The 57,671-nt window shown below is 40.2% G+C and carries 44 protein-coding genes and 5 pseudogenes (1 of these 49 cut by a window edge); 38 read left to right on the top strand and 11 right to left on the bottom strand.

Annotated elements, in window-relative coordinates; genetic code table 11:
• Nucleotides 1-235 (top strand): annotated as a pseudogene (locus IPJ86_04300) (NAD(P)/FAD-dependent oxidoreductase) (it extends 1,023 nt beyond the left edge of the window).
• Between the two features lie 520 nt (nucleotides 236-755).
• On the opposite strand, the gene IPJ86_04295 reads toward IPJ86_04300, so the two are convergent.
• On the bottom strand, nucleotides 756-2,051 hold the full coding sequence (locus tag IPJ86_04295) for a hypothetical protein (GenBank protein MBK7886534.1): 1,296 nt from the start codon (nucleotides 2,049-2,051) through the stop codon (nucleotides 756-758).
• Between the two features lie 386 nt (nucleotides 2,052-2,437).
• Here IPJ86_04295 and IPJ86_04290 point away from each other — a divergent pair, with 386 nt between their 5' ends.
• The 8 genes from IPJ86_04290 to IPJ86_04255 all read left to right on the top strand — a co-directional run bounded on the left by IPJ86_04290 (nucleotide 2,438) and on the right by IPJ86_04255 (nucleotide 15,747).
• Nucleotides 2,438-2,842, top strand: a complete 405-nt coding sequence (locus IPJ86_04290; GenBank protein ID MBK7886533.1) for a hypothetical protein — start codon at nucleotides 2,438-2,440, stop codon at nucleotides 2,840-2,842.
• Between the two features lie 246 nt (nucleotides 2,843-3,088).
• On the top strand, nucleotides 3,089-4,081 hold the full coding sequence (locus IPJ86_04285) for a hypothetical protein (protein MBK7886532.1): 993 nt from the start codon (nucleotides 3,089-3,091) through the stop codon (nucleotides 4,079-4,081).
• A gap of 24 nt (nucleotides 4,082-4,105) precedes the next feature.
• Entirely contained in the window at nucleotides 4,106-9,937 is a 5,832-nt protein-coding gene (locus IPJ86_04280) for a T9SS type A sorting domain-containing protein (GenBank protein MBK7886531.1), read from the top strand.
• Between the two features lie 77 nt (nucleotides 9,938-10,014).
• Complete coding sequence (locus IPJ86_04275) at nucleotides 10,015-11,502, top strand: T9SS type A sorting domain-containing protein (GenBank protein ID MBK7886530.1); 1,488 nt, start codon at nucleotides 10,015-10,017, stop codon at nucleotides 11,500-11,502.
• Complete coding sequence (locus IPJ86_04270) at nucleotides 11,499-12,062, top strand: T9SS type A sorting domain-containing protein (GenBank protein MBK7886529.1); 564 nt, start codon at nucleotides 11,499-11,501, stop codon at nucleotides 12,060-12,062. The genes IPJ86_04275 and IPJ86_04270 overlap by 4 nt, the downstream gene beginning before the upstream one ends.
• Entirely contained in the window at nucleotides 12,059-13,588 is a 1,530-nt protein-coding gene (locus IPJ86_04265) for a hypothetical protein (GenBank protein MBK7886528.1), read from the top strand. The genes IPJ86_04270 and IPJ86_04265 overlap by 4 nt, the downstream gene beginning before the upstream one ends.
• A gap of 33 nt (nucleotides 13,589-13,621) precedes the next feature.
• The gene (locus IPJ86_04260; GenBank protein MBK7886527.1) at nucleotides 13,622-14,185 is read left to right on the top strand and encodes a T9SS type A sorting domain-containing protein; all 564 of its coding nucleotides are present in this window, start codon (nucleotides 13,622-13,624) and stop codon (nucleotides 14,183-14,185) included.
• 53 nt (nucleotides 14,186-14,238) lie between these two features.
• Nucleotides 14,239-15,747: a T9SS type A sorting domain-containing protein gene (locus IPJ86_04255; protein ID MBK7886526.1), complete on the top strand. Its 1,509-nt coding sequence runs from the start codon at nucleotides 14,239-14,241 to the stop codon at nucleotides 15,745-15,747.
• 456 nt (nucleotides 15,748-16,203) lie between these two features.
• Here the strand turns inward: IPJ86_04255 and polA are convergent.
• Nucleotides 16,204-18,979 (bottom strand): annotated as a pseudogene (gene polA / locus IPJ86_04250) (DNA polymerase I).
• Between the two features lie 404 nt (nucleotides 18,980-19,383).
• Here polA and IPJ86_04245 point away from each other — a divergent pair.
• Nucleotides 19,384-19,733, top strand: a pseudogene (locus tag IPJ86_04245) (MmcQ/YjbR family DNA-binding protein).
• Between the two features lie 67 nt (nucleotides 19,734-19,800).
• On the opposite strand, the gene IPJ86_04240 reads toward IPJ86_04245, so the two are convergent.
• From IPJ86_04240 to IPJ86_04230, 3 genes are read right to left on the bottom strand one after another with little or no spacing between them, the layout of a single operon-like run.
• The gene (locus tag IPJ86_04240; GenBank protein MBK7886525.1) at nucleotides 19,801-20,283 is read right to left on the bottom strand and encodes a hypothetical protein; all 483 of its coding nucleotides are present in this window, start codon (nucleotides 20,281-20,283) and stop codon (nucleotides 19,801-19,803) included.
• Complete coding sequence (locus IPJ86_04235) at nucleotides 20,271-20,810, bottom strand: RsmD family RNA methyltransferase (protein MBK7886524.1); 540 nt, start codon at nucleotides 20,808-20,810, stop codon at nucleotides 20,271-20,273. Before IPJ86_04235 ends, IPJ86_04240 begins: the two co-directional genes overlap by 13 nt.
• Before the next feature lie 60 nt (nucleotides 20,811-20,870).
• Nucleotides 20,871-21,077, bottom strand: a complete 207-nt coding sequence (locus IPJ86_04230; GenBank protein MBK7886523.1) for a hypothetical protein — start codon at nucleotides 21,075-21,077, stop codon at nucleotides 20,871-20,873.
• A gap of 294 nt (nucleotides 21,078-21,371) precedes the next feature.
• Here IPJ86_04230 and IPJ86_04225 point away from each other — a divergent pair, with 294 nt between their 5' ends.
• The 12 genes and pseudogenes from IPJ86_04225 (at nucleotide 21,372) to IPJ86_04170 (ending at nucleotide 34,674) form a co-directional block, all read left to right on the top strand.
• Nucleotides 21,372-21,656, top strand: a complete 285-nt coding sequence (locus IPJ86_04225; GenBank protein MBK7886522.1) for a DUF502 domain-containing protein — start codon at nucleotides 21,372-21,374, stop codon at nucleotides 21,654-21,656.
• 24 nt (nucleotides 21,657-21,680) lie between these two features.
• Nucleotides 21,681-22,343 (top strand): hypothetical protein, encoded by a 663-nt coding sequence (locus IPJ86_04220; GenBank protein ID MBK7886521.1) that lies wholly within the window; start codon nucleotides 21,681-21,683, stop codon nucleotides 22,341-22,343.
• Between the two features lie 5 nt (nucleotides 22,344-22,348).
• Nucleotides 22,349-23,309 (top strand): annotated as a pseudogene (locus IPJ86_04215) (NAD-dependent epimerase/dehydratase family protein).
• Between the two features lie 95 nt (nucleotides 23,310-23,404).
• Nucleotides 23,405-24,880: a cysteine--tRNA ligase gene (locus tag IPJ86_04210; protein ID MBK7886520.1), complete on the top strand. Its 1,476-nt coding sequence runs from the start codon at nucleotides 23,405-23,407 to the stop codon at nucleotides 24,878-24,880.
• Nucleotides 24,855-25,890, top strand: a pseudogene (locus IPJ86_04205) (M28 family peptidase). Before IPJ86_04210 ends, IPJ86_04205 begins: the two are co-directional and overlap by 26 nt.
• 212 nt (nucleotides 25,891-26,102) lie before the next feature.
• Nucleotides 26,103-27,827 (top strand): outer membrane beta-barrel protein, encoded by a 1,725-nt coding sequence (locus tag IPJ86_04200; protein MBK7886519.1) that lies wholly within the window; start codon nucleotides 26,103-26,105, stop codon nucleotides 27,825-27,827.
• The gene (locus tag IPJ86_04195) at nucleotides 27,788-28,612 is read left to right on the top strand and encodes a TonB-dependent receptor family protein (protein ID MBK7886518.1); all 825 of its coding nucleotides are present in this window, start codon (nucleotides 27,788-27,790) and stop codon (nucleotides 28,610-28,612) included. The genes IPJ86_04200 and IPJ86_04195 overlap by 40 nt, the downstream gene beginning before the upstream one ends.
• Nucleotides 28,613-28,949: 337 nt before the next feature.
• A complete protein-coding gene (locus IPJ86_04190; protein MBK7886517.1) occupies nucleotides 28,950-29,171 on the top strand; it encodes a hypothetical protein in 222 nt (73 codons plus the stop codon).
• A 257-nt stretch (nucleotides 29,172-29,428) separates the two neighbouring features.
• A complete protein-coding gene (locus IPJ86_04185) occupies nucleotides 29,429-31,645 on the top strand; it encodes a PBP1A family penicillin-binding protein (GenBank protein ID MBK7886516.1) in 2,217 nt (738 codons plus the stop codon).
• Between the two features lie 60 nt (nucleotides 31,646-31,705).
• Nucleotides 31,706-32,404, top strand: coding sequence for a CoA transferase subunit A (locus IPJ86_04180; GenBank protein MBK7886515.1), 699 nt, complete (start codon nucleotides 31,706-31,708; stop codon nucleotides 32,402-32,404).
• A gap of 57 nt (nucleotides 32,405-32,461) precedes the next feature.
• Nucleotides 32,462-33,124 carry a CoA transferase subunit B gene (locus tag IPJ86_04175; protein MBK7886514.1) on the top strand — a complete coding sequence of 221 codons (663 nt, stop codon included), beginning with the start codon at nucleotides 32,462-32,464 and terminating at the stop codon, nucleotides 33,122-33,124.
• The gene (locus IPJ86_04170; GenBank protein ID MBK7886513.1) at nucleotides 33,124-34,674 is read left to right on the top strand and encodes a glycosyltransferase family 39 protein; all 1,551 of its coding nucleotides are present in this window, start codon (nucleotides 33,124-33,126) and stop codon (nucleotides 34,672-34,674) included. The genes IPJ86_04175 and IPJ86_04170 overlap by 1 nt, the downstream gene beginning before the upstream one ends.
• 56 nt (nucleotides 34,675-34,730) lie before the next feature.
• Here IPJ86_04170 and IPJ86_04165 read toward each other — a convergent pair whose 3' ends face one another.
• Nucleotides 34,731-35,246, bottom strand: coding sequence for a hypothetical protein (locus IPJ86_04165; protein ID MBK7886512.1), 516 nt, complete (start codon nucleotides 35,244-35,246; stop codon nucleotides 34,731-34,733).
• A gap of 180 nt (nucleotides 35,247-35,426) precedes the next feature.
• Here IPJ86_04165 and IPJ86_04160 point away from each other — a divergent pair, with 180 nt between their 5' ends.
• Together IPJ86_04160 and IPJ86_04155 are read left to right on the top strand one after the other, a co-directional pair.
• The gene (locus IPJ86_04160) at nucleotides 35,427-36,782 is read left to right on the top strand and encodes a hypothetical protein (GenBank protein MBK7886511.1); all 1,356 of its coding nucleotides are present in this window, start codon (nucleotides 35,427-35,429) and stop codon (nucleotides 36,780-36,782) included.
• Nucleotides 36,783-36,803: 21 nt separating this feature from the next.
• Complete coding sequence (locus IPJ86_04155; protein ID MBK7886510.1) at nucleotides 36,804-38,780, top strand: hypothetical protein; 1,977 nt, start codon at nucleotides 36,804-36,806, stop codon at nucleotides 38,778-38,780.
• 46 nt (nucleotides 38,781-38,826) lie between these two features.
• On the opposite strand, the gene IPJ86_04150 is transcribed toward IPJ86_04155, so the two are convergent.
• The gene (locus IPJ86_04150) at nucleotides 38,827-40,377 is read right to left on the bottom strand and encodes a cellulase family glycosylhydrolase (GenBank protein ID MBK7886509.1); all 1,551 of its coding nucleotides are present in this window, start codon (nucleotides 40,375-40,377) and stop codon (nucleotides 38,827-38,829) included.
• 151 nt (nucleotides 40,378-40,528) lie between these two features.
• Here IPJ86_04150 and IPJ86_04145 point away from each other — a divergent pair, with 151 nt between their 5' ends.
• The 4 genes from IPJ86_04145 (at nucleotide 40,529) to IPJ86_04130 (ending at nucleotide 44,903) form a co-directional block, all read left to right on the top strand.
• Nucleotides 40,529-42,427, top strand: a complete 1,899-nt coding sequence (locus tag IPJ86_04145) for a hypothetical protein (protein MBK7886508.1) — start codon at nucleotides 40,529-40,531, stop codon at nucleotides 42,425-42,427.
• Between the two features lie 125 nt (nucleotides 42,428-42,552).
• Nucleotides 42,553-43,350, top strand: coding sequence for a class I SAM-dependent methyltransferase (locus IPJ86_04140; GenBank protein ID MBK7886507.1), 798 nt, complete (start codon nucleotides 42,553-42,555; stop codon nucleotides 43,348-43,350).
• Between the two features lie 45 nt (nucleotides 43,351-43,395).
• The gene (locus tag IPJ86_04135) at nucleotides 43,396-44,112 is read left to right on the top strand and encodes a glycosyltransferase family 2 protein (GenBank protein ID MBK7886506.1); all 717 of its coding nucleotides are present in this window, start codon (nucleotides 43,396-43,398) and stop codon (nucleotides 44,110-44,112) included.
• A 65-nt stretch (nucleotides 44,113-44,177) separates the two neighbouring features.
• Entirely contained in the window at nucleotides 44,178-44,903 is a 726-nt protein-coding gene (locus IPJ86_04130) for a methyltransferase (protein MBK7886505.1), read from the top strand.
• Nucleotides 44,904-45,401: 498 nt separating this feature from the next.
• Here IPJ86_04130 and IPJ86_04125 read toward each other — a convergent pair whose 3' ends face one another.
• Nucleotides 45,402-45,758, bottom strand: a complete 357-nt coding sequence (locus IPJ86_04125; GenBank protein MBK7886504.1) for a four helix bundle protein — start codon at nucleotides 45,756-45,758, stop codon at nucleotides 45,402-45,404.
• A 335-nt stretch (nucleotides 45,759-46,093) separates the two neighbouring features.
• Here IPJ86_04125 and rplM point away from each other — a divergent pair, with 335 nt between their 5' ends.
• From rplM to IPJ86_04075, 10 genes are all read left to right on the top strand, one after another.
• Entirely contained in the window at nucleotides 46,094-46,594 is a 501-nt protein-coding gene (gene rplM / locus IPJ86_04120; protein MBK7886503.1) for a 50S ribosomal protein L13, read from the top strand.
• A gap of 10 nt (nucleotides 46,595-46,604) precedes the next feature.
• Nucleotides 46,605-46,991, top strand: coding sequence for a 30S ribosomal protein S9 (rpsI, locus tag IPJ86_04115; protein MBK7886502.1), 387 nt, complete (start codon nucleotides 46,605-46,607; stop codon nucleotides 46,989-46,991).
• 75 nt (nucleotides 46,992-47,066) lie between these two features.
• A complete protein-coding gene (gene rpsB, locus IPJ86_04110; protein ID MBK7886501.1) occupies nucleotides 47,067-47,936 on the top strand; it encodes a 30S ribosomal protein S2 in 870 nt (289 codons plus the stop codon).
• A gap of 146 nt (nucleotides 47,937-48,082) precedes the next feature.
• A complete protein-coding gene (locus tag IPJ86_04105) occupies nucleotides 48,083-48,919 on the top strand; it encodes an elongation factor Ts (GenBank protein ID MBK7886500.1) in 837 nt (278 codons plus the stop codon).
• A 645-nt stretch (nucleotides 48,920-49,564) separates the two neighbouring features.
• Nucleotides 49,565-50,791: a diaminopimelate decarboxylase gene (lysA, locus tag IPJ86_04100; protein MBK7886499.1), complete on the top strand. Its 1,227-nt coding sequence runs from the start codon at nucleotides 49,565-49,567 to the stop codon at nucleotides 50,789-50,791.
• Nucleotides 50,792-51,204: 413 nt separating this feature from the next.
• Entirely contained in the window at nucleotides 51,205-51,912 is a 708-nt protein-coding gene (locus IPJ86_04095; protein MBK7886498.1) for a UMP kinase, read from the top strand.
• Between the two features lie 287 nt (nucleotides 51,913-52,199).
• The gene (gene frr / locus IPJ86_04090; GenBank protein MBK7886497.1) at nucleotides 52,200-52,760 is read left to right on the top strand and encodes a ribosome recycling factor; all 561 of its coding nucleotides are present in this window, start codon (nucleotides 52,200-52,202) and stop codon (nucleotides 52,758-52,760) included.
• A 190-nt stretch (nucleotides 52,761-52,950) separates the two neighbouring features.
• On the top strand, nucleotides 52,951-53,679 hold the full coding sequence (gene cmoA, locus IPJ86_04085; GenBank protein ID MBK7886496.1) for a carboxy-S-adenosyl-L-methionine synthase CmoA: 729 nt from the start codon (nucleotides 52,951-52,953) through the stop codon (nucleotides 53,677-53,679).
• Nucleotides 53,679-54,386: an isoprenylcysteine carboxylmethyltransferase family protein gene (locus IPJ86_04080; GenBank protein MBK7886495.1), complete on the top strand. Its 708-nt coding sequence runs from the start codon at nucleotides 53,679-53,681 to the stop codon at nucleotides 54,384-54,386. Before cmoA ends, IPJ86_04080 begins: the two co-directional genes overlap by 1 nt.
• 9 nt (nucleotides 54,387-54,395) lie before the next feature.
• Nucleotides 54,396-55,469, top strand: a complete 1,074-nt coding sequence (locus tag IPJ86_04075; GenBank protein ID MBK7886494.1) for a bifunctional 3-deoxy-7-phosphoheptulonate synthase/chorismate mutase type II — start codon at nucleotides 54,396-54,398, stop codon at nucleotides 55,467-55,469.
• Nucleotides 55,470-55,842: 373 nt separating this feature from the next.
• Here IPJ86_04075 and IPJ86_04070 read toward each other — a convergent pair whose 3' ends face one another.
• From IPJ86_04070 to IPJ86_04060, 3 genes are all read right to left on the bottom strand, one after another.
• Nucleotides 55,843-56,262: a GIY-YIG nuclease family protein gene (locus IPJ86_04070; protein MBK7886493.1), complete on the bottom strand. Its 420-nt coding sequence runs from the start codon at nucleotides 56,260-56,262 to the stop codon at nucleotides 55,843-55,845.
• 123 nt (nucleotides 56,263-56,385) lie between these two features.
• Nucleotides 56,386-56,730 (bottom strand): GIY-YIG nuclease family protein, encoded by a 345-nt coding sequence (locus IPJ86_04065; protein ID MBK7886492.1) that lies wholly within the window; start codon nucleotides 56,728-56,730, stop codon nucleotides 56,386-56,388.
• Nucleotides 56,731-56,937: 207 nt separating this feature from the next.
• On the bottom strand, nucleotides 56,938-57,534 hold the full coding sequence (locus IPJ86_04060) for a superoxide dismutase (protein MBK7886491.1): 597 nt from the start codon (nucleotides 57,532-57,534) through the stop codon (nucleotides 56,938-56,940).
• Between the last annotated feature and the right edge of the window lie 137 nt (nucleotides 57,535-57,671).

The raw sequence follows: 57,671 nt of genomic DNA, 5'->3' as shown, positions 1-57,671 counted from the left end.
TTTGGGTTCGATGGCCACAGTGGGTAAGCATAAAGCCGTAGTGGATTTACCCTTTATCAAATTTCAGGGTAGACTCGCATGGTTTACCTGGATGTTCTTACATCTGATGCTGATTTTGAATGTAAAGAACAAACTGATCATTTTTATCAATTGGGCCTGGAGTTATTTTACCAACGATTCTTCATTGCGGTTGATTCTGAAACCCGGTGCAAAGAACGTGAAGGAAGAGATCTGATGACTTCAGCAATGTGACACCCTAAAATTAAAATCAGAAGAGTTCTTTAAATATCTTCAGTGTAAGTTCTTTGAAGAAGATAGGAGAGGAAATAACGTCATAACGAAGATGCATATTCCTTCCACATAAGCCCTGTAGGGGCGGTATCTCTGTAATCGACAAACACCCCCTTTCCTTACAACCGCCGGCAGCTGACCTTAGGTCGGCTGCCGGCGTAGTTGGGGGAAGATGATATCTTTACTTACAGAGATACTGCCCCTACAGGGCTTCTACCTCTAAGAACTCGGGACATCTCAGTTATGACTTATCCCCCGTCAGACACCTACAACAATTGTTAATTTATAATATCAGGCATATTCTCTATTCCCTGTAAAAGCAACTGTTTTTTCTGCGAATGTCAGGAATAGCGTAAAGGAAGAGTCCTGATAGTTTCGTTTTCAAATTAATATTCAATAAAAAAAGGTCACCTTTTTCAAGATGACCTTTTAATCAGTACGTGTTTTCGTAACTGATATGTATTTTAGAATTTCAGATCAACGCCAATAGCAATTGCATCTAGACTATTGCTTGTTTTTACGTCTACATCCAAAGGTTGAACGAGTAGAGCTTTCGTCGTTTGATCATTGTAGAAAGTATGCATATAGCCCAATGTTAACGTGATGTTGGAAGTGGCCATATAACTCATCCCTGTGTTGATATTAAAATTATCATCAGGTGCAGTTTCAAAGGCGCCTGCTTTGGTGAAGTATCCGTTGCGGTCGCTGTATTGGAAGTCGGTGTATCCACCACCGATACTCACAAGGAATTTCTTGCCGGCTTGAATGGTAGAAGCGATATTGATTCCAATGGCATCTCCTGCAAGATCTCCATAGTTTTTTTCTTCGGTCAATGGAGTGGATTTATCCCAGTTAGCCGATGTTTGAGCATAATAGTTGAAATCACCATATAGCATAACGGTAGGGGTAGCTGCAAATGCAATACCTGCCGCGAATACCGAAGGGAGATCTCTGCGTGTAGTACTGCCATCAGTGGTCATTCCGAAGTCATCGGTTTGCTGATCGGTTTCAAATTCCATTTTAACGGCTGTTTCATAGCGTGCAGTAAATCGTGTGCGTGGACTCGCCTGAATCATCATGCTGAATACTCCACCAAAACCTGAGGCTGTTTCATTGGACTTTAAAACCATGGCCGCATCCGGCAGAGTGAGTGGAGATTGAGTAAGCGTCAAACCCGCTTCAGTTTTATTGGTGGCGTCGAGATAACGTCCGGCAACAGCGAACGAGATTTTATCATTGACAGCAAAAGATCCTCCGAGCGTTGTAGTCAGATAGAAAGAGGAAGCTTTTAAATGTTGTTTATCGTAGGCACCATAAGCACCCTGCGCGGCAGTCAGCACTTGCAAGCCGATCATTTCTGTAGTGATACTTCCGGTTGGATAATTCGCTGTAGCACCACCGCCGGCCATAAATATACCGGTGAACAATGCAAAGCGATCCTTCTTATACGTCATGTACAAATTAGGAAGGAAGAGATCATTTCCATCCTGCGTATAGGTCAGCTCACCAGCGCCCAAGCCCATATCGAAGGTATGACTTGGTTTTCTGAACAAACTTTGGTTCCCGACATTGATATGAAAACCATTGTTCAATCGTACCAATCCCGCGGGATTATAAACTACGATATCACTGGCATCTGTTGCCGCATTACGAGCCGGAGTACGGACCCATTCTGCACTTAAATTACTAAGGTTGTCATGTTGTGCAAAGGAGGTTCCTGCGAGTAAACATAAACCTGCAATGAATGATAGATTTTTCATGATTTTGAGTTTTGCCTTTATTTCTACGCCGGGAGGATGGCTTTTGTTGCAAATGACTTTAAATCGTAGTAAAATGGAAGACTCACTTTAAATCGATTCCACACTTAAGTCATTGAAAAACAATAATTAATAAAGCCCTAATGGTATTCTCCGCCATAATTGATTTCGTTGAAATTTAAAAAGCTACGAAGTCTAAAGGGCGCGCATGGAGTACCTGATTAACCGGGACCCATCTTAACAATAATTAAGTTTAAATCGAGATGTGAACCTCGAAGATGATTTGCAAATTAATGATTTTTCATGGAGTTGTAGAAAACTTAACATTAAAAATATTTTGTTATTCGAAATTTAATTCTAATTTTGATTCAACCTAAACTTTATTACCCATGAAAACTCTAGCCTTTCTTCGCCATGGTCTTTTAATTATTTTGTTCTCTGCAACAACATTTATAGTGCAAGCACAAACTCCATTGGATGCCTTTGTCACCACAACAGTCCCTGTAAATGATAGTGTAGTTGGGACGATGTTTATCACTTTAGCCGACACCAACCAAGTTGATTTGGTTGAAATAAAATTAGGAAGTAAAGATGGAGTTACTGACCTGTTTAATTACAGTTTTGCATATGACCAAACTACCGGACTTCCTGCAGGATATGTGTGGAGCAGGACAGGCAATAAACTGATCTTGCAACTCGGAAGTTTTGCGTACTCGGATGTTCAGTTTGGAAGCGTAAGAGTGAAAAATGCAAGTGGAGTGTGGAGCGATGCTTTCGCATTTGTAACTAACTAGTGGTAGAGCACTGTTGAAAAATAATGATCCCTACAGTGGGCATCAGTTAGAGAGAGGTGTGCTTAGTGAAAAATGGGAGTTAATGATTTCCCTTATATTGAATTCAGTTTTCAATGACTATGGGATGTTTGTTGAGATGATTTATTTGAACGACTCTACATAGAGGTCGTTATTTGATTACCATCATTAGTTTTTAATTGTATATTCCAGTACATAATTGATATCACCCATCAAAACATTTAACCCATGAATCATTTCGTCTATTTCTCAAAAACGACCTTAGATCAAAGTCCTTTGCAAATCTTAACAAGTTTAATTCTGCTTCTTTTATTTACTACATCATCGTTGACCGCTGGGAATTACACCTGGAACGGAACCACCAATAGTGACTGGGCAAATTCCTCTAATTGGTCGCCTTCGGGAATACCAAATTCTAACGATACCATCACCATCAATTCCGGAAAACCTAATCTGGAATTGGATCAGGATCGAACTGTAAACAGGCTTATACAATACGGGAGTACCATAGATTTAGATACCAATGAATTGCATGTCACTCAACGGGCTTCCTTTAATGGTGGTGATGTCATTGGAGCGTCATTAAAATTGAGGGGGACCTATGCTTATTTCCAAGGAACAGATTTTAATTGTACCTTAGATGTCATTGTGGGACAGATAAAATTCAGCGGTGGCACCTTTGACCAAAACGGCAGTTTCGAGCAAAACGGCTCGGCCAGTGGTTGGGGAGATGGCGGATGCGTTTTTAATGCGGATGTCACCATCAAAAATTCCGGGACAGCCTATTTAAGGATGGGCGAGGATTTTGGTGATACTTTTAATGGAAAGGTGTATTTAATAAGTAGTGGAGGCTATGCTATTCAAATGGCTTTTGGTGATACGAGTTATTTCAATGACACCATTTATATAAATAGCAATGCTAACGGAGGAGTTTATTTTTGCAATGCTACTTCCGGGGCAATGGCATTATTAGGGGATAATGCTTGTCTGGTAACCGGAAGTACCGGTATCAGCGCCGGCACCATACAATTTAAGAACATTTTTCAAACTGCTACTACTGCCAATAGTATTACAGCTAGTGGAAGTGTTTTGTTCAATGTTTTTGTAAATACTTTTGGTGGCAAGGTAAATTTCACAGCCCCTAATTTAATTGTAAAAACCTCGACTTTTAACGACAGTACCTTTTTAACTAAAACAGGTAGTACGCTAAACAATACCTGAGAAAGCAATAATACTTATAATGCGGTGGTGACCATCACCAATGGCAATACATTAACTGCCTATTTGAAGCTGGCTAGTCAGTCTGCCGATGTATATAATGAAGATGTGTATTTCAATGCCGGTACCGGTCCCATACAAACTTCCAATGCAGGTACCAATATTTACAATGGCAATGTTGCTGTAAACGGAAACAATGTCACCTTTAACAATAGCGGTGGAACATTAAAATTCGCAGGAAGCGAAGATCAGGAGTTTGGCGGAGGAACAAGTACGCTTACCTTTAATAAACTCATTGTTGACAAACCGGGAGGAATTGTAACATTGAACCAGCCCATCACCATTGATAGTTTGCTTCAACTAAGTAATGGCATTGTATATACTGATACACTGATTACCTTAAAAGCAACCGCCACAACCACCGGTGCCAATAACCTGAGTTATGTGGATGGAACGGTGAAGAAGATTGGGAATACGGCGTTCATTTTTCCGGTGGGTGCGGACAATTCCTATTACCCGATTGAAATCTCTGCCCCCGCAGTTTCAACAGAATCCTTTACTGCAAAGTATTTTGCCATTCACCATTCACTCAGCGATTCATGCGATACAACAGTAAGTAGTATTTCTACATGCAATTACTGGCAATTAAAAAGAAATACAGGCAGCACCAATGTACAGGTAAGACTTTATTGGGATAGTTTAGGATGTGGATTATTTGATACCTCAGGAATTCATATTTTAAATTGGAACGGGGTAAAATGGAAGGATCTTGGTGCTTCGGGAATTAGTGGTAATGCAAGAGTAGGAAGTATAGGCACAAGCGTGACTGTAGCACAATTTGATTTTTTCACATTAGGAATATCTCTGCCAGTAATTAATGTTAATCCTACTTTAGGGGATGATCGTGATTTACCTATAGATTTTTTTGGATTTAATGGTGGAAACACAATTCAAGTGGATGCAAATGATGATCCAGTCCAGACTTGGGAAATATTATATAATAATGAGGTGGTTCTTGCAAATCCTGCCGCTACAATTTTACGTGTTCCGTTCGGCACATTGAGTAATTTTGCCGATTGGCGTACCGGATGGCCTATATTAGAGCGCGATCTTCCTTTTGATTGGTTTTATGATAAGAATAGTTTCAAAAAAATACCCACCAGCTATTTAGGAAACACATACGATTTCTATCGTAATAATTTGGAATTGCTAGGTGCTCAAGCTATGATCACATGGAATATGTTGAGTTCAAAATTTTATTATGAATTGGCATCTATATACCGCCTGCAAGAGTTGAATGTTCCCATTCGATACCTTGAATTAGGAAACGAGTTTTATCTCAATGATGAATATAATAAACAAGTTTTCCCTTCTGCAAATAGTTATGTAGATCTTTCTTTAGAATATGCAACCAGTTTCAGAGATTTTCAACTACCACAAACTACACAGACAAAGATTGCAATGGTAGGGGCTGATATTCCCCAATCAGGGCCAGGGAGAAGACGCCTATGGTTGGAAAGTGCACTCAAGCGCCTACCAAATACCAATAACATAGACGCTATAGTTATACACGATTATATTGGAGAATTTCCTATTAATCCACAATTATGTCAAGGTTCATTTATATCAGCAGATTTACAAACATATATTGAAAAGGCATTTATAGAGGAAGATTATTTAAAGGCAAACACTTTTGATCTCATTGATGATTATAATAGTGCTAAATTCAGTGCTAAGCCATTGGAAATATGGCTCACCGAATTTAATATGCTTGACAATAATAATTTCCGTATCGGTACATGGTCACATGGTTTATTTAACAGTGTAATGGCATTAAAATATCTGGAAACAGAAGCGATCACAAAAGTGATTTCACATACTCTTACCAGTGACGGTATTTATGGAAATATTTTTGAGTCATCTACCGGATTTGACGATATACAATGTCATGGTGCGCCTCATTTACCTAAACCTAAACCTGCTACCGTTCAATGGGGTCTAACAGCAGTAGGCAATGCATTTTCACTAATCTCTCAAGCGATGAAGAACGCTGAAAAGGCGTGGCCTTTGGACTTTAGTGCTATACAACCACCCTTGCAAACATTAGTTCCAAATAGTACAAATCCTTTACTTTATGGATGGGTTTTTGAAAGGGGGTCAAATGATCGTGAAGTAATTTTGCTAAATTTAGGAGGAACTCAATCCTATAATCTTGAGTTAGAGAATATATATTCCGGAATTTATTCTACAAGTTCTCTTGAGTATGAACAACTAACAGCTATTTCTCAAAACTATGCAATTACAGGAAATGCAGTGGAGGGAGCTACAGATAATGGTAATTTGAATTTGACAATTGGTATTGCTTCAATAATGAACGGATCAATACGTTATGTGGAAATACCTCCTTTTTCCTTAACTCGAATTTTCCTTGTTGCTCCTCCTTTACAGGTACGTTTGACGGATGATGAAATTTGCTCAGAATCATCTACTACACTCATCATTGAAGGGGGTAGCGGAAGCTATACGGTGGCCTGTTCTGTAAGTGGGTTAACTATTACTCCAGTTAACAATAGTGATCATATTTGGAAAATTCAAACTAGCCCGGTAAATTCTACAACTATTTATCCGATTTCTGTCAATGGGAATGTTGTATGTACGCTGAATGTACATCAGGATTTAATTGATTTACAAATTGTAGATGGAAATAATAATCCAATAACTTCACCCATCACCTATTGTCCTTCTTCCGGATCTGAAACTTTAACTGCAACTTTTAATCCTGTTAATGGAAGCATGGGATCATTAGGCGATTATCATTTTTTATGGGCACCTGACTCAGGAATGATTTCCAATGCCTGTAGCACCAATGTGCCTATGTGCAATTCTATTCAAGTTGACCCACAACGTACAACAATTTACACTGTTTATGTAACGAATGATCAATGCTGGAAAAGCGCGTCCGTAACTGTTGAAGTACCAATTGAGCCATTCGATTTAGGGGAAGATATAACTGTGTGTGCAGGTACTCCTTTGGAAATTACTGCAAATTATATTGACAAAGAAATTTCAATAACTTTACCTGCAGAATTTACCGGGACGAATGACATTTACAATCCAACACTTACAATACCCACTCAGAATCCCGGAACAAGTTCATATACAATAACAGTTACAGACTTTAATTTTGGTATTACATGTTCTACAGACGATATAATAACCGTAAATGTGCTAGAATGTTGCAGTATTTCTTCCGGTGCAATTTCACTCATTCCACAACAATTTGGAACCAGATACATTAGTCATGAAACTGTTTTACAATCGACTATATTTGGTGTTTGTAGTACTTGTGTTATAAATGCACCGGGTGAAATCACTTTAGATGGCAGTTTTACAAATGAAGACATTTTTATTGATGGAGAATTTGTCCTTCGATCAGGAACAGCAAATCCCAATAATTATATTTTAAAGAACTGGACAATTCATTTAGGTGATAATGCGAGTTTATCTATTGACCCTGATAGGAAATTAACACTGGAAAATTGCACACTGGTTTCTTGTGGAAACAAAATGTGGAATAGTATCATTTTAGATAAAGAAGGGAGTAAGTTTATCCCATCAATTGAAATTAAAGACTGTATTATAAGAGACGCAAAAACTGGTCTCACACTCACTCGAGAAGCTAATTATACAGTAACAGGAAATACTTTTGAGAATTGCCATATTGATATTGACATGAGTAATTATCAAAGTAAGGCGAAAGGCAAAATAGAAGACAATATATTTACCTCCTCTGGTCTTCTAACTCTATATCCTCATGTTTCAGATAAAAAATATGCGGGAATAGTTCTGAACGATGTTGAAGAAATTGAAATCGGAGACGCCGCGGATCCAAACACGTTTAGCCATTCACTATTTGGAATACATTCAACCAACTCCAGCCTCAATCTATTCAACAATTCATTTGAAGATATCTGGGATAATTCAACAAGTCCAACACAAGGTACTGCTGTGCATGTTGTATCCGATTTTGATCAAAATGACCGGGTTTTAAAAGTGGGGAATGGTACTCCGACTAAAGGAAATACTTTTTTGAGATCATTGAATGGGATTTTTACAGATGGTGAAATGAATATTGACATTAAGAAAAATATATTTGGAAGTAGCTCTTCGGATGTTGACAGGCTAAGAGTACATGGAATTGGTATTCGCAACCCGGGATATAAATCGGTAGTGATTGAAAATGGAAATGAGTTCTATGATTACAATTATGGTGTTTGGACTGAAAATGATCGGAACTATAATGTATTATATATTCATAATAATGATTTTTTTAATCATTTTGACTACAGTGAGTTCCTAGGCGGAAATACGGCATACTATGGCTCTGCAATTACAGCACTCAGTTACATTCCTATTACTGTTAGTAATGCTGAAATTTCTTTAAACACAATTGGCAGTAGCGATCCAAACGATTTTGAGCAATCTCGTATTGGAATTCGTGTGGCTAATTTGAAGCGATTCCGGATTTTAGCTAATCACATCTTTTTTAATCATGCTGCTGTTCCCGGTAATGTGTTTACCGGAATCACGCTTCAAAATTGCAAGGATGCAAGGCTAAACTTAAATGAAGTTGTAAATGTGAACACCCTTTTTCCATCAGGAAGTAAAAACACTTTAGTAGGATTAAGGATTCACGACAGCAACAATACCTGTATTGAAAATAGTACACTTTCCGGTCTTGGCTTCAGTATGATGTTTCATGGTAATAGTGTAGTTAATTCCCTTTATACAAATACCATGACCAATTTCGACACCTCCATTTGTTTAGTAACTGCTAATATAGGGGCTACTCAAGGAAGCTCTACAAATGTTTTAAATAATCGCTGGTTCAGGAACAATATGAATAATAACACCACAGGACGGGTGGCAGGATCGACTCATAATGGTGGACAAATTGTTTGGTATCACCAAGGGATTGTTAATTCTTCCGATGAATTTATACCTTATTCCGCAGGTTGTATTGTTACATCATTCCAAATATCCAACTACTCAACTTTAAGTTCATGTCCTGCCAACTTTGTATTTGGGGAACAGGATGATCCCCCATATACTGCCACAACCAGGAATAGTAATTATGGTTATATTGTTGGGGATTCCGGCAGGTTTGATGAAGAATATTTTCATGAGTACCGGTACCTGTCAAGAGGAGAATTATATCTCACCTTAAAAAATAACCCTGAGTTGCTTTCAATGGATGATACTGCGGACGATTCATTCGTGGGTTTTTACGCTGATATGTCAGGCAGTAATTACCAACACTTTGATTCAGTTTTTGCTCTAATTGAATCAGGTGATTTGTTGACGGCTGAATCTATTGTATTGGCTATTGATGATACCAATGATATTGAGTACAACATGAAGACCGTTTTACAAATACTATTGCATAGTTTAATTGTTGACTCCGCATTTAGTGCATCAGATAGTACCTTGCTTATTGAAATTGCTTATAGAAATCCACTCACAGGTGGAAATGGTGTTTTCATAGCTCGTCATTTATTGAATCTGGAGATTTATGATGAGGAAGAAAGCGGATCAAGGATAGCCTCCTTCAATCAAAAGAAAAACGAGAAAAAATTCATCGAAGTATATCCGGTTCCTTCAAAAGTTGGGGTCTATATAAAACCAACCGGAGATTTTATTCCTGATGGTTTAGAACTCTTTGGTATAAATGGTGAATTGGTGTACAAGGCCACTTTTAAAAACTATTTAAATATTGACTTTTTAAAAGCCGGTATTTACTTAGTAAGGGTGTTTTCAGGTAATGAATTCAGGCATGCTAAAATCGTGAAACTGCCATGAAGAATATTTTATCTATATCGGATAGTGCTTTTTTCAATGTATCTAAGACTTTCGTTATTCTACTTTTTTCGTTCCTAATGAACTATCAATTTTTATACGCTCAATTCAATAACAATACGTGGGTGTTCGGTGCTGGTGCAGGTATTCATTGGCAAGGTGTTCCTAAAACACCAACTAATTTCAGTTCACAAGTTAATTGGAGAAACGGAGTAACAAACATCAGTGATACATCAGGAATTTTATTATATGCAACTCTGTTAAATAATATTATACCTATAAACGGATATATCTGGAATAAATTTCATGAACCTGTATCTGGTGCAAATTTAATTAAAGGGAATGAATGGTATCATTCGGGGCTATTTATACCAAATCCTGGGAATGATTCGATTATATATTTATTTACAGCATCAGTGAATTCAAGTAGCCCTTACGGACTATATTATACATCAGCAAACTACAAAGCCAATAACGACAGCGGCATTGTCATCCAAAAAAATGTAATGCTGAATAATCTTCCGGCTTTCGATGCCTTGATGGCTGTTCGCCATGGTAATGGTAGAGACTGGTGGTTGATTTTTCAACGTTGGTTTCCACCAAACTTTACGACCCCTACCAATGAATATTTTTTATACCTTATAAATCCTGCAGGAATCTCCGGTCCATTCAACCAAAATACTGGATTAGATCATACAACAAATGGTGGGCATTTGATTTTTAGTTCTGAAGGAAATAAGTTTGCAATGATTTCATTAAAGGGCTTAATTCAACTCTGCGATTTCGACAGATGCAGCGGACAGATCACTTCCTTTACTGCAATTCAACCGGAAGGACCCGGGCCATTTCCATTGGTATTAACAAGCTGTGCCTTTTCACCCAATGAAAGATTCTTATATGTTTGTGAAGCATCACTAAGTACTCAGCCATCTACAATCTGGCAATATGATTTAACAGCAGCCAATATTGTTAACTCCAAAGTTGGAGTTGGGGTTTTTAATGATCCGAATATGGGTGTTTGGTCAATACTCAAAGCGCCTGACGATAAAATATATATTTCCACCTTTGATGAAAACTACGCCTGGCCTTACCCGGATACAAGTACGGCATTTACCACCATCAACTCTAACCTCTCCGTCATCAACCAACCCGATTCACTCGGCCTCGCTTGCGATTTTCAGCCTTTTAGTTTTTACTTGGGTGGTGCCCGTACGTACTACGGCCTCCCCAACAATCCCGATTACGAACTCGGTGCATGGGTGGGTTCACCTTGTGATACGCTGAGTGTTGGGGTGGATGACATTGTGCCGGAGCAGGAGGTATTTTTTCAGGCATGGTACAATGGTGAGTGGAATATGATTCATGTCAACGCCTCCAAACTCAAAGGAAGAACGGGAAGTTTGCGGTTGTTTGATATGGAAGGGAGGTTGGTGCTTGAGAAGAAAGTGGAGGTGATTGCTGGAGGGTATGTAACCTCTGAAATCAACATGCAAGGTATAGCAAAAGGGATGTATATTGTTACTTTATTAACGGAAAAAGAGTATCTTTCGGGTAAAGTTATTAAATGAGTGAAAGTAACTTGGCAAAGTTTGATATTGTGAGCCAGTTTGTAGAATTAGGTGATCAAATAGCAGCCATAAAGCATTTATCGGCCATTGATGACACCAACGATATTGAGTACAACATGAAAACCGTTTTAAAAATCCTTTTGCATAGTTTGATTGTTGACTCCGTTTTTAGTGCATCAGATAGTACCTTACTTATAGAAATTGCTTATAGAAATCCACTGACAGGTGGTAACGGTGTTTTCATAGCTCGTCATTTATTAAATCTGGAAATTTATGATGAAGAAGAAAGCGGATCAAGGATAGCCTCCTTCAATCAAAATAAACACGAGAAAAAATCCATCCAAGTATATCCGGTTCCATCCAAGGAAGTAGTGCATATAAAGCCAACAGGAGATTTTATTCCTGATGGTTTAGAACTCTTCAGTACAAATGGAGAATTGGTGTTCAGGGATACCTTTAAAAACTATTTAAATATTGACTTTTTAAAAGCCGGTATTTACATTGTAAAGGTGTATATGGGTAATGAATTCATGCATGCTAAAATCGTGAAACTGCCATGAAGAATATTTTAACTATACCGAATAGTGCTTTTTTCAATGTATCTAAGTCTTTCGCTATTCTACTTTTTTCGTTCCTAATAAACTATCAATATTTATACGCTCAATTCAATAACAATACGTGGGTGTTCGGTGCTGGTGCAGGTATTCATTGGCAAGGTGTTCCTAAAACACCAACTAATTTCAGTTCACAAGTTAATTGGAGAAACGGAGTAACAAACATCAGTGATACATCAGGAATTTTATTATACGCAACACTGTTAAATAATATTATACCTATAAACGGATATATCTGGAATAAATTTCATGAACCTGTAGCTGGTGCCAATTTAATTAAAGGGAATGAATGGTATAATTCGGGGCTATTTATACCAAATCCTGGGAATGATTCGATTATATATTTATTTACAGCATCAGTGAATTCAAGTAGCCCTTACGGACTATATTATACAACAGCTAACTACAAAGCCAATATCGATAGCGGCATTGTCATCCAAAAAAATGTGATGTTGAATAATCTTCCTGCATTCGATGCCTTGATGGCTGTTCGCCATGGGAATGGTAGAGACTGGTGGTTGATTTTTCAGCGATGGTTTCCACCAAATGGTACTACCTTAACAAATGCCTATTATTTATACTTAATAAATGAGGTTGGAATAAATGGTCCGTTTAACCAAAGTATTGGATTAGATCATACCACTGGTGGAGGGCATTTGATTTTCAATAATGAAGGAAGTAAATTCGCCCAAATATCATGGAAGGGGCAAATTCAACTATGCGATTTCGACAGATGCACCGGTCAGATCACTTCCTTTACTGCAATTCAGCCTGAAGGGCCCGGGCCATTTCCATTGTTATTAACAAGTTGCGCCTTTTCCCCCAATGAAAGGTTCTTATATGTTTGTGAAGCTTCACTAAGTACTCAGCCATCTACAATCTGGCAATATGATTTAACAGCAGCCAATATTGTTAACTCCAAAGTTGGAGTTGGGGTTTTTAATGATCCGAATATGGGAGTGCATTCCATTCTACTTGCACCTGACGATAAAATATATATTTCCACATTTGATGAAAACTACGCCTGGCCATATCCGGATACCAGTACAGCATTCACCACAATCAACTCAAATCTCAGCGTCATCAACCAACCCGATTCACTCGGCCTCGCCTGCGATTTTCAACCCTTCAGCTTTTACCTTGGTGGTGCCAGAACCTATTATGGCCTCCCCAACAATCCCGATTACGAACTCGGGGCATGGGTGGGTTCGCCTTGTGATACGCTGAGTGTAGGTGTGGATGATAATGTACAGGAGCAGGAGGTGTTTTTTCAAGCGTGGTATAATAGTGAATGGGATATGATTCACGTCAACGCCTCTAAACTCAAAGGCAACAAAGCAACCTTGCGCCTGGTAGATGTAGAAGGAAGGCTGGTGTATGAAAAGGAAACTGGAGTAATAGCTGGAGGATATGTAACCTCTGAAATCAACATGAAAGGTATAGCAAAGGGATGTATATTGTTACTTTATTAACGGAAAAGAGTATCTTTCGGGTAAAGTAATTAAATGAGTGAAAGTAACTTGGCAAAGTTTGATATTGTGAGCCAGTTTGTAGAATTAGGTGATCAAATAGCAGCCATAAAGCATTTATCGGCCATTGATGACACTAACGATATTGAGTACAACATGAAAACCGTTTTAAAAATACTTTTGCATAGCTTGATTGTCGACTCCGCCTTTAGTGCATCAGATAGTACCTTGCTTATTGAAATAGCTTACAGAAATCCGCTGACAGGTGGTAATGGTGTTTTTATAGCTCGTCATTTATTGAATCTGGAAATTTATGATGAAGAAGAAAGCGGATCCAGAATTGCCTCCTTTAATCAAAATAAACATAAGATTAAATCCATCCAAGTATATCCGGTTCCATCCAAGGAGGGTGTGCATATAAAGCCAACAGGAGATTTTATTCCTGATGTTTTAGAACTCTTCAGCGTAAATGGAGAATTGGTGTACAAGGACACTTTTAAGAACTTTTTAAATATTGACTTTTTAAAAGCCGGTATTTACATATTAAATGTGTTTTCAGGTAATGAATTCAGGCATTCTAAAATCGTGAAACTGCCATGAAGGATACTATAAAGATTTCAGAAAACTTGGTTTGTTTAGTACTAAAAATAAATTTGATTCTATTTTTTTTAATTCATTTAAACAATCAGTTATTATTTGCACAGTTTAATAACAACACTTGGGTGTTCGGGGATAGTGCAGGAATTCACTTCAATAATAGTCAACCTACAAATTTCAAGTCAGTAATGAAGATGAGAGGCTCTTCATCCACTATCTCGGATAGTAGTGGTTTAATTTCGTATTTCTTTTTGTTAAACAATATTTTTCCCTTAAATAATGTATTAGTTAATAAATATGATAGTGTAATGAGCAATGGAAGTGGGTTGTATGGTGGAGGATGGTATCATGATCGTATAATTATTCCAAAACCAAGCAATGATTCCTTGCTTTATATTTTTTCAGCAGGTGTTACCGCTAGTGGACCTTATGGACTATATTTTTCCACCGCAAACTACAAAGCCAATAACGACAGCGGAATTGTAATTCAAAAAAATGTAATGCTGAATAATTTACCTGCATTCGATGCCTTGATGGCTGTTCGCCATGGTAATGGCAGAGATTGGTGGTTGATTTTTCAGCGATGGTTTGCACCAAATGCAACGACTCCCACTAACGCATACTTTTATTATTTAATAGACCCTTCAGGTATTTCAGGGCCATTCAACCAAAATACTGGAATAGATCATAAAACCAACTTAGGTCATTTAGTTTTTAATACTGATGGGAGCAAATTTGCAATGGTTTCAATAGCTGGCTTAATTCAACTTTGCGATTTCGACAGATGCAGCGGTCAGATTACTTCTTTTACTGCAATTCAACCTGAAGGGCCCGGGCCATATCCATTGGTATTAACAAGCTGTGCCTTTTCCCCCAATGAAAGGTTCTTATATGTTTGTGAAGCCTCAATCAGCACCCAGCCATCTACTATTTGGCAATATGATTTAACAGCAGCCAATATTGTTAACTCAAAAGTCGCTGTTGGAGTATTTAATGATCCGAATATGGGAGTGCATTCCATTCTACTAGCACCTGACGATAAAATATATATTTCCACCTTTGATGAAAATTACGCCTGGCCTTATCCCGATACAAGTACAGCATTCACTAACATCAACTCTAATCTCTCCGTCATCAACCAACCCGATTCACTTGGTCTCGTCTGCGATTTTCAGCCTTTCAGCTTTTACCTTGGTGGTGCCAGAACTTATTACGGCCTCCCCAACAATCCCGATTACGAACTCGGCGCTTGGGTGGGCTCGCCTTGTGATACGCTGAGTGTTGGGGTGGATGATAATGTACCGGAGCAGGAGGTTTTTTTCCAAGCTTGGTATAACAGCGAATGGAATATGATTCACGTCAACGCCTCCAAACTCAAAGGAAAAACGGGGAGTTTGCGGTTGTTTGATATGGAGGGGAGGTTGGTGTATGAGAAAAAGGTGGAGGTGATTGCTGGAGGGTATGTGACGGGAGAGATAGCGATGAATGGGGTAGCGAATGGGGTTTATCTTGTCAATTTAATTACTGACTTCGAAAGTGTTTCGTCTAAGTTAGTCAAATTTTAGGTGAGTAGAGATTTAGATGTCAATAGTATTTTTTGCTGCTGGCTTCTTGCTGCTGGCTGCTTGCTTTTTTAGTCAACCCTGTCTGTACAAATTACCGCGGGGTCGCTAAGATGCGCTGGGGTCGCAGGGAAATATCATAATAAATCATAATGATCATAAGCAATCTGCGGCCTATCAAAATTTTATTGAACATCCGGTTTTTTCAAATTGAGTCCGTCAATTCAAACCTCAGATTGCGATACATAGCAATGCTTTTTATTTTAAAATAATTACATTACCAAAAAATATTACTTGATTGTAGATGAATGACGATTGTCGTCTTTGAAGGAATTTTCATTTATAACCACTAAGGCACTCAGGACACGCAGAATCACGGAGGACTTTTATTAAAGCAAAAAATTTATATTCATTCAAAACATTCATCAATTCAACCACTCATCAATTCATCAATTCATTTCAATGTGCTTCCAGCCAGTTCTTGCCGGTGCCGGCTTCTACGAGGACGGGGACAGTGAGGGGTAAGGCCTCTTCCATGTATTTTACGACTAAGGATTTTACTTCGTCCTTTTCTTCATGCGGGACATCAAAAACCAATTCATCGTGTACCTGGAGGATCATGCGTGATTTGAATTTTTTGTCCTGAATGACTTTGTGTAAATTGATCATGGCTACTTTAATCATATCCGCCGCCGATCCCTGAATGGGGGCGTTGATGGCATTGCGCTCCGCAAAACCGCGTACGGTATGATTCTGGCTATTGATGTCGCGCAGGTATCTTTTCCTCCCTCATATGGTTTCGACATACCCCTGCTTCCTTGCTTTCTCGATCGCACTGTCCATGTAATCCTTGATCAGTGGATATTGGATAAAATAATTTTCAATGATGGTGGCTGCTTCTTTGCGGGGAATGTTCAACCGCTCCGATAAGCCAAATGCACTGATGCCATAGATGATGCCGAAGTTGACCATCTTGGCCTTTCTCCTCATCTCTCCTGATACCTCTTCCAAAGCTACCCCAAATACCTTGGAGGCTGTAGCCGTGTGAATGTCGAGGTTGTTTTGAAAGGCTTCCAGTAATCCCGGATCCTGGCAGAGATGTGCCATGATGCGTAACTCAATCTGTGAATAATCGGCAGATAATAAAATATGTTTTTCATCGCGCGGCACAAACGCCTTCCTGACTTCTCTTCCCCTAGATGTACGAATAGGAATGTTCTGCAGATTCGGATTGTCGCTGCTGAGTCGACCGGTGACAGCTACTACCTGGTTAAACGTAGTATGAATTCTTCCGGTTCTGGCATTTACCATTAACGGTAAGGCATCAACGTAAGTGCTTTTTAGTTTTACGATTTCACGGTAGTCGAGGATTTTATCTACAATGGGATGCTTTCCGCTTAACTTACTTAATATGTCTTCGCCGGTGGCATATTGTCCGGTTTTTGTTTTCTTGGGTTTCTCTGCAATCTTTAACACCTCAAACAAGATATCTCCCACCTGCTTCGGAGATGAAATATTAAAGGGTGTTCCGGCCAGGGTTTGAATTTCTTTGTCAATATTCAGAATATCTCCTTCCAGTAATCGGCTGAACTCTTTTAAGGTTTGTATGTCTAAACAAATTCCTTCCCGCTCCATAGCAGAGAGTACCGGAATAAGTGGGAGCTCTACTTCATTCAGCAGTTGAGTGGTCGCAGTTTCTTCCAGCATCGGAATAAATTTTTCCTTGAGCTGTAAGGTGACATCGGCATCTTCAGCAGCGTACTCGGTGATTTCTTCCAGAGCCACATCCCGCATGCTTCCCTGATCTTTTCCCTTCTTGCCAATCAATGTTTCAATTGATACCGGTGAGTAGCCCAGATAAGTTTCCGCCAACACGTTCATATTATGTCGCATCTCCGGCTGAATGAGATAATGTGCCACCATGGTGTCAAAGAGTTTTCCCTTTACTTCAATACCATATAAGGCCAGCACATTCATATCATACTTGAGGTTCTGACCGATTTTTACGATGTTTTCATTTTCATAAACTGGTTTAAACTCATTCAGAATTTTTAAAGCCTCTTCCCGCTGCTCCGGAATAGGTATGTACCAGCCTTCATGTGTTTTTATGCTGAACGAAATTCCGACTAACTCTGTATTTTGCGAATCGATACCTGTTGTTTCCGTATCAAAACTGATTTCTTTTTGTGCCGATAATAATTGGATGAGTTCCGCTCTGCCCGCTGCATCCGTTACCGCCCGATAATGATGTGGTACATTTCCGATATTATTAAATACAGCGGAATGTTCTTCTCCTTCTTCGGTTATTACCGTTTCAGCAGTTGCAACAGCAGTTGCGGTGCCGAACATATCCATTTGTCCGTTGGAAGCAACAGCCTTGACAGGAACCTGAATTTCTTCGCCCAATACCTGTTGTGCAATCCTGCGAAATTCCAGCTCTGTGAACAATTCAATCAAGGCCTCTTTATCAGGATCTTTTAGTTTTAATTCCTCTTCAATTAAATCAACAGGTACTTCACAGTGAATGGTCGCGAGTTGTTTCGAGAGAATGGCCTTGTCTTTATTGGCTTCTATTTTTTCTTTCAACTTTCCTTTTAACTGATCGGTATTCGCCAGTAAATTTTCCACCGAACCAAATTGCTGGACCAGGAGTGTGGCGGTTTTTTCACCAACACCGGGTACACCGGGAATATTATCTACCGCATCCCCCATCAATCCCAAAATATCAATGACCTGCTCCGGCCTTTCTATTCCGTATTTTGCACAAATCTCTTTCACTCCCAGTATTTCAGCTCCATTTCCCAGTCGGGCAGGTTTGTAATTATGCACATTTTCCGTCACCAACTGTCCATAATCTTTATCCGGTGTCATCATAAAGGTTTCAAATCCGCCTTATCCGCCTTGCAGCTTAAAGTGCCGATGATATCATCTGCTTCAAATCCATCCAGTTCAATTACAGGAATATTAAAGCATTGAACTATTTTCTTAATATACGGAATGGCGATCGCGATATCTTCCGGAATTTCTTCCCGATGTGCTTTGTAATCTTCAAAGGCCTCATGTCGATGCGTGGGTGCAGCCGTATCAAAGACAACAGCAATATGTGTCGGCTTTTCTTTTTAAGAATTTCAAGTAAGGTATTCGTAAAACCAAACATCGCAGAGGTGTTCAGCCCCTTTGAATTCACGCGGTGGTTATTGCTGAATGCAAAATAGGCTCTGAAAACCAATGCCAATGCGTCCAACAGAAATAATTTTTCGGTTCAGTATTCATTCGACTAAATTACTTCAAAATCCCGTAATTTGAAAATTTGAAAATGCGATAATTTGAAAATTTGCTCTCGAAGCCCAGATTGGACTAATCACACATGCGGTGGACAGGTTTAAAAAGTGTTTTAGTTAGATTTTACAGGATGATTGGATGAATGTCCATAGTGGGAGGCAGGTTTGAAGACGTAGATATTCCAATCCGCGACCATCCGTTAGATCCGATTAATCTGCGTTCCTTTCCACCAAAATCCTATTCCAATAGAAATCCATTCTGTAAAATTCCCATTCATCATCCCCCCCATCATTTCCTCCATACATCACCATCTTCAAATCAGCCCATTTTCAAATTTTCAAATTAGTATATTTGTTCATGCGTATCGACGAATTACGTGAATATTGTCTTTCAAAACCATTTACTGAAGAAACGATGCCCTTTGGCGATGATGTATTGGTTTTAAAGTGGCCGGAAAAATGTTTGCCCTCATCAGTTTATCCTCTCCGGATACGGTGAACCTGAAATGCGATGCCGTCTATGCTTCGGAACTGCGTGAACGTTATACGGAAGTGCAACCCGGATTTCATATGAATAAAAAGCTCTGGAATACCGTTTCGCTGCAAGGAAGTCTGGAGGAAAAGATGATCCAATCTTTAATCGATCACTCTTATGAAGAGGTTTTTAAAGGGCTACCGAAAAAGGTGCAGAAGGAGTTGCGCGGATGAGGGTGTGGAGATGACAGAAAGGAATGAAATGATGTTTTTCTGTGTTAGACGATTGGACCTCATTTTATTATTGGCGTTCGGTGAGTAAAACCGCAGGATGGTCATTAGCCAAAAGAACAAAAAATAAATAAAATGGCTCTCCGGAAGGAATGTTCAATTGTTGAATAACGCGCTCGGGACTTTCAGGAAAGTTGTGAAAGACTAATTGTGCCCTTTGGTCCTTCATTCGGTCAATGAGGATTTCTTTTTTGAAGGGTAATACTTCGAGTAATTTGAAAGCGCGCCCGGGAAAGTCTTTTATGAAATGGTCAGACGTGAACAGATGTGTATTGGCGTGTAATGCTTTTACATGAAATTGCCTGCAAATACTTTTCCAGGCTCCCGATTTTCGGACAGCCGCATTCGGTTCATAGATCCATGGCCCCGGTACTGCAACCGGTAAATTAGCGTCCCGCTCTTCTGTCAATGAGAATACAAATGGATTTTCATTAATGCCCGCATCATGACAATATAGCTGTTGATGATGAAATCCTTTTTTTAAATGAAACAACAACTCCCGGCATTCTCCTTCCAGGAAATAATATCCACCCGGTACGTCTCCGGTAATTGCTTCAATCCTTCACTGATATCCAACATAGGAGCCAGCTTTATCACGACTTCTGTCGATTGCGCTAACAGGGCTTCTTTCAATGATAATACATCCGGACGAAGGTCCTTCAACCGAAAGACTTTATTTCCTCCTTCACTTCTGCGGGAAGGATCTAAATAAATGAGATCAATTCCTTCCAATGACTTATGCTGAAGCATGCTTTCGGCATCACTGCAAACGATTTCTATATTCCTGAGACCAAGTATTGTAAAATTTTTTCGTGCCGCTTCACACCGTGAGGGGTCCGGTTCACAAAAGATTACAGAAGCTGCTTCCTGCGCGAAGGCCCAGCTATCTACACCAAGTCCGCCGGTGAGGTCCGCTACTTTTTTCCCTTTTACGAAAGTTGCCTTTAATAGGGCAGTGGCTTCTGAAGAGCATTGTTCAATGATGGTGGAATCCGGATAAAAAAATAGTGGGAAATTGATACCACGATGGGAGTTTCTGCTTTGCTATACGCCGTCCTTTTATCTGGTGGAGAAGGGCTTTCAAGGGTAGATTTTCTTTCCCGCATAACGCAAAGCGAGTGATGATGTGTCTTCGTTTTCATGTTCCAGTACCCATGAAACCCATTCTTCAGGGTTAAAATCCGTTTCAGCGTTCATTCCTGCAAAGAAAGCGGGATTCAGTGAGGAAGAGCCATCACTTTCGGATATTTGCACCATCAATTCCGCAAGCCCAAAGGGTTCAATCATGAAAAAACTGGCCAATTATTTCTTCCAGGATTACTGTTCGTAGTTCCTGCCGTAGTGACATTTTATGTGGTCTATATGTCCATTTTGTGGATGGATAATCTCCTGCCGATAAAGGTTCCCTTTAGCTGTGCCCGGAGCCGAGGATATCGAATTGCCGGGATTGGGAATCCTTATCATATTGGCAGTCATCACTTTTCTGGGATACCTGGGGACGCGTTTTGTGAAGAATCCTTTCTTCCTGATGTTCGAGAGCCTGATGGAGAAAACTCCCTGTTGAAGATAATTTATTCTTCAGTGAAGGATCTTATTGAGGCTTTCGTGGGAGAAAAGAAGCGGTTTAATGAACCTGTGCTCGTTACGGTAAACTCGAATCCTTCTGTTCAGCGCTTCGGATTTATTACCGAAAATGACCTTTCCCGATTGGGCTTGGCAAAGGAAAAATTGGCGGTTTACCTTCCTTTCTCCTATGGATTTAACGGGCAGTTGGTGGTAGTGGATGCCACTCAGGTACAAAAACTGGATGCTTCCGGTACAGAAATGATGAAGTTTGTAATTTCGGGGGGCGTCACTGAGATCTAAAATATTTATTTAAATTTATACAGTATGAAAAAGCATTATTTGATAATTATCGGTTTGTTGATTTCCTCACTCACCTTTGCTCAAAAAGTCAGCATCGAGCAGTCACTGGATCAATTGGGTGAAGGGTATAATCCCACTTTCAGAATTAAAATTCCGCATGCTACTGAAAAAGTAATGGAGAAAAGGTGGACGGGTTTCTTAAAAGATAATAATGCCAAAGTGAGGACATCCAAAGGTCAGATCAAAGGTGAAAACGCTATTATCAAGGGATTGGGTCCGGAGACCTTGCAGATTTTTTCGCGGCTGATAGAGGATGAAGATGGTGTACTTTTGAAAGTGGCTGTTATTAAAGGTGCTGCCTTTGTCTCGCCAACTGCCGATCCTGATTACAGCAAGAGACTGGAGTCACTCCTGTATGATTTTGCTATGAATCAGTCAAAAGATGGCCTGAATAAAAAAATTGAAATTGCAGCCGAACTGCTGGAAGATTCACAAGACGATCAAAAAGATCTGATCAAGACGAATGAACGGTTAGCGCAGGAAAATGAGAGTATGAAGAAGAGAATTGCTGAAAATGAAACAACAATTGAAGATAATATAAAAAAATCAGAAGATCTTAAAGTAAAAATTCAAGGGCAGGAAAAAAGCCTTGAAATACTGAGAGGAAAGTTCACAGAATTGAAGTAATGGATATGTCAAAAGGAGATACGATATTGGTGCTCGGTGCTGCCGGGCAAATTGGAACCGACCTTGTTACCACATTGCGTGAGACACATGGCGGGAGTAGAGTGATTGCAACGGATGTAAAAGAGCAGGCAGGTTACCTCTCAGAGAGTGGTCCTTTCTATACGCTGGATGTCCTCGATGCACAAGCCGTTGCTGATATTATTCGAAGTAATAAAGTCAAGGAAGTTTATCTGTTGGCCGCCCTGTTAAGTGCTACAGCAGAGCAGAAAATGAAAGCTGCCTGGCGACTGAATATGGAAGGATTATTTATCCTGTTGGATCTGGCGAAGGAACTCGGTGGATTAAAAATTTTCTGGCCGTCCAGTATCGCGGTCTTTGGCCCGACAACACCGCGCAATAATACGCCGCAGTATACCGTGATGGAACCTTCCACAGTTTACGGTATCAGCAAGCAGGCCGGCGAGCTGGTGCGAATATTATTTCAATAAGTTTGGTGTGGATGTGAGAAGCATTCGTTACCCCGGACTCATCAGCTACAAAGCACTCCCGGGAGGAGGAACTACCGATTATGCCGTTGATATTTATCATCAGGCCCTCGACAATGGTCACTACAATTGTTTTCTGAAAGAAGATACCGCATTGCCGATGATGTATATGCCGGATGCTATCCGTGCCACATTGGAATTGATGGAAGCACCTGCCGAAAAAGTTAAAATTCGCAGCAGTTATAACCTCGGAGGAATCAGCTTTACTCCGAAAGAAATCGCTGCAGAAATCGCGAAGCATGTCCCCGGTTTCACCATCGACTATACCCCCGACTTCCGTCAGCAAATCGCCGACTCCTGGCCCAATAGCATCGACGATTCAAGCGCCCAACAAGACTGGGGCTGGAAATGTAAATACGACCTCTCCTCCATGACCCTCGACATGCTCAGCCATCTGAAAAATGCCAGAGAAATTATTTAAGTGATTCAACATTTTTGGTCTTAGTGATCTTAGTGTCCTAAGTGCCTTAGTGGTTGTTTTCACTGATCTTTTTAATACCAAAGTATTAGTTTATTATGCAACACCCAATATATATTACGAATTCTCTTTCCCGACAGAAAGAACAGTTTATCCCCTTGAACCCGCCTTTTGTGGGACTTTATGTTTGCGGACCAACGGTGTATGGTGAAGCCCATTTAGGTCATGCACGCCCGTACATTACGTTTGATGTGATGAAGCGCTATATGCAACACCTGGGCTATAAAGTGCGTTATGTCAGGAATATCACCGATGTAGGCCATCTCGAAAATGATGCCGATGAAGGAGAAGATAAAATCGCCAAAAAAGCCCGCCTCGAACAACTCGAACCCATGGAGATCGTTGAACTTTATACCAATAGTTTTCATGATTCCATGCGTGCCCTTAACAATACTCCTCCCGGTATTGAACCGCGTGCTTCCGGACATATCATCGAACAGATCGAGATGATCCGGAAAATAATGGATAACGGTTATGCCTATGAGTCGAATGGCTCGGTGTATTTTGACGTGATATCTTACAGTAAAACGAATGATTACGGAAAGCTCAGCGGTCGCGTGATTGAGGAATTGATCTCCGGGGCAGGCAATGAACGTCGTGTGCTGGAAGGACAGGATGAAAAACGCAATCCCGCCGATTTTGCCCTCTGGAAAAAAGCATCTCCCGAACATATCATGCGCTGGCCTTCGCCCTGGAGTGATGGTTTCCCCGGCTGGCATATTGAATGTTCAGCGATGAGTAAAAAGTATCTCGGCGAAACATTCGACATTCACGGTGGGGGAATGGATCTCCTATTTCCGCATCATGAAAGTGAAATCGCGCAGTCGAAAGGAAGTTGCGGACAGGCTCCTGTGCGTTACTGGATGCATAACAATATGATCACCATCAACGGACAAAAGATGGGAAAATCATTGGGCAATTTTATTACCCTTCGTCAATTGTTTACAGGCGAGCATCCGCTGTTGCAGCAATCGTATAGCCCAATGTCAATTCGCTTTTTCATTCTTCAGGCGCATTACAGAAGTACGCTTGATTTCAGTAATGAAGGACTTCAGGCAGCAGAAAAGGGCATGAATAAGATGATGGCGGCTGTAGAATTGCTGGAGAAGTTAAAGCCCGGTGCTGCATCAACAAGTAATGTGAAAGCGATACGCGATAATTGCTACGCGGCCATGAACGACGATCTCAACACCGCGATTGCTATTTCGCACCTGTTCGAAGCCGTTAGAGTGATCAATTCAGTACATGCGGGAACAGAGCAATTGACTGCGGAGGATATTGAACATCTCAAAGAGACCATGAGGATATTCGTTTTCGATGTGCTCGGATTAAAAGCAGAGGAGAAAGTGAGTGGCGATGAACTCGATGGGGTGATGAAACTCCTGCTCGCTTTACGTGCAGATGCCAAAGTGAAAAAAGACTTCGCTACTTCTGATCGTATCCGTGATGAACTGATTAAATTGAATTTCGTGATAAAAGATGAAAAAGATGGGACCAGCTGGAGTAAAGCATAGCAGATATTTAGTACCCTCAGCCATTTGGTTATTCCTGTTGGTGACGATCAGTTCTTGTAACAATGCATCTGAAAAAGAAGATGAGAGTCAGCAAACTAACACTACACCTGTTGTTACTGTGAAAGCACCTTCCTTTCATGCGGACTCGGCCTTTTCGTTTGTGAAGCAACAGGTGGATTTTGGTCCGCGCGTTCCGAATAGTGTTGGTCATGTAAATTGCGGGTCGTGGTTGATCAGTAAGATGAAAGCGTACGCGGATACAGTCATCGAGCAATCTTTTAAAGTAAGGGCCTTCGATGGAAAAATTCTGAACAGCAGAAACATCATTGCTTCTTTTCATCCGGACCTTGGAAATCGCATTTTGTTGTGCGCGCATTGGGATACACGCCCTTTTGCCGATCAGGATGATGATAGAGAAAATGAAGCGATCGATGGTGCGAATGATGGCGCGAGTGGAGTGGGTGTGTTGATAGAGGTGGCGCGTCAACTGGCCGCTGCTAACCCTGCGCTCGGAGTGATATATCATCTTCTTTGATGCGGAGGATTATGGTCAGCCGGATGATAGTGATTTACCACGGATGGAAGATTCCTATTGTTTGGGTTCTCAGTATTGGGCAAAGAATTTACATACCCGCAACTATCAGGCAAGATATGGCATCCTGCTCGATATGGTAGGAGCACAGAATGCAAAGTTTACGCAAGAGGGAACTTCTATGCAATATGCTCCGGAGATTGTGGAGAAGGTTTGGAAAATTGCCGCGGCCTCCGGATTCAGTGACTACTTTATTAATGAACGAACCAAAGGAATTATTGATGATCATTTTTACATTAATCGGTTGGCAGGTATTAAATGTGTGGATGTGATCCATTATGAGTTTAGTAGTCCATCAAATTTTTGGACGCACTGGCATACGCATGATGATACCATCGATAAAATCGATAAGAATAGTCTCAAGGCAGTAGGTCAAACCCTGCTGGAAGTGCTCTTCCGTGAAGTACCTGCCTCTTGATTTTTTCGAATAGTGCAGTCATTGTTCGAATAATTCGCTGTTACTCTCGGGATGCTGTCTTCTATCATGTAAATAAGGATTTGATACTTAGTGCGTTAATATTCGAATAAGTCATTTTCAAACTAAATGATCTTCCAGTGAAATAAACTTTTAATTTGTAATGGTGTCCTATCAACCCCGTAAATTTGCACACTCAGTAAAATCCATTCCTTATGCGTCAACTGTTGCTCCTATTATTTTTCTTTTTAAGTGTTCTGCAGGTTGCTGCTCAGCCTCCGGGTGGTCAGGGTCGCGATTCGTCGCGGTTTAAAGCGAGTATGAAAGATTCTTCATTTATGAAGAATATGGCACCGATTGGAAAGGTAATTGGTATTTTGAGAGATTCTTCGAGCAAGGAAGCGATGGAATTTGCTTCCGTGGTGTTGATGAAAGTGCGTGACAGTTCTGTTGCCGGAGGTGCATTGACCGATGAGCGAGGGCATTTTCGTATAGAGGACGTGATGCCCGGTAGATATTTTATTCGCATCACATCTATTGGTTACCGTCAGCTCGACTCAAAGCCGTTTATGCTGAATCCGCAAGATCCTTTGAAAGATTTTGGGAATGTCTGGATGCCACCTTCTCAGCGAATTTTGAAAGAAGCAGAGGTGGTAGGGGAGAAAGTGGAGTACGTAAATTCGCTGGATAAAAAAGTCTATAACGTCGATAAAACCTTGATCAATGCAGGAGGTTCCGTCTCGGAAGTACTGCAAAATATTCCCTCTGTAAATGTGGACATAGATGGGAAGATCAGTTTGCGGGGAAGTGAACAAGTGACGATATTAATTGATGGAAAACCTTCCGGACTCACCGGTGATAACAGAGGCGCTATTCTGCAACAATTGCCGGCATCGAGTATTGATCAAATAGAAGTGGTCACGAATCCTTCTTCTAAATACGATGCCGAAGGGATGTCCGGAATTATTAATATTAAAACCAAGAAGGATAAAAATCCGGGATTAAACGGTACCGTTTCCGTTGGTGCAGGGACAAATGATAAGTACAATGCAGCGCTTAATCTGAATCGGAGAACAAAGACGCATAATGCCTTTTTGAATTATTCTTTCCGTGATGATAGAAGGGATTTTGAAAGTAACAGCGATCGAACGAATACCTATAATGATACCACTACTTATTTTATATCTGAAAGTGACGGACATAATGATAACCTTTCCCATAATATTAGGGGTGGCATTGATTTTTATCTCAACGATTACAATACACTCGGATTTTCCGGCGGCTACAATATGCGGGATGAGAATCGCAGAGATTTATCACTGACAAGGCTTCTGGATGAAGAAAGAACTTCCATCAGCGGATTTGATCGCCTTTCAAAAACGATAGAAGACAATACCAGTGGAGACGGAAGTATAGATTACCGCCGCACTTTTCCGAACAGTAAACGCGAACTCACTGCGAACGTTAACCTGAATGTTTTTGACCGGAATGCGGAAAATACTTTGTCTACATTTATCCCGGCTCCGGGATTTGATCTGAATCAACGCATCAATACGGAAAGTTATTCCTACAATGGAACCGGACAAGTCGATTATATATTGCCCTACGAAAGTTTTAGAATAGAATCCGGATTGAAAACTTCATATCGTACCAACGATAGCCGCCAATCGTCCGATCGTTTTGATTTCGATAGTAATGTTTGGAATCAGGATACTTCCTTCACCGACCGGTTTATTTTTTCAGAGTGGGTATATGCCGCCTATCTGCAATGGAGCGGTCGATGGAAAGTGTTTGAACTGAGTGCAGGACTTCGGGCAGAGCAAACGTTTATCGAGGGAGATTCTAAAAGTGCAGATACCATTTTTACACGGGACTTCCTTAATCTTTTCCCTCCGCAGCTATTAAATATAGTTTTAAGGAGGGCAGGGATGTTCAGTTGAGTTATAGTCGCAGGATAAACCGTCCGCGGGAAATGCAATTGAATCCGTTCCGGAATGTATCCGATTCATTGAATATTTTTATCGGGAACCCTGCTATCCTTCCCGAGTTGACGCATTCACTCGAGTTCGGCTATATAGGCCGTTATGGAGAACAAAACATTTCCGCCAATGTCTTTTACCGGTATACCAACGATAATTCGCAGCGATTCAGAAAGGTGGATACAGTGACGAATGTATCTACGCAATCATTCATCAACTATAACTCTACTGAAAATTTAGGCTTCGAATTGATCTTCCGGAATTCCTTCCTGAAATTATTTACCACATCCGCCAGCTTCACCGTGTTTTATAATACCGTTGATGGCACCAATGTGGAAGACGATCTGGTAAGCGATGTATGGAGCGGAGATTTCCGCGGATCGATATCCGTAAAATTATCAAAGCAATTGTCAGCACAATTCACAGGCAATTACATGGCACCGCGTGAACAACCACAAGGAACATTTAAAGGAATGAGTGGTGTTGATTTTGGTTTCAAGTATGATTTCAAAGGAGGAAAATGGTCACTCAATGGTTCCGTTACCGATATTTTTGATACGCGAAATATGGTGATCGATAACAGAGCCGATGGGGTGCGCCTGGAATTCACCAGAAAACGGGAATCCAGAGTCGCCAGTTTTACGCTTAGCTTCCGTTTCGGAAAAGCTGAACAAGGTAAAGACAGAAGAAAAGGTAACAGACAAAATAATGACCAGATGCAGCAGAATGACATGCTCGACTTCTAGCTACTAATCGATACGAATTCGCCGCACGAATTTTAAACGAAATACGAATGTTACGAATGTTACGAATGTTACGAGAATCTATCCGCGAAAATCATAAAAATCAGCGTCACTTGTCTCGGCGCAGAATGTGACGAGATCAGCGTTCCCTAAAAAGTATTAATGTATTGAAAAGTATTATATGCATCGTCGGAAGTTTATAAAGAAGAGAGCGAAATACGAAAATGCACGAAAGGACGAAATACGAAAGGATACGAATAATGTTTGGACATGCGAAGTCTAATCCGTGAAAATCCTAAAAAATCAGCGTAATCTGCGTTCCCTAAGAAATATTAATGTATTGAAAAGTATTATATGCATCGTCTCTTCCGGCAACCATCAGGCATTGATCGATTACAGTAAAAAAGGAAAAGTCGCCCAACTCGCCATCCCCACCAACGAGCATTACCTCCCCTTGCTCTACACCCTCGCGCTACAAGATAGAAAAGACCAACTTAGCTTCTTCAACGAAAAGACCGTGATGGGATCAGTTTCCATGCGGTCGGTGTTGTTGACCAGTTAATACTTTTTAAATTGGTTTTTCGTTGTCAATCTATCCTAGCCTCAACAAAAGACACCTTCCTGTTCTACTCTTGCCCGGCCCCACATCCCTTCCAACCTCCCTTCTCCATCCGTACATTCGCACCCTCCGTAACCATCCGTAATCCTGTCTGCCGTCATGTTTCGTATATTCGTGAACTTTCGTATTTCGTATATTCGTGAACTTTCGTATTTCGTATTTCGTAATTTCGTATCCGATTCGTATTTCGTAACCCCCCTATGCCAAAACCAACACCAGCTTTCAGGAAATATATAAAGTACATTTGGATCCTCCTCTTTGCTCCGGTCCTCTTTGTCTTCCTGATGGTTGGACTTACTGCCTGGGGTGTTTTTGGAGAGCTGCCTACTTTCGAAGAGCTTGAGAATCCTAAGAGTAGTCTGGCCAGTGAAGTGTATTCAGCCGATATGAAAACGCTGGGCAAGTATTATTTTCAAAATCGTGTAAATATTCATTTTCAGGATCTTTCCCCCAATCTCGTCAATGCCCTGAAAGCGACGGAGGATGTCCGTTTTGAGGAGCATTCCGGAGTGGATATCAAGGGCCTCATGCGGGTATTTGTAAAAACCATCATTCTTCAGCAGGATGCCGGAGGAGGGAGTACCATCACCCAGCAGTTGGCAAAAAATCTCTTCCCCCGTGAAAACATGAGTAAGTTGCAACTCATTATTCGTAAATTGAAGGAATGGATTATCGCTGTTAAACTGGAACGCAACTATACCAAGCAGGAGATTCTGGCGATGTATTTGAATACTGTTGAATTTGGAAACAATGCTTTCGGAATTAAATCCGCCGCTACCACTTATTTCGGAAAGCAACCGCTGGAAGTGAAAATAGAAGAAGCTGCCTTGCTGATCGGGTTATTGCAGGCACCTTCCCGCTACAATCCTGTACGTAATCCTGAAAGCGCCACCTTTAGAAGAAATACTGTAATTGGTCAGCTGGCGAAGTATAAATTTATCACTGTTGAGCAAAAAGATTCCTTACTAAAATTACCAATTAAACTTAACTTCCGTCAGGAAGGTCATACGGAGGGATTAGCCCAATATTTCCGGGAGACCTTACGTCAGGATTTATTGAGATGGTGCAAAGAGCATAAGAAAGCAGACGGCAAACCTTACAATCTCTACCGCGACGGACTCCGTATCTACACCACGATAGATACCCGCATGCAGCGGTATGCCGAAGAAGCCGTGAAAGAGCATATGACGGACTTGCAGAAATCTTTTCGGGAGCATTGGAAGGGTAGGGTAGCATGGGAAGATCAGCCGCAGATTATCGACGATGCCATGAAGCAAAGTGAGCGTTACCGTACCATGAAAGATACCGGCGCAACAGAAGCGGATATTAAGAAAGCCTTCAATAAAAAGATAGAGATGAAAGTTTTTTCATGGAAAGGAGAAGTAGATACATTACTCTCCCCACTCGATTCTATTAAGTATTATAAAATGTTTTACCAAACCGGTTTTATGTCGATGGAACCGCAGACAGGATATGTACGAGCCTGGGTTGGTGGGAATGATTACAAGTATTTCCAATATGATCACGTTAAAGATGGTAAGCGTCAGGTAGGATCTACCTTTAAACCCTTCCTCTATACACTGGCCATGCAGGAAGGCTATTCGCCCTGTTATGAAGTGCCCAATGTACCGGTGACCATTGTTGATGAAGCGGGCGTGCCCTGGACACCTTCCAACTCTGATGGTAAATATGGAGGCATGTTATCCTTGAAAGAAGCGCTCGCCGAATCTGTAAATTGCATCTCCGCTTATCTGATGAAACAGTTTGGTGCGGAAGCAGTGGTGCAGGTGGCCAGAAAGATGGGCATCACCTCACCCATCGATCCTTTTCCTTCCATCGCTCTCGGAACTGCGGATGTTTCGGTCTTTGAGATGGTCGCGGCCTATTGTACGTTTGCCAATAAAGGGGTGTATACTGAACCGCAATACATTCTTCGAATTGAAGATAAAAACGGAGTCGTACTTCAGGATTTTGTTCCGCGAAAAATTGAAGCGATCAGTGAAGAAACGGCCTACCTGATGCTCGACCTGATGAAAGGTGTAACCCTGGGAGGTACCGGAGCCCGACTACGCGGATCAAAATATGGATTTACAAATCCTATAGCAGGTAAAACAGGGACCACGCAGAATAACAGTGATGGCTGGTTCATGGGCATCACACCGGATTTAGTGAGTGGGGCATGGGCCGGATGCGAAGATCGTTCTGTTCATTTCAGAACCACACAACTCGGACAAGGCGCGAATGTAGCCTTACCTACCTGGGGTTTGTATATGAAAAAAGTATTCGCTGATCCTACCCTCAATTATTCAAAGGGAGATTTTGAAAGGCCTGAAAAACCGATAGGAGTAGAGCTCGATTGCAAGAAGTACAAGAACCCCGCACAACAGCAAAATGGGAAAGATGATTTCGGGATTTAGTTGGGGTATCCTCCAATCGAAGCGTTCATTTTTTACTACTTTTACGAAATATTATTACGTATGAACAAAGTAGTAAAAGGCGCAGAAGATGCCATTCAGGATATCAAAGATGGAGAAGTAATTATGCTCGGAGGGTTTGGTCTCTGCGGTATTCCCGAAAATTGCATTGCTGCATTGGTAAAAAAAGGCGTAAAAGATTTAACCTGTATCTCCAATAACGCGGGAGTCGATGATTTTGGAATCGGCCTGATGCTCAAAACGCGACAGGTAAAGAAAATGATCTCTTCTTATGTAGGAGAAAATGCTGAATTTGAAAGACAGCTTTTGAGTGGTGAATTGGAAGTAGATTTAATCCCTCAGGGAACTTTAGCTACACGTTGCATGGCGGCAGCATATGGTATGCCTGCTGTATGGGTGAGAGCGGGAGTAGGTACCGAGGTGGCCGAAGGCAAGGAAGTCCGTAATTTCAATGGAATTGATTACCTCCTTGAATATGCTTTCGATGCCGCATTTTCAATCGTGAAAGCATGGAAAGGCGATACCCATGGAAATCTCATCTTCCGTAAAACAACACGCAACTTCAATATGCCCATGGCGATGGCAGGGAAAATTACCATTGCAGAAGTGGAAGAGTTGGTCCCCGCAGGTGAACTTGATCCGGATGGTATTCATGTTCCGGGAATTTATGTTCACAGAATATTTCAGGGCGCAGATTACGAAAAGCGTATTGAACAACGTACCATTCGGTCAAAATCATAATAAATCATAACCATCATAATAAATCAGTGGCCCATAGTCATCATTAAAGGAACCGAAATGTTAGATAAAAACGGAATTGCAAAACGTATCGCGAAAGAAGTGAAAGACGGATATTACGTTAACCTGGGAATCGGTATTCCAACCCTGGTGGCAAACTATATTCCTCCGGGCATGGACGTTACCCTGCAATCTGAAAACGGAATGCTCGGTATGGGACCATTTCCTTTTGAAGGAGAAGAAGATCCGGATCTGATAAATGCCGGCAAACAAACGATTACCGAAGTTCCCGGTACAGCCTATTTTGACTCTGCATTGAGCTTTGGTATGATCCGCGCAGGAAAAGTGGACCTTACCATTTTGGGTGCGATGGAAGTGAGCGAAGATGGAGATATCGCCAACTGGAAAATTCCGGGTAAGATGGTGAAAGGCATGGGAGGAGCAATGGATCTGGTGGCAGCAGCGAAAAATATCATTGTAGCCATGCAACATGTAAATAAAGCCGGCGAAAGCAAATTGTTACCTTCCTGTTCGTTGCCGCTTACCGGAGTAAAATGTGTGAAGAAGATCGTAACAGAACTCGCCGTGCTCGATGTTGTTCCCGGCAAAGGATTTGTATTGCTCGAACGGGCACCTGGTGTAACGGTGGAGGAGATACGAAAAGCCACAGCGGGGAAATTAATTGTGGAGGGGGAAATACCGGAGATGAAACTGGATGAATAATGATTAAACCGGGAATTTATTTTGAAAAACTCAGGACATTTCATCTCCTGATAATTCTGGCAGCGCTATATGGATTGTTAGGAGTTTATCAAATTATTCCTCTTCGCCCGCAATCCGTTCACCAATGGGCACAATGCGACAGGGCTTCCGTGGCATGGAATTATTACGTGAACCATGCAGATTTTTTTCATCCTCAGGTGAACAATACCGATAATGGAACAGGTGTTACCGGTCTTGAGTTTCCAATCGTGCAATACTTCGTTTCGATTTTATATCGTCTCTTCGGATTTCATGAATGGTTGTACAGACTTGTCACATTAATTGTATTTACAATCGGTGCCACCTCCGTATTTCGATTGAGTGATTATTTTGTGAAAAATAAACTGCATGCTTTACTTATCATGTTACTCTATGTATGTTCACCATTATTGACCTTTTATTCCTGCAGTTTCTTACCTGATATCTATAGTCTCAGCTTTGCGATGATGTCCTGGTCGGCATTGGTCAGTTACGCCAAAACCCGTGAAGATCGATTTAAATGGTTGTGGTGGTTAACGATGACCGTCTCTTTTCTTATCAAGCCCAATTCTATGATACATCTTCCCGCCATGGGTTTATTTTTATATCAGAATAAACTTTGGACTCGTCAGACAGGTCTGAAATATTTTTCATTTTTTGCAATAGCGGTAATTTCAACTTTTTGTTGGTATGCTTACGCTTCATGGTTGAGTAAAAGCACTCAATCAGAAGTCTTTCTGTTAGAGATGCGCCCTCCGAAAAGTTGGCAGGAAATGAAAGATGTATGGGAGATTGTAAGTAAGGACTGGATAGAAAGGATTTATCATCCGGTAATTCTTTCCATTATTTTAATTGCAGGTGTTATCTCGATTCTTCTTTCGAATCCTTTGAAAGGAGGATTATCCGCATATGTCTTACTGATGATGGCGGGAGGCACTGCCTTTTTGTATGTAATGTTATTGCAATTGTCGTATCATGATTACTATTTCATTACTATGTTTCCACTGGTTTTATTCTTATTATTTATTATCAGAGATACCTTTCATAGAAAGATGAATGCAAATGGTCATGCGGTTTTTACAATCTGTGTATTGATGGCAGTTGGTTTTCAGTTTTATTTTTCCAAGACGCATTTAAGAACAAGTCATAAAAAGGATAATTGGAAATATGGTTCAACCGCTAATGATATTTATTTCAAACCTGATTTAATCCTGAAAGCCGGTAATATAAAACTAAACGATCAGGTAGTTGTGGTTTTTGATCATTCGCCGAATATCTCTTTGTATTTGATGGGACTCAAAGGAGTAACCATTCCTTACCGAAAGGTACAGGAAACATTGATGGGATATCTCCATACAGGCAGGTATAATTTTGTCATTTTTAATAAGAAAAGTCAAATTGAAGGTGTAACATTCAATGCGAAAGACTTTCCTCTTGACTATTTAGGTGAAGCAAACGAAGTTCAGATATTTAAAGTATCTTCATCTTTTCAACCAGATGGAAATCAGGAACCATTGTCACCTTGGAATTAATAAATGTCTTTACTTATTCCAAAATCTTTTAAGAAGGCATTAACGAAAAAGTAGTTTTATTCATTTAGCCTAAGCAAAAAATTATCCCAGTAAATTCTTTTTACACCATCATTTACACCATAAACTTTAATCAGGGCATCATCCGGTATCTTTTTGTTCAAATCAATTTTTAATTTAACTTCAAACCATTTATTTACTTCTTTTATGCTTCTTTGAACTTCAACACCTTCCCAAAGTATATTTTGACCTTCTTTTGTTTCGATTGAAAAAGCCAGTTTTGCTTTTGCACTCATGTCTCGAACCAGTACCCATGCAATCAACTCGGCAGATTTTGGATGAGCAACTTTCAGATCACTCCAGTTCAACTTCATGGTTGAGGTGTAAGGTATCCCCGAATCAGTTACTGTACAGAATAAACCACTGCTCGAAGTTTCCCGACTAACATTTTGCCCATCCGTCCAATGACCAATGGCCTCAAAGTCATTGAGGTATTCATTATCAGCTTTTTCTTTCTTACAACTAATGAAAAAAGTGGAGCATATAGTAAATAAGAGAAGTAGTGCTTTATTCATATCGGCCGTATTTATTGGTATGCAAATTTATATTAAATAATCATTGCTTATAAACTATTGATTTACACATATGTCTAATGTTTTATGGCTGCTTGCATAATTATGTGGTCAGATGGAATTACTTATATTTGAACCAGATTTATTTTATAACTAAATACCAATTACTATACAACATAAGCAATGTTTTCAAGGAAAAATAATTGGTCTGTTGTTGCTATTCTAATAATTGTAATTACAGGATTTCTGGTTGATTCCGATTTTAAGCTATGGAAGAAAACAGAGCGTGTAATTGAGAATGATGTACGGTATTATTATGGTTACCTTCCTGCTAAATATATTTATAAAGACATTAAAGTTGAAAGGGATAATTATCAGTACTCGGAAGATGGATATTGGTTTTGGACGAAACGCTATGAAAGTGGAAAGTATGATTTTGGAAGAACGTATGGAGTAGCCCTTTTATATTCGCCATTTTTCTGGGCGGGCGATGCCGCTGCTAAGATGTTTGAATATCCTGTAACCGGGTTTTCGGAGCCTTACAAGTACTTTTTACTCTTGAGTGCTTTGTTTTATATGTCCCTCGGACTGTTAATCGTTCGCAAATTATTGTTATATCTGAAGTTTTCTGATAAAGTAACAGCCTTGACTCTTCTCTTGCTGGGATTGGGAACTAATCTTTTTGCTTATTCAACGCAGTCCGGTGCTTATCCTCATGTGTATAATTTTTTTCTTATTGCGGTATTTATTTATTATTCGGTTCAATGGCATGAAAATGGAAAATCTTTGTTCAGTTTCATTGGTATTTCACTCTCATATGCATTGATATTGTTAATTTCATTTGCGAACGGGGTAATTCTTTTATTCTTCATTTTTTATCAATGGAAATCTTTCGAAGAGCTATCTGAAAAGCGAATTCCTTTGTATCAGGTTCTTGTTTTTTTTGTAGTTGTAATAGGGGTATGGTGGCCTCAATTTGATTATTGGAAAATGATGACCGGAAGTATTTTGGGGGCAACAGACAGTTCTGAAAAATACTTTTTTTCAGAGCCGGTTTTTCTAAAGGGGTTATTCAGTTTCAGGAAAGGCTGGTTAATATATACACCGGCAATGTTTCTGGCTTTTATTGGAATGATTATGTTATATTTTAAAAGGAGAACTTCATTCTATCCTGTTATTATTACTTCAATTGCTTCTTTGTATGTAACATTTTCATGGTGGAATTGGTGGTATGGCGGATCATTTGGACAAAGAGCATTGGTGGATACTTATGCATTATACGCTATTCCGCTGGCAGCTTTTATATCTTATTTGTTTACAAAGTCGTTACCGGCGAGAGTTGCAATAGCCGGTGTAATTGGGTTTTTAATCTGGCTAAACATATTCCAGACCTATCAATTTGAGAAGGGGTCATTGCATTATTGCGCTATGAATAAGAAGTTATATTTAAATCAGTTTGGGAAATTGGAAAAAGTGAAGGATTTTGATTCATTACTGGAATTTCCAAATGATGCGGATGCTAAAAGTGGAAATCGTTAGTCCTTATCAACACTAATTATTATGAAACTAAACCGTGATATTAGGATAGTAGAATTGTTACCCATCGTTCTGCTATTTGCCGGTTTACTCCTTTTCCCTGTGTCTATGATGAATAGGGATTTTTCAAGGATTCCGGGCGATAAGGGCGACGCCCGATTTAATAACTATATTCTTGAGCATGGTTATAAGTATGCAAAGGGTGAAGTTCCTGATTATTGGGATGCCCCATTTCTCTACCCTCATCGAAACACCATCGCCCTTTCTGATAACCTTCTCGGCACACTGCCCGTTTATATTTTTTTTAGATCACTGAAGTGTGACAAAGAGACATCCTTTCAATGGTGGTTTTTATCCATGTTTGCTTTGAATTTTTTGGGCTGTTACCTTGCTTTAAGAAAGTGGTCAGGAAATGTATTATTATCTTCCTGCGGTGCTTATATTTATGCTTTTTCCATTTATCTGCTTGGTCATATTAATCATGTTCAAATTCTTCCTAAATTCATTGCTCCTCTGGTACTTTTTTGGTTTTGGCAATATTTGAGTAAGAAAAGAATTGTTTCTCTTGCTTTTGCTGTTACAGGACTTACCTATCAGTTTTATTGCGGTATGTATTTGGGTTTCTTTCTGTTCTATGTAATGCTTTTCATGATCATAAGTTATCTGGTTATTTATCGCGATACAGAAATTTTTAAGCAATTTATTCAGCGAAAAACTGCTCTAACAATAGGTGGAATAATTGTAGTGAACCTGGCATTACTTTACCCGATGTTGTCACATTATATACCTGTTTCCGGTCAACTGGGATTCAGAAGTTTTAATGAGATTTCTTTGTATTTACCGAGATGGAGTTCGTACTTTTTTTCCACTCCGGAGTCCTATTTATGGAATAATCTTTCTTATCATTTACGTGATTCCGAAGTGTATTGGTGGGAGAATTTTTTATTCTGCGGAATTCTTCCTTGGATAGCAGTGCTTCTCCTTCCGGTGTTGTGGCTTCATAAGGGGGTGAAGATGGAAACAAAAAAGTTTTTAGGGTTTTTAGTGGCAACCTTTTTTTTATGCGTTTTGTTTTCAATAAAATTTGATGGATTTACCTTCTATAAATTGATCGTTAACATGCCTGGTTTTGGTTCCATGAGGTCGATTAACCGTATAATAAATATTATCATTATTTTTCAGATAGTCATTTTTGTATTCGTGTTCAAGGGTCTACAGGAAAAATATAAGCTGGCCGGCAAAGTAATGCTATTTCTCCCGCTGATGGTTGTCATTGATAATAGTGTAACCTATTGGGAACGGACTTTTAGTAAGGTTGAAGTTCAAAATGAAGTAAAAGCAGTCGCGGATAGAATAGCTGCTCAACAGAACCCTTCTTACAAGGCAATAGCATACCAGCATAAGAATTTTTTTGGTAAAGAAACCCCGTCACACTTAAATGTAATGTTGGCCTGTCAGGATTTGAATATTAAATGTGTAAATGCCTATACCGGATTATTTCCTCCGAATTTTCAGGGTTTCGCAGATACAGAAGGCATTGATTCCCTTTATCGATGGATGAATTATAATCATTCGGATACTTCAAGCATACAAATAATTACTGAATTCGATTTTAGTTTCAGGCATAGACAGCATGGACGTTTGATAAGTTCAAACGATAAAGTTGTTTTACGGGATTCAACCGGTGGTGGTAGGTTATATATAGGTGCAGAAAAGGGTGCTGTAGGAGAATATTGGGATGTAATAACTATGCAGGATGGTAAGAAAATTATTCGTTCGCAACATGATAAATTTGTTTGTGCGGAATTGTCTTCCGTTGGTGAGATAGTTTCAAACAGAGATGCGCCCGGTTATTGGGAATCTTTCATTTTTGAAGACGTGAAGGATGATTTTTTTATTATAAAAGCAGCGAATGAAAAATACATCGGAATTACCCCTGATCAGAAGTTAATCGCAAACGAAGTTAAAGAACGGGCTAGTCTTTTTAAACTCGAGAGATAGAAGATGTGGCGGATGACCTTTAATGTCACATTCAAAAAGTAGTATTTTAGAAATTTAAAAACCTGGAATTCAAATCGATTTTATGGAATTTTATTTCTCCCAGATTTATTGTTTTTATACCATTTTCTAATCTGGCTGTATCTGGTCTTATATCATCCCTTATCATATTATAATAGGTTGGTGATACCATCCAGTGGTAGAAATCATAATCACTGTAAATCTCAAATGTCCCATCAGATTTTGAAGTGGTAAAATAATGGTTAATCCACCATTCATCCCACGCTAATACGCCCGCTCCGTCTATAGGATTTCCGGATTCATCGACCACTCTGCCAACGATTCTGAAATAGTTATTGGAACTGAAATTATAGTAATTGTCCGGACAGAAACATTTTCCTTTAGAAATTGTGGGATCGAATATTTTTATTACTTCGTTCATCGGCTTTGGTGTACCGTGAACCATCCTGCCCAAACTATTTTTTGTATATCCATTCTGTGAAACCACGCCAAGAAAATTTTGATGATAACCACCCCATTCAACATCTTTATACTGCCACCAGGAATATCCCATTCCGCCACAGTTTGCATTTTGTTCTATTGTTTTTTGTGCAAACTCCACTTGATTGGAATAAGGAATGCTGTCATTGTTGGAAGGAATTCCTGTCTCTCCGATTATCCATGGCTTATTCACATATTTAGAATACCAATACATTTCATTCCGCACCTGATCTTTCTCGTATTCATAAGGATGAAAAGAAATAAAATCAACATTTACCAAATTAGGGTCCCATTCAAACACTTCACGTTGGCAAGCTAATCCTATAGTTGTTAATTGATGTGGTGAGTATTTCTTGACAATGTTATGCCATCTGCGGGTAAAAGTATAAACGGATCCTTTGTTGCGTTGCCGGTCATCAAAGTAAAGTGGTTCGTTAAAAAAATCATAAGCCATTAAAGTAGGATTGTCTTTAAATCGATCTGCAATTTTACCGAGAAACACTTCTGTTATTGGTGCTTCAGGAAATACTTTTAAAGTGAAAATTACCTTTAGTCCTGCATTTTCTGCACACGCAAGCAGATCTTCAACGGCTTCGAAATAAAGATTCATTATAGAATCGCCTTCCATTTTAAACCTTTTATCTATTGAAGAAAAATGATTCACTCGAAAGGCAACTTTTCCTGTGTTTTTATTCTGAACTTCAAATTCACCTATGCCTGTAATTCGTACAGCGTTATATCCCATGTCATGGATCAAAACAAATGTGTGAAAGAGTTCTGCTAAACATGAATCTTTATTTGTTGTATAATAATCCTTTTCCGGGATATACCCCATATAAACAGATGGCCAAAATACAGTATCATTTTTGCGTAAAGTGGTTACAAAATTGATGGCCTTCAGGTGCCAGGGTTTTCCTTCAAGTAAGAATTTGTTGTTTTTAATGCTGATAAAACGTGAATCGGGCTTTTCACTTGAAGCAGGAATTATTTGGGTTTTTTTATGCTGAAAATAAAAATAGCTGAATCCGACACCTGTAAAGAGTATAAATAAAGAGGGTAGAAGAACTATTTTACGTATTAGCTGGCGAAATCCGGACATATTCATTAATTCAGTATGCAACGAAACTATTTAAATTAATGATTGCAATTGTGTTTAAAAAATCATAAAATATCCTATTGAATTGAATGACAGTAAATAACATATATTGATTAGCGGTTTCGAATTACAGCAGTTTAGATAAATTTGCCAAATGGTTAGTATATTTTCTAAAAATGTAGTGGCGGATACTCAAACCTCACGTTTTTCAATTTCTTCGATCTGGGTGCTGATCGTAATTATTGTACTTTGCCAGTATTTTTTCAAAATTGCTGTTTCGCCGGATTTGAATTTTTTATCATGGGATGTGTATGGCTATTATTCTTATTTACCGTTCAATCTTATTTATCATGATCCCGGTATGACCAATTCTGAGGTCGTGGATGCGATTTTTAAACAATATAATCCTTCTAGCACGTATTATCAGGCCTTCAGAATGGAGAACGGGAATTGGATTTCCAGCTATGCCATTGGAATGTCATTCCTCTATCTTCCTTTTTTCTTAATAGCGTGCATATGGGCGTCGTTGTTTGGCTTTCCGGTGGATGGATTTTCACCACCCTTTCAGATTATAATTTCAATGGGAATGATGATTTACTTTTTTATTGGCCTTTTCTTTTTTAGAAAATTATTGCTGAATTATTTTTCCGATAAAGTAACTGGTATTACCATTTTATTGTTGGTTTTAAGTACTAATATTTTTCATGAAGTATTTAATGATGGACTGGAACCACATAATGTACTTTTTGCCCTGTATGGGGTATTGATGTATTATACGGATTTGTGGTATCGCGTTCCCTCTGTTCAAAAATCAGTAAGATTAGGTGCAGTTGTTGGACTTATGCTCATGATTAGAGGAAGTGAAATCGTTTCTTTAATCCTTGTTTTTCTATGGGGGATAGGTTCAATGAATGACCTTAAAAAAAGAGTTGAATTTATATTTTCTAATTTCAAGTTGGTTGCGGTGGCTATGATTACAGCTATTCTTGTTTTTTTACCTCAAATTATACATTGGAAATATATTACAGGTCATTGGTATTTCAATAATTATAAGATGGCAGAGGGATTTAATCTTCTTCGCCCTAACTTGATCCCATTCTTTTTTAGCTTTAAGAAAGGTGTGTTTGTTTATACTCCCGCTGTTTTAGTTTTTATTGGATCCCTTTTTCTTAGGAAGTTTCGAAATTCAGGTACAGCATGGGCTATTATTATTTTTCTGGTATTAAATACGTATCTGATATCATGTTGGTTGGTATGGTGGGGGGCTACCAGTTTTGGCAGCAGATATTTTTCGCAATCGCTTGCTGTGTTTGCGATACCCTTTGGATTTTTAGTTGACAGAATTTTACATAGGAATTTGATTGTGAAATGGGCGTTTTTTGGTGTGTTTTCGATATTGATTTTTTTAAATGGTTTTCAAACATGGCAATTCACCAAATCTATATTGCATGGGGAACGGATGACCTATGCTTACTATAAAAAGATTTTTTTAAAAACCTCGTTACCTGAAGGCAGTTGGGATTTACTTGAGCCTGATCTGGAGTTTCCCGGAACCAATGATTTCCCTGTAAATGGTAAATTCAGATCACGTACCATTTGTTACTTTGATGCGGACTCAATGAATACTCTTTTTATCGGGAATGAATTTATTGATACTACGTTTTCTTTCAATGGAAAAAATTCAGTGAAACTGTCGAAAGAAAATATCTATTCGCCTACTTTCAGAATGCCAATGAAAGAACTTACGGACAAAGACTATCTTTGGGTAAGAATAACCTTTAATTATTTTCCGGTTGTGGATTTGAAAAAAAATCCGGCAAGTCTCATTGTGAATATGCAGATTTACGGAAATTGCAGGGATCATACGAAGTACAGGGCGCTGGATTTGGAGTCATTACCTTATGTTGTAGGTGAATGGAATCAGGCTACTTTCTACTATTTGACACCGCGATTGTTTACAAGAGAGGATAAACTTGTAGTGTATACTTATCTACGTGGTGAGGAACCTTTATATCTGGATAATTTTAAAGTGGTCGCTTTGGAACCCCTTTAGTCCATAAAGTGGTTTTGAAAGGATGACTTGATAATCAAATTCTTAATGTGTCTTATTAGAATTACTATCTTTGCCAGTCCAAATTCCGGTTGACTGTGATTGTCGAAAGATTCTTTGAGTTGTTTATGATTGAGCTGAAAGCGAATAAACAGCTTTGGTCTTATTATAAATACCATACTGATTTAAATAGTTTAGAGTTCCGAAAAGCCTATTTCTGTCAGAGATTACAATATATCGCAGATCAATTTGTAAAAAAAGAATCATTGACCTGGGATCTGGGTTGTGGATACGGAACTACAGCACTTTTTCTTGCACTGAACGGATTTAAAATTCATGGCACCACACTGGAGTTTTATTTTAAGGAAATCCCTGAGCGAATGAAATACTGGTCTCAGTTTGGAGATGTTTCGGGATTTACTTTTGATTATGAAGACCTGTTTGATACAACTGTGAAAAGAGATCAGTTTGATTATATCATCGTTCAGGATACACTCCATCATTTGGAGCCTTTACAGGATGCCTTGCATATTCTTCATGATCATCTTAAACCTGATGGAAAGATGGTGGTTATTGAAGAGAACGGGAATAATATTATCCAGTCACTTAAATTGTATAAGCAGCGTGGCAATAAGCGTATCATAGAATTTTATGATGAACGCCTCAAGAAAACGATTCTATTGGGGAATGAAAATATCCGTTCATTGAAAAGATGGAAAACTGAACTGCAGAAACAACGGCTTCTGATAGATGAAAAGAGTGTTCAGTATATTCGGGCATTTCCCCCTCAGCTTTTTAACAAGTATGGATACACACGGGCTATAGAAAGGGAGCAAAAGCTTTGGAAAAAAAATAATCTTGCACGCGAATATTTTTTCTTCGGGATTAATTTCGTCGCGAGACCAAATGATAAGATTCCTTCTTAAAAGTGTGGAATTTGCAAGATTTCGTAAGAAAGTAAATTATAAGATATGTCACAAAAACTTTCAATTGTTATTCCGGCGTACAACGAAGCAAGAACAATACACCTTATTCTTGATAAAGTAAGGGCTGTGAAATTAATTGGTGATCTTGAGATGGAAGTGATCATTGTCAATGATTTTTCAACAGATACTACACTCGAAGCTTTGGACAACTATAAGAAACAACATCCCGATTTTCTGATTACTGTTTTTTCTCAGCCTTATAATATGGGTAAAGGAGCTGCATTGCATAGAGGGATTAAAGAGGCATCAGGTGAATATTTGATTATTCAGGATGCGGATTTGGAATATGATCCACAGGAATACAATCGCCTGCTTCAGCCGATACTGGATGGTTTTGCAGATGTGGTGTATGGTTCCAGATTTATCGGCGGACGACCTCATCGCATTTTATTCTTCTGGCATACCATTGGAAATAAGTTTCTCACGACCCTGTCTAATATGTTTACCAACCTTAATCTTACAGATATGGAAACTTGTTATAAACTCTTTAAACGAGAAGTGATACAATCTGTAAAGCTAATCGAAAGCAGATTCGGTTTCGAGCCTGAAGTTACTGCAAAAATAGCACGCATTCCTGATTTGCGTATTTACGAAGTTGGTATTTCCTATTATGGCCGTACCTATGCCGAAGGTAAGAAGATAAACTGGAAGGATGGGTTCAGAGCGATTTATTGCATATTGAGATATAATCTTTTTTCCTGACTAGCATTGGAAGAATTGACAGATAAAGTTGTACCGGAAAAACACAAAAGCAAATTTAACATTTCATGAGCTCCTTCCATTTTAAGCAAATAGATCCGGAGGGTTTACACACGCTCGAAGCAATCTCAGATGCAGCGCGTTTTAACGCATGGATGTTTGAGCAGGTACAGCCCTATATGAAGGGAAAAATTCTGGAAATCGGAAGTGGAATCGGAAATATTTCAAAGTATTTTATTGCAATGGAATCCGACATCACATTAAGTGACATAAGGGAAAATTATTGCAATGCATTACAGAATAAGTTTCCGCAGCAAAATGTCCTGAAGCTAGACCTTGTTCATCCTGATTTTGCCAATGAATACGCAGACCTTCTGCATTCCTTTGATTCAACGTTTGCACTTAATGTGATTGAACATATAGAAGATGACGCGCTTGCTTTAACGAATATGATTTCTTTAATTAAACCTGGTGGCAGCGTATTCATACTTGTACCTGCTGGCCCATATCTTTATAATGAAATCGATAAAGGACTCCTTCATTTCAAAAGATATAAAATGAAAGATTTGCTTAATCTTTTCTCTGGTTCGGGACTTTTTATTGAAAAATATTGGCACTTTAACGCACTCGGCATCCCCGCCTGGTTCACAGGTGGAAAAATCATGAAGAAAAAAGAAATTGAAGGAGGTCAGATGAACACCTATGATAAATTGGTTCCCATCGCCCGCATTTTAGATAAGTTAACTTTGAACAGAATTGGCCTTTCCGTTATTGCCGTTGGTACGAAGAGATGATCACTCTCTCGTCATTTCTCATTTCATCTTCGATGTAATGAATCTGACGAGATCGTTGGGAGGAGGGGAGGATCATCTCGTCTCGTCAGTTTCAACTCAGTCAAAGACGAGTTGAGTGATGACGAGACGAGATTAGGAGGTGGTGGGATGGGATCACTCACTGCGCTCATTAGCTTCAATTTTAAAACGTTGCTTCGCTATCACAAATAGATATTGAGATCATATCCCGTGTTAAGACTTCGTTCGAAACGGAACCCTGAAGGGGTTCAATAGTTGTAACTCTGGGTGCAACCCGGAGTTACAGATCATCAGGCGGTCCAACCCTGAAGGGGTTGAATATTGAAATATCATGTACAGAAAAAATCAGATAGAACGTAGAATCGATTCACCGGAAGACCGTTCGTCTTTTCATTCCCCATCTCATCTTCTATGCAATAATTCTAACGAGATCTCTCAGAGGATCACTCGCTGCATTCGTAAGGAGGGGTTTTGACTAAATTAATCGGTTTGATATTTATTGAGAAGACCATTCAATTGAACAGTGATCATTTCTGTTTTTTCCAAAAGTTTAATAAGAGAATCCTCCGCAATAAATTCAAGTTCGCAGGAAATGATGAAAAGTGTTTCCAGTTCAAAGGCGGAACCATGAGCAATGGTTAGAAATCTGGATTGTCTTTTTTTTGTTTTTCGACCCGTTCCTTCGCTAATATTCGCCGGTATGGAAACCGAAGCCCTTTTTATTTGCTGCGTTAAACTAAACATCTCCTCTTTCGGAAAGGACCTTGTCATTTGATAAGCCTCTTTCACCAGCTTTCTTGCATTTTGCCATACCACCAATTTATGATGTACTCTCATCTTCATTGTTTGATGCAATACTAATCCTTTAAATTCCCAAAGCCGTTTGATAAACATTTATATCCGTTTAATCGTCTTATATACTTGATATTTAATGCCTAGCTGGAGTTTTCCTTAACCAAAAGAGGTCTGTATTTGTGGAGACAACGCCCCACTCTCCCCAGTCTCGTCAGAATCAGTTCATCGCAGATGAGATGAGCATGACGAGACGTACCTTATTCCAATAATAAGAAAATTCCCATTTCGAGAATTAACAATTTATTGTTCATGACGCTTTTAATCAACTACATAACAGTTAATTAAAAATTGTTAATAGTGTTTGTTATTCAAATAAAATGTTCTACTTTTGCCCTCCCATTGAAAAACACAATACTAATTTATATACCGTGGATACGTTAAGTTACAAAACCGTATCGGCTAATGCCAAGACCGTTACCAAAGAGTGGGTCGTTCTGGACGCTAAGGACCAGGTGCTGGGCCGATTTGCATCTCAGGCTGCCATGATGCTTCGTGGTAAGCATAAAGCCAATTACACCCCGCACGTAGATTGCGGCGATAATGTGATCATTATTAATGCTGATAAGGTGCGTCTCACCGGCCGTAAATGGACCGAGCGTGAGTACGTTTCTCATACCGGTTACCCCGGTGGTCAGCGTTTTGTGTCACCTGCCAAATTGATCCTTCAGAAACCTACTATGGTAGTGGAGAAAGCAATTTATGGTATGTTGCCAAAATCCCGTTTGGGTAATGCCATCAAAGGCAATCTCTTTATTTATGCCGGTGGTGAGCATCCTCATGCGGCTCAACAACCTAAAGCGGTAACCCTTAAGTACTGATTAGACAAACATGGAAATTACACATACCATAGGTCGCCGTAAGACCGCCGTTGCCCGCGTTTATGTTCAACCCGGAAATGGTTCTATTAAAGTAAATAATAAGGATTATAAGGAGTATTTCCCGACGCTTCCTTTACAGAATCTCTTAGTACAGGCTTTTGATTTATCAAAAACCAGAGATCAGTACGACGTGAATGTAAATGTTTTCGGAGGTGGATTTAACGGTCAGGCGGAAGCTATTCGTATGGCCGTTGCCCGTGCTCTTGTTAAAATCAACGCCGAATTTCGTCCGGTATTAAAGGCGAATGGATTGATGACCCGCGATCCGCGTATGGTTGAACGTAAGAAGTTCGGTCAGAAGAAAGCTCGTCGTCGCTTCCAGTTCAGTAAACGTTAATCCATCAGGTGTGAAGCCGGTACTGCTTGCAGTAGTTGCTTTATACCACCACCTTAATAATATACAATCAGCGTAATGATCAACGTAACGCAAGAAGAACTTCTCAATGCCGGTGTCCATTTTGGTCACCTTAAGCGCAAGTGGAACCCGAAGATGGCCGCTTATATCTTCATGGAGCGCAATGGCATTCATATTATCGATCTGAATAAAACCCATGCGAAACTGGAGGAAGCTGCAGCCGCTGTAAAGCAAATCGCAAAATCCGGTAAGAAAATTCTTTTCGTTGCTACCAAGAAGCAAGCAAAGGAAATTGTTGCAGGTGCCGCGAAATCAGTGAACATGCCTTATATCACAGAGCGCTGGCCCGGTGGTATGCTGACCAACTTCGCTACACAGCGTAAGTCCGTGAAGAAAATGACTTCACTGGATAAAATGCTGAGCGATGGTACAGTGGAAAATCTCTCGAAGAAAGAGCGCCTCATGATGGGTCGCCAGAAATCGAAGATGGAGAAATTGTTGGGTTCTATTGCTGACCTGAATCGTCTTCCTGCTGCACTATTTATAGTGGATACAGTGAAAGAACATATCGCAGTAGATGAAGCCATTAAATTGGGAATCCCTACTATCGCTATCAATGATACCAATAGTGATCCTTCTGTGATCGATTTTCCAATCCCTGCAAATGATGATGCCAGTAAGTCAATTGAGTTGATCATGAATATTATGGTCAAAGCGGTGGAAGAAGGTCTCGCAGAGCGTAAAGTGGATAAAGAACAGGAGCGTGAGCGCGAAGCAGCTACAGAAGAAGAAACAGAAGAGCGTAAGATGATCGCCGTTACCGATGAAGAGGGTGGTGAATCAACAGGCCGTGCCCCTCAAAAACCCGGTGGTGGAGGTAGTAACCGTCCCCGCAAAGGCGGTGGAGGCGGAGCACCAAGAAGATAAAAATTAATTAAGCAGGCGGGTTCTTCAAAACATCCCGCCTTCTTTAAAAAAATATTTCTTGCTCTGAAACGTTTAGTTCGTTAGAAGTTCGTGGAAGAGGATAAATTGAAATTTCAGAGTTAAACTAATATAAAATAAAAAATAAAATGTCAACTGCTGCACCAGTTACAGCTGCCGATGTAAATAAGCTCCGTCAAATGACAGGCGCCGGCATGATGGATTGTAAAAAAGCACTCGCAGAAGCGGGTGGTGATTTTGAACAGGCTGTAGATTACCTTCGTAAGAAAGGTCAGAAAGTAGCCGCAAACCGTGCCGATCGTGAAGCGAAAGAAGGTTATATCCTCGCTAAAACAAATACTGCCGGAACGGAAGGCTTCCTGATTTCATTAAGCTGTGAAACGGATTTCGTTGCTAAGAATTCTGATTTCACCAATTTCGCCGAGTCGATTCTTGATGCGGCGATGAAGAATAATCCTTCTGATGTAGAAGCATTGAAAGCCCTTCCATTGGATGGCACTACAATCAACGATAAGTTGTTCGATATGATCGGGAAGATCGGAGAGAAAATCGAATTGAGTGCCTTTGAAAAAATTACTGCACCTAAAGTGATCGTTTATAATCACCCCGGTAACCGTCTTGCTTCAATGGTAGGACTCTCTTCAGCAACTGCTGATGCAACTGCAGGTAAAGATGTAGCGATGCAAATTGCTGCAATGAATCCTGTTGCTATTGATAAGGATGATGTGGATAGCAGCGTAGTAGAACGTGAGCTGGAAATTGCTAAGGATATGATTCGTCAGGAAGGTAAACCTGAAGAAATGGTGGAGAAGATAGCCGCCGGTAAACTGAATAAGTTCTACCAGGAAAATACCCTCCTCAACCAGGCGTTCGTGAAGGAAGATAAAAAGACCGTGAAACAATACCTCGATGGTGTTGAGAAAGGTCTCACCGTTACCATCTTCCGGAGAGTTCAAATAGGATAATTACAAAACCCCTAATATGAAAAGCCGATCCGGAATACCTGGATCGGCTTTTTTACATTAAACGTGAACACGTTTAATGTAAAGTTCAAGGTTCAAGGTTCAAGGTTCAGGGCTTTAGGTTTAATGTTTAAAGGATACCATGGAAATTACGGAACCCTGAAGGGGTTCAACCTGAGTAACTCCGGGTGCAACCCGGAGTTACAGATCGCCGAACGCCCCAACCCCGAAGGGGTTGAATATTGAAATGTCATGCATAGGAAAAAATAAATAGAGTTGAGAATCGAATCTCCGAAAGATCTCTGGGAAGATCTCTCGCTCTGGGAAATCCATGGTAAGCGGAACCCTGAAGGGGTTCAACCTGAGTAACTCCGGGTACAACCCGGAGTTACGGATCGCCGGACGCCCCAACCCTGAAGGGGTTGAATTTGAAATGTCATGCAAAGAAAAGTACAAAATAGAACTGAGAATCGATTCATCGGAAAACCTCTGGAAGGATCGTTCTCTCGTCAGAATCATTGAGTCGTAGATGAAATGAGTATGACGAGATCACTGGGAGGATCGTTCGCTCCGCTGGGGGATCGTTCGCTACGCTCTCTGGGAAAAACTGCTAAGCTTTAAACCTTAAACCTTAAACTTTCATTTCATATGTCAATTTCAAATGCTATCGCTCGTCTGCAAGCATTACCTGTGCAGCAAATTGTTGAACAATACGGAACGCCGTTGTATTTATATGATGGTGATAAAATTATTGATCAGTATAAACGGTTGAACGATTCTTTCTCCGGTGTGAAACTGAAGGTGAAGTATGCTTTGAAAGCATGTAATAATATTAATGTGCTGCGCTTGTTGTTGAAGCAGGGTTCGGGACTCGATGCCGTTTCTATTCAGGAGGTGCAGTTGGGATTGATGGCCGGATTCGAACCTTCTGAAATATTGTTTACACCCAACAGCGTGGCCTTTGAAGAGTTGGTGTCTGCTGTGGAGTTGGGCGTGCAGGTGAATATTGATAACATCTCGCTGCTCGAACAGTTCGGACATAAGTACGGAAATACGATCCCCTGCTGTATCCGTATTAATCCGCATATCGTCGCAGGTGGAACTTCTCATATTCAAACCGGTCATATCGACTCGAAGTTTGGAATTTCTATTCATCAATTGCGACATGTGTTGCGCATCGTCGAAAAAGAAAAAATTGTGGTGAATGGATTGCATATGCATACCGGTAGTGATATCCTCGACTCCGGTGTATTCGTGCGCGCTGCAGATCTCCTCTTCGAAGCTGCTGTTAATTTTAGTGACCTTGAATTTCTCGATTTTGGCAGCGGTTTTAAAGTGGCTTACAAGGAAGATGATGTGACGACCGATGTGGAGGAATTAGGGAAAGTGATTACAGAACGATTTCGTTCATTTTGTAAAGAGTATGGCAAGGAACTGGAATTATGGTTTGAACCCGGGAAATTTTTAGTCAGCGAATCGGGTGCATTGCTGGTGAGCGTGAATGTCATCAAGCAAACCACGGCTACTGTTTTTGCAGGCGTGAATTCCGGACAAAATCATTTGATCCGTCCTATGTTTTATGATGCCTATCATCATATCATCAACCTGAGTAATCCCAATGGTACACCGCGTATTTATTCGGTGGTAGGGTATATCTGTGAAACAGACACCTTCGCCGTCGACAGAAAATTAAATGAAGTCAGAGAAGGCGATACCCTGGCTATCCTCAACGCCGGAGCCTATGGATTTACCATGAGTAATAATTACAACTCACGGCCACGCCCAGCCGAAGTTTTAATGATGGATGGAAAATTTCATCTTATTCGTAAAAGAGAGACGCTTGATGATATTACCCGGAATATGATTGAAATTTGAAGATGGGGTGATTTGAAGATTTGGAAATGATGATTTTATAATGGTGATGATCTCTCTGGCGGGAGACAGGTTTGAATTTGAGGATTAGTTGACTGGGATGTGTTGTTGCATAGCGAACAATAGATTTGTAGTGATCATATATCATTTTTATTATCAATAGGAAGAATCAGTGGCAGCGATTTGTATACGCGATGTGTAGCCGCGTTACATGTAACGTGGCTACACATCGGGGTATCATATCGTGAGGGAAATCCGGGCTACACATCTGGGCTTCCCATCGCGGCTACTCATCTCAGCTATTGAGCAAAGGACTCGGATGGTGTAAAATCAATTTACAATCAATAACAGAAGATGGTCCTTTCAAGACTCTCAGCTTACATCTTTCAAAGAAAAAGGTTTATTTTGCACTTGCTATGAAATACAACCGCATTCTCCTTAAACTCTCCGGCGAAGCCCTGATGGGTGACAAACAGTTTGGTATTGATAATAAGCGACTTGCGCAATATGCTGCGGATATTAAGTCCATTGCCGATTTGGGTGTACAGGTAGCCGTTGTGATTGGTGGAGGTAATATTTTTCGTGGATTACAAGCTGCTGAAGGGGGGATGGATCGGGTGCAGGGAGATTACATGGGCATGCTCGCCACGGTGATCAATTCAATGGCATTACAGGCAGCTTTGGAGGGACAAGGAGTATTAACCCGCCTGCAATCTGCTATCAAAATGGAAGCGATTTGTGAGCCATTTATCCGTCGCCGGGCAGTGCGTCACCTGGAAAAGGGCCGCGTGGTGATTTTTGGTGCAGGTACCGGTAACCCGTATTTTACAACCGACACCGCCGCTTCCCTCAGAGCCATTGAAATTGAAGCTGATGTTATACTGAAAGGAACCCGTGTTGATGGCATCTATACCGCTGATCCTGAAAAAGATAAAACTGCAACGCGCTTTGCTACAATTACATTTGCAGAAGCCTATTCTAAAAATCTCCAGGTGATGGATATGACCGCTTTCACCCTCTGTCAGGAAAACAATCTGCCCATCATCGTCTTCGATATGAATAAACTCGGCAACCTCATGAAAGTCGTCAAAGGCGAAGAAGTCGGTACCCTCGTTACCGTTTAATCTATATAAATTGTCTTAGTCAAACGATTTTTCAAGGGAGTTGAATTACGAAACACGAAATTTTACGAAAATGCGAAATACGAAAAAAGCAAGCGAAATACTATAAATCTCATCTTAAATCTTTCGTATTCGTAGTCTATCCCTAATCTACTTGTAGTCTACCCATATTTCGTAGTTTCGTAAAATTTCGTATTTCGTATTTTCGTATTTCGTATTTTCGTATTTCGTATTTTCGTATTTCGTATTTTCGTACTCTATTCGTATTTCGTAACCCCCTTAAAATCTCTATGAACGACATAAAGTCCATTATTGACCACATGCAGGATCACATGCAAAAGGCGATCACTCACCTGGAATCAGAACTTGTAAAAATCCGCGCCGGTAAAGCTTCTCCGAATATGCTCGATGGCGTCATGGTGGATTATTATGGTGCCATGACTCCCTTAAGTCAGGTCGCTAATGTCAATACACCGGAAGCGCGGACCATCGTGATACAGCCCTGGGAGAAGAGTCTGATAAAAGCGATTGAAAAGGCCATCATCGATTCTAACCTCGGAATGACACCTGCCAACGATGGTATCATGATTCGTATCAATGTTCCCCCGCTGAGTGAAGAACGTCGCCGTGATCTCGTGAAACGTGCGAAAGCAGAGGGAGAACATGCCAAGGTGGGTATACGCAACCTGCGCAGAGAGGCAAATGATAATATTAAGAAAGCGCAAAAAAGTGGTTTGCCCGAAGATCTTGCAAAAGACGGTGAAGCGAAAACGCAGAAAATAACAGACGATTATATTACGAAAGTGGACAAGCACCTTGAAGCGAAGGAAAAAGAAATTATGACAGTCTAGTCTATGATATTAATCAGTTAATCTCACCTGCTTAATGACGGGCAAATGAATTTGAACATTCCTTTGCCCGTTTTCTTTTTTATCTCGTTATCTGCACGAAATTTTTTATAATTTTACTTTGTCATACCAGACAGCTTTGAAAGAGTATTTCTTTTTTCATGAAATCAAGTCTTAAAAATTTAGAGTACAGATGAAGAATAAGGATAAAATATTTAATGATGAATTGCAGAAAATAAGCGATTTTAAATTCGGCAGTCAGGTGGTGCAGGTTTTTGATGATATGGTATCCAGATCAGTGCCGTATTACAATGAAATGCAACGAATGCTTGCCGAGCTTGCCGCAGATTTTGCTGTAGATGGAACAAATATCTACGATTTAGGATGTTCAACAGGTACAACATTACTGGGCTTTGATAAAGTATTATCCGATGGAGTGAAATTTGTTGGTGTAGATGATTCACCGGAAATGGCGAAACAATGTGAAGAGAATTTTCAGAAAGCAGGAATTACCCGGCCCTATAAAGTGATCAATGCAGATATTAATAATGGACTGATTCTTGAAAATCCTTCCGTAGTCGTCATGTGTCTCGTATTGCAATTTATACGTCCTCTGTACAGGGAAAAACTCATTCATGAAATATACCGTCAGCTGAATCCACAAGGCTGTTTTCTACTCGTCGAAAAAGTATTGGGCGAAGGTTCGATGTTGAATAGAATGTTCATTGATTATTACTACAATTATAAGCGTAGAAATAATTACAGCGATATGGAGATATCAAAGAAACGCGAAGCATTGGAGAATGTTTTAATCCCTTATCGTTTGTCAGAGAATCTGGATTTGTTAAAAGCAGCCGGCTTTAGTCAGACGGAAATATTTTTCAAGTGGTATAATTTTGTGGGAATAATAGCTGTGAAGTGATGGTTAAAATCGGTAATATAATATTTCATTACAGGAATGTACTCTTTCCTGTTTTTTATGCGCTGTTGTTTGTTCCGGCTGTTCTTCTTGTGGAAAACGGATATTGGTTATTGTTAGCCGGATTTATCGTTGGTCTTGCAGGGCAGATGACAAGGATGATGACCATCGGCCTCGTTTATATTATTCGTGGAGGAAAAAACCGTCAGGTGTATGCGGAAGAACTGGTAACAACCGGCATTTTCGCGCATTGCAGAAATCCATTGTATGTGGGTAATATTTTAATGATTGTTGGATTGGGAATGATGTCGAATTCGATAATGTTTATTTTCATTTTGATTCCATTGTTCCTTTTTTTCTATCAGGCCATTTTGCGTGCGGAAGAAAATTTTCTGGAAAATAAATTCAGACAGGCGTACCGTGAGTATATGAAGAATGTAAATCGGTGGATTCCCGGCATACGCGGTGTAGGCAGAACGCTGGATTCGATGGTTTTCCACTGGAAACGTGTTTGGATAAAGGAATATGGAACTACCTTTATCTGGTCAACAGCTGCGCTTTGGCTGGTGGCAAAGTACTATTATAACAAGGCGGGTTGGGAAGCTGTAATGCAAATGCTTCCTGCATTTATTACGGTACAGGTTCTTCTTCTAACAATGTACCTCTTCGTTCGTTATATGAAGAAGTCGAAAACCTGGAAGGCAGATTGAAATTTAAAGATGAAGAATACGATCATAGCAGATAAAATACTGGTTGCAGGACCCTGTAGTGCCGAAAGCCGCGAACAGGTGCTGAGCACCGCCCGGGAAATTGCGAACAGACTTCCGACAGCAATTTTTAGAGCAGGTGTTTGGAAACCGCGTACACGCCCAGGTTCGTTTGAAGGGGTGGGAGAGGAGGCTCTCGAGTGGTTGTTAGAAGTGCGACAGGAGACCGGATTGAAAGTGATGACGGAAGCCGCCAATTCCAAACAGGCAGAACTATGTCTTAAAGCAGGTCTCGATGCTGTTTGGATAGGTGCGCGTACAACGGTAAATCCTTTTCAGGTTCAGGACGTCGCTGATGCGCTTATGGGTACATCCATCACGGTTATGGTGAAGAATCCGATTCACCCTGATGTGGAATTGTGGAGAGGGGCTATTGAAAGAGTACGGGCTGCTGTGACCGGTGATGTATTGGCAATCCATCGCGGTTTTCATTCCTTTGAAACAACAGAGTTTCGAAACCACCCCAGATGGCAAATCCCTTTTGAATTAAAATCATTCATGCCGGACTTGAAAATTATCTGTGACATCAGTCATATCGCAGGAACAAGACCTTTGCTACTTAGTGTAGCACAGGAAGCCCTGGATTTGGGTTTCGATGGCTGGATGATAGAAACACATATTAACCCTGATAACGCTCTTACCGATAAGTTGCAACAAGTAACACCTACAAGACTTTTTGAAATTCTCAATCATCTGCAACCCCGATTTTCAAAAGTGACCGACGAACTCAGCGTGGCTAAATTGCAAGCATGGAGATCGGATATTGATCGTCTGGATGATGAGATTTTAAAATTACTGAATGATCGTTTTCGCTATTCCGAATTAATAGGTGAATTGAAAAAAGAACAACAGATTTCTATTTTTCAACCGGAACGATGGAAGTCTATCCTCGAAGAAATGATGAAAAAGGGTTTATCAATGAATTTGAATCCCGGCTTTATCCGCAACCTCTTCATTCAGATTCACGATGAATCCGTACGTATTCAGGCAGAGATTGTGAATAAGGAAGAGAAGAAAGTTTCCTGAGTGTGGTATCGGTAAACTAATTGGTGGCTTCGAACCTTCATGGTGGCTTCGAGAGCCTCAGCCACCATGAAGGTTCGAGAAGACAATTACAGGACAATACCTTATTTTAAATCTCTCTTGGGTGGCTGAGGTTCTTCATGGTGTCTTCGAGAGCCTCAGCCACCATGAAGGTTCTAGAAGACAATTGCGGGAGATTCTTTGGTTTTATGCCTCACTTGGATGGCTGAGGTTCTTCATGGTGTCTTCGAGAGCCTCAGCCACCATGAAGGTTCGAGAAGACATTTGCGGGAGATTCTTTGGTTTTATGCCTCACTTGGGTGGCTGAGGTTCTCGAAGCCACCCAAGAGAGGCACTCTTTCTTAGCATCGAACCTTCATGGTGTCTTCGAGAGCCTCAGCCACCATGAAGGTTCTAGAAGACAATTGCGGGAGATTACTTTGGTTTTAAACATCTCTTGGGTGGCTGAGGCACTCGAAGCCACCCATGTGAGGCGATCAGGCAACGTATTTAAGTCTCTATGAGCAATCGCTAATTCAGGTAATAATTCAGGTGTTCCATTTATCAGCGCCTCTTTCTTTTTCCTGTTCCATCCCTGAACTTGTTTCTCTCTGTAAAAAGCATCTTGTACACGTTCATATTCTTCATAGTATACCAGTTTCACTGGCAATCGTTTTTTAGTATGGTTAGCCCCTTCGCCATTCTGATGCTGTCTTAATCTTAAATCCAAATTATTAGTACTGCCTGTATAATAGCTTCCATCACAGCATTCCAAAATATACATATATCCTTTCATATTTCTGACATCAAGATTTCGGGAACCTTCATGGTGGCATCGAACCTTCATGGTGTCTTCGAGAGCCTCAGCCACCATGAAGGTTCTAGAAGACAATTGCGGGAGATTCTTTGGTTTTATGCCTCACTTGGGTGGCTGAGGTTCTCGAAGCCACCCATGTGAGGCGATCGAAGGCAACGTATTTAAGTCTCTATGAGCAATCGCTAATTCAGGTAATAATTCAGGTGTTCCATTTATCAGCGCCTCTTTCTTTTTCCTGTTCCATCCCTGAACTTGTTTCTCTCTGTAAAAAGCATCTTGTACACGTTCATATTCTTCATAGTATACCAGTTTCACTGGCAATCGTTTTTTAGTATGGTTAGCCCCTTCGCCATTCTGATGCTGTCTTAATCTTAAATCCAAATTATTAGTACTGCCTGTATAATAGCTTCCATCACAGCATTCCAAAATATACATATATCCTTTCATATTTTGACATCAAGAATTGAGCCTTCATGGTGTCTTCGAGAGCCTCAGCCACCATGAAGGTTCTTGAAGACAATTGCGGGAGATTCTTTGGTTTTATGCCTCTCTTGGGTGGCTGAGGTTCTCGAAGCCACCCAAGAGAGGTTCTCGAAGCCACCCAAGAGAGGCACTCGAAGCCACCCAAGAGAGGCACTCGAAGCCACCTCCTAATTAAAAATTCTTCGCTACAGCATCCCAATTGACAACATTCCACCAGGCCGCTAAATAATCCGGACGACGGTTCTGATAGTTGAGATAATAGGCATGTTCCCAGACATCACATCCGAGGAGTGGTGTACCTTTTACTTCAGCACTATCCATCAATGGATTGTCCTGATTGGGAGTTGAACAGATCTCGAGTTTACCCGCACTGTTCTTGATAAGCCATGCCCATCCGGAACCGAATCGTCCGACACCTGCAGCGTTAAATTTGGTTTTGAATTCGTCGAAACTACCGAAAGCGGCATTGATCGCATCACCTAATGCTCCTTTCGGTACTCCGCCGGCGTTAGGTGCCATGATGCTCCAAAAGAAAGTATGATTCCAGTGACCTCCGCCATTGTTGCGCACGGGAACAGGGAATTTGGAAATGTTTTTACAGATATCTTCAATGCTCATGTTTTCGGCATCAGTTCCGGCGATGGCATTGTTCAGATTGGTAACGTAGGCCTGATGGTGTTTGCCATGGTGAATTTCCATGGTGCGTGCATCGATATGTGGTTCGAGCGCGTTGAAATCGTAGGGGAGAGGGGCAAGTGTGAAAGCCATTTTTTTATGTTTTTAAGTAGTGAAGGGACAAATTTACGGAGAAAGAATGAATGTGTACTTGTATTTTATCGGGTTAGAGCTTGCTAATCAGATGAAATTAAGTCGCTTTGCCGTTTTTAACCGTTTGTATTCGACTG

The organism is Bacteroidota bacterium (genome assembly GCA_016713925.1).
Taxonomy (GTDB): domain Bacteria; phylum Bacteroidota; class Bacteroidia; order AKYH767-A; family OLB10; genus JAJTFW01.
Note: the sequence above shows the minus strand (reverse complement) of the source record. Positions and strands in the feature narration are given on the sequence as shown.

Excerpts from the sequence above, each read along its gene's own strand:
- IPJ86_04295 (MBK7886534.1), bottom strand. The coding sequence starts at position 2,051 with ATGAAAAATCTATCATTCATTGCAGGTTTATGTTTACTCGCAGGAACC.
- IPJ86_04290 (MBK7886533.1), top strand. The coding sequence starts at position 2,438 with ATGAAAACTCTAGCCTTTCTTCGCCATGGTCTTTTAATTATTTTGTTC.
- IPJ86_04285 (MBK7886532.1), top strand. The coding sequence starts at position 3,089 with ATGAATCATTTCGTCTATTTCTCAAAAACGACCTTAGATCAAAGTCCT.
- IPJ86_04275 (MBK7886530.1), top strand. The coding sequence starts at position 10,015 with ATGAACTATCAATTTTTATACGCTCAATTCAATAACAATACGTGGGTG.
- IPJ86_04270 (MBK7886529.1), top strand. The coding sequence starts at position 11,499 with ATGAGTGAAAGTAACTTGGCAAAGTTTGATATTGTGAGCCAGTTTGTA.
- IPJ86_04265 (MBK7886528.1), top strand. The coding sequence starts at position 12,059 with ATGAAGAATATTTTAACTATACCGAATAGTGCTTTTTTCAATGTATCT.
- IPJ86_04260 (MBK7886527.1), top strand. The coding sequence starts at position 13,622 with ATGAGTGAAAGTAACTTGGCAAAGTTTGATATTGTGAGCCAGTTTGTA.
- IPJ86_04230 (MBK7886523.1), bottom strand. The coding sequence starts at position 21,077 with ATGATTGAACCCTTTGGGCTTGCGGAATTGATGGTGCAAATATCCGAA.
- IPJ86_04220 (MBK7886521.1), top strand. The coding sequence starts at position 21,681 with ATGAAAAAGCATTATTTGATAATTATCGGTTTGTTGATTTCCTCACTC.
- IPJ86_04210 (MBK7886520.1), top strand. The coding sequence starts at position 23,405 with ATGCAACACCCAATATATATTACGAATTCTCTTTCCCGACAGAAAGAA.
- IPJ86_04200 (MBK7886519.1), top strand. The coding sequence starts at position 26,103 with ATGCGTCAACTGTTGCTCCTATTATTTTTCTTTTTAAGTGTTCTGCAG.
- IPJ86_04185 (MBK7886516.1), top strand. The coding sequence starts at position 29,429 with ATGCCAAAACCAACACCAGCTTTCAGGAAATATATAAAGTACATTTGG.
- IPJ86_04180 (MBK7886515.1), top strand. The coding sequence starts at position 31,706 with ATGAACAAAGTAGTAAAAGGCGCAGAAGATGCCATTCAGGATATCAAA.
- IPJ86_04175 (MBK7886514.1), top strand. The coding sequence starts at position 32,462 with ATGTTAGATAAAAACGGAATTGCAAAACGTATCGCGAAAGAAGTGAAA.
- IPJ86_04170 (MBK7886513.1), top strand. The coding sequence starts at position 33,124 with ATGATTAAACCGGGAATTTATTTTGAAAAACTCAGGACATTTCATCTC.
- IPJ86_04165 (MBK7886512.1), bottom strand. The coding sequence starts at position 35,246 with ATGAATAAAGCACTACTTCTCTTATTTACTATATGCTCCACTTTTTTC.
- IPJ86_04160 (MBK7886511.1), top strand. The coding sequence starts at position 35,427 with ATGTTTTCAAGGAAAAATAATTGGTCTGTTGTTGCTATTCTAATAATT.
- IPJ86_04155 (MBK7886510.1), top strand. The coding sequence starts at position 36,804 with ATGAAACTAAACCGTGATATTAGGATAGTAGAATTGTTACCCATCGTT.
- IPJ86_04150 (MBK7886509.1), bottom strand. The coding sequence starts at position 40,377 with ATGTCCGGATTTCGCCAGCTAATACGTAAAATAGTTCTTCTACCCTCT.
- IPJ86_04145 (MBK7886508.1), top strand. The coding sequence starts at position 40,529 with ATGGTTAGTATATTTTCTAAAAATGTAGTGGCGGATACTCAAACCTCA.
- IPJ86_04140 (MBK7886507.1), top strand. The coding sequence starts at position 42,553 with ATGATTGAGCTGAAAGCGAATAAACAGCTTTGGTCTTATTATAAATAC.
- IPJ86_04135 (MBK7886506.1), top strand. The coding sequence starts at position 43,396 with ATGTCACAAAAACTTTCAATTGTTATTCCGGCGTACAACGAAGCAAGA.
- IPJ86_04130 (MBK7886505.1), top strand. The coding sequence starts at position 44,178 with ATGAGCTCCTTCCATTTTAAGCAAATAGATCCGGAGGGTTTACACACG.
- IPJ86_04125 (MBK7886504.1), bottom strand. The coding sequence starts at position 45,758 with ATGAGAGTACATCATAAATTGGTGGTATGGCAAAATGCAAGAAAGCTG.
- rplM (MBK7886503.1), top strand. The coding sequence starts at position 46,094 with ATGTTCTACTTTTGCCCTCCCATTGAAAAACACAATACTAATTTATAT.
- rpsI (MBK7886502.1), top strand. The coding sequence starts at position 46,605 with ATGGAAATTACACATACCATAGGTCGCCGTAAGACCGCCGTTGCCCGC.
- rpsB (MBK7886501.1), top strand. The coding sequence starts at position 47,067 with ATGATCAACGTAACGCAAGAAGAACTTCTCAATGCCGGTGTCCATTTT.
- IPJ86_04105 (MBK7886500.1), top strand. The coding sequence starts at position 48,083 with ATGTCAACTGCTGCACCAGTTACAGCTGCCGATGTAAATAAGCTCCGT.
- lysA (MBK7886499.1), top strand. The coding sequence starts at position 49,565 with ATGTCAATTTCAAATGCTATCGCTCGTCTGCAAGCATTACCTGTGCAG.
- IPJ86_04095 (MBK7886498.1), top strand. The coding sequence starts at position 51,205 with ATGAAATACAACCGCATTCTCCTTAAACTCTCCGGCGAAGCCCTGATG.
- frr (MBK7886497.1), top strand. The coding sequence starts at position 52,200 with ATGAACGACATAAAGTCCATTATTGACCACATGCAGGATCACATGCAA.
- cmoA (MBK7886496.1), top strand. The coding sequence starts at position 52,951 with ATGAAGAATAAGGATAAAATATTTAATGATGAATTGCAGAAAATAAGC.
- IPJ86_04080 (MBK7886495.1), top strand. The coding sequence starts at position 53,679 with ATGGTTAAAATCGGTAATATAATATTTCATTACAGGAATGTACTCTTT.
- IPJ86_04075 (MBK7886494.1), top strand. The coding sequence starts at position 54,396 with ATGAAGAATACGATCATAGCAGATAAAATACTGGTTGCAGGACCCTGT.
- IPJ86_04070 (MBK7886493.1), bottom strand. The coding sequence starts at position 56,262 with ATGAAAGGATATATGTATATTTTGGAATGCTGTGATGGAAGCTATTAT.
- IPJ86_04065 (MBK7886492.1), bottom strand. The coding sequence starts at position 56,730 with ATGAAAGGATATATGTATATTTTGGAATGCTGTGATGGAAGCTATTAT.
- IPJ86_04060 (MBK7886491.1), bottom strand. The coding sequence starts at position 57,534 with ATGGCTTTCACACTTGCCCCTCTCCCCTACGATTTCAACGCGCTCGAA.